The organism is Lactobacillus selangorensis, from assembly GCF_001437205.1.
GTDB classification, from domain to species: domain Bacteria; phylum Bacillota; class Bacilli; order Lactobacillales; family Lactobacillaceae; genus Paralactobacillus; species Paralactobacillus selangorensis.
Window position 1 is genome coordinate 56,217 of sequence record NZ_JQAZ01000007.1, and the last position, 57,671, is coordinate 113,887.

Below are 57,671 nucleotides of genomic sequence, written 5' to 3' on the forward strand. Positions count from 1 at the left end.
TTCATTATTCTGATCCACCACCTGCCATTCGCCTTTAGCCCGTTTCAAACGATACGGTCCCGTCTGCGGCGCCGTTTTCCAACGACTGTCACGGGCGGCCGTCCGCAGAATCTGCACTTCACGCTGGCGCTTTTGCAGCTGCTGGCTGCTTTGCTGCAATATCGTGCTAAATGTGAGTAATCCCAGCAGGACTAGCAGCAGGCCGACGATACTTTCCATTAAAATAAATGCCTTATGGCGCATCCCGTTCACTAAGCAGCCCCCATTTCATCTGCACCGCAAATTCATGCGTCGGCGGTTTTGGTGTGAGCGACGAATTAAACTGCAGCGTTAGCGGCTGCATATTCCGTTTCAAACTGATCTTTTTCTTGCCTTTTTCACCGCCCACATACGTCAGCGTTTTCGGCAACGACAAAGTTGCGATTGGTTTGGCTGTCCCATCCATCTGACGCTGCCGGTATACAAAGGCATGCTTGCTCGGAACATAATACAAATTGATGATTGCATTCCGCATAAATGCTTCTTCACGGATTGCCGCCCATTGATGGCGAAACTGCTGATAAAATTGTTTTTCGGCCTGAACCTGCGTAAAATGCTGCCATTGGATTGTCGGAATCCCAATCATCAGGCAGACGATCAATAAGACAATTGTCGTTTCCAGCAGGGTCACGGCCGTTCTCATTTGCCGGAACGTGACACCACCCCATCTTTAATCGTGATCTGTGCTTCATTCGCTTGTTTTAACTGCCGATCACTTAAATATTCATCATTCAAATCGGCCAAGGTTGCCGGTGGATGCCCTGTATCTTCCTCATACAAAGTGGCTTGTGTTTCGACGGTTGTGACCAAGGCGTCATTCGTTTTAACTTCTGCATTGCGTCGTTGTTTCGACACATTCGGCAGGACCAGCAGCATCAATAATGAAATGATGAACAACACGATCACCATTTCAATCAATGTAAAAGCTTTGTGTTTTTTGAAAAACATCATAATCCCTCCATCATTTGATAAAGCGGTAATAAAATACTGAGATAAACACAGACGATCATCACGGCAATCACGACGAAAATCAGCGGCTGCACATGGATTAGCGCCCGTTCCAGTGCTGCTAGCAATTGTTCATACCGTAATTGCGCCAGCATTCCCACCTCTCGGGCCATTTGCTGCCGCTGACCGCCGTTGACAATCAGATAGTCGAGTTCAGATGGGATAAAGGGCGACTCCCGAATGATTTCATTCAAAGAAGCTCCTTGTTTCAACCGGGTTGTTGTCGTAGTCCCCACCACCGACAACAGCGACGCTTCCTGCAATCCCGTCGTTAATTGCAACATTTGCTCCAAATGCAGGCCGTTGCCAATCAGCAGTGCCAGATCAAACGTTAAACAATACTGGTGGTACAGCTTCAGCAGCGGTCCGACGATCGGCCAGTGCAGCTGTTTTTTCAGCCGCTGTTCTAATGGTAATTGTCTTAACAAAAACCACTGCAGTCCCATCCAAAGCAAACCGCTCAGAAATAGCATTCCTAACCCCAGCCAGACCCAATCAGCCAGCGAACGTTTGTTAGCCGTCGTCGACATACCAGTGATTTCCGGCAGAACAATCACCTTGACGAGAATCATTAGAATGCCTAAAAAAATGAGAATGACACATGGATAAGCCAGCAGCTGCTGCAGTTTGCGCAATTGCTGCTGTTTGGCCTGCTGCAAACGACCTAATTGTTTTAAACACTGTGCCAGTTGTCCATGCTGCTGAGCTAGTTGAATCTGCTGGGTCAAATCGGTCTGCATGCCTAATGCTGCTAAAGCCGCCGCCAATTCTTCCCCAGCTGCTAATTGGTTCTCTAAGGCCGCTAATAACGGCCGTTGTTTGGGAAAGAGCGCCTGAAAAAAGTGAACACTTTGCCGCAGCGAAAAACCATTTGTCAAAAAGACCCCCAGCTGGGACAGAAAAAGCGCCGTAAAATGGGTCGTAAAACGTGCTTGCGTCCTAACCGTACCAAAATTGCTGCCGGGTTTGTGCATCGATACTGCCATGCCGTTGTGCCTCCTGCAAGTTCTGCTGCCACTGCTGTAACGGATTTTCGTCAGTTTCAAATTGCGTTTGCAGATCATATAAAACGGCTGTTTCGCCATTCGTACGGGGCATGAGTCGTTGGTAACACGCCGCATTCAGCGCCATCCGCAGTTCTTCCGGCCGTACCCCAAAATCGGTCAGCCGGGCCCAGATTCCTTGGGCACTGCGCGCATGGACGGTACTGAAAACCAAATGGCCGCTCAAAGCGGCTCTGACGGCTGCGATTGCTGTCTTATGGTCACGGATCTCACCGATAATCAGAATTTCGGGCCGGTGCCGCAAGCTTGCCTTTAACAACTTGGGATAACTCATTTTGGCATCCAGATTTACTTGGACCTGCAGAAAATCAGGCATGTAGATTTCAATTGGATCTTCGATGGCCATGACCAGTTTGTCCTGTTGCAGTTGTCGTGCTAAGTAATACATCGTCGACGTTTTTCCTGCTCCCGTCGGCCCGGCAAAAACAATCAAGCCACGCTGCTGACATTGTTCCTGCAATTGCATCATTTGAGCTGGCAACAGACAATTCAGCTGTTCCCGCAATGGATAAATGAAACGGATTACCAAACTCTCGCGATTTAAAAAGTTACCGACACTCGCCATCCGCAAGTAAATCGTCTGGCCAGAATCCTTGATCTGCCAAGCACCTAATTGCGGCCGCCGGTGTTCGGTTAAATCCATTTCGGCATTAAACTTAAGATGGTTCAGAATGCGTTCCGCCCAGTCATCGGAAATTTCCTCTGGCGGCAGATACCCCTCCTGTGTGCGTCGTTTCAATAAATATCCCGAACGCTGCGGCAAAAAGTGCAGATCCTGCACGCCCTTTCGACAGCATTCGATTAAGATGGACTTCGCTAATTTTTCAAATTCGATCATCGCCATCCCTCCTTCTCATTCATAATTACGCAAAAAAAGACACAAACCGTTTTTGGTTTGTGTCTTTTCCATTCATAAATTTATTTAGCTTCAGAATCTTCTGGGAATGTGCCAGCATAGTAAACATCCTGCACATCATCATCGTCTTCAAGCTTATCGATCATATTATCAAATTGTTCAACCTTATCGGCTGGAATTTCCGTCTTCGTCTTTGGAATCATGGTCAATTCAGCTGTTTCCAACTTGTAACCCTTCTTTTCCAAAGCATCCCGAACGGCGGCCAAGTCTTTTTGATCAGTGTAGATTTCAAAAGCATCATCAGATGTTTGCAAATCTTCGGCACCGGCTTCAAGAACATCTTCGAGCATTTGGTCTTCATCGACATCTAAACCTTCACGGGAAATGACGATGTAGCCCTTGCGATCGAACATGTAGCTGACCGAACCAGCTGCACCCATGTTACCGCCGCTACGAGTGACCGCAACACGGACAGCCGAGTTCGTCCGGTTTTTATTATCCGTTAATGTATGAATCAAAACTGGAATGGCACCTGGGCCATAAGCTTCGTATGTGATCTCGTCGTAATGTGTGTCGTCTCCGCCTTCAGCTTTATCCAAAGCACGTTTGATGTTGACTTTCGGCATATTGGCAGCACGTGCCTTATCCATGACCAGCCGCAAGGATGGGTTATCGGCGGGGTCAGGACCACCACTTTTTGCAGCCATGAATAACTCACGAGATAATTTTTGGAAAATTTTTCCACGCTTAGCATCCTGCGCATTTTTGCGCCCTTGGATGTTATGCCATTTTGAATGTCCTGACATATTTCTCCCTCTTTCCACCAATTTCTATTTTTTCTGTCTGAAAAATTTGGTCAAGAACCGTTAATAGTATAGCAAAAAAACCGAATGGTGACAATAACCCCTCCGGCTTTTATTAAAACGATTTCTTTTCTATTGTCCCCAGTACATCCGCTGGAAAAATTGTTCCGTATTCGGTTCTTTCAGATAGATTTTGTGCCACTGCGAATATGGAATGACCGTTCCGCCGGCATGTCCAGGAATCAGGTAATACTCATTATATTCCCAGTCATTCGACTGCGACGCCACCTGCCAAATCAAATGCCGGTGGGGAACCTCAAGATACTGCAATGTTACCTTGGCATAGCTCTTTTGCTTGTCTTGCGTCTGAAAGTACAAGTACGCCACTTGAAGCTGGCGAGCCTGCTGCATATCGTGCGCATCCCGCATTAACGGCACTGCCTGTCCAAGTGCTGCTGCCATGAGCAGCACTGTCAGCCACAGTGTCCCCTGCGAGCTAAGCTGCTCGCCAACCGTCTCGCTAATCAGCAGCAATGTAAATAAAATCAGCAGAATGTAAGAGGCAAAAAAGCAGCGAGGCCCGACTGGCGAAGCAACTGCGAACGGTGCCACCAGCAAAATAGCCATCACCAAATAACTCGTCAGTTCGGCCGCCTGCTTGTGCGGCAAGCAGCGCCACAAAAAAACAAGCAGGGCCACGAAATAGAGCAGCGTCAGCCCCATATTCACATTCAAAATCAAATGGGTGTGGGAAATGCCGGTTGTCCGCAGAAAAATCTGATAAAGGGGTTCCAGCCACAAAGAAACGCCCAGCAGCACCTTATGGCTTAGTTTCCAATCCGCACGCACAATCAGAAACAGCGCCACAACACTGACGACCAGCAGAATCAGCAGATTCTTACTGGCCAGATTGGTAAACAGTGTATTGCGAATCGTCGCCAAAACGGTGTCCAGCGACAGCTTCACATGCCGGTATTGGTCGGCATTTTTAGCGACCGAATGATACGCCCCATCACTGAACATCAGCAGCGCACCAATCACGCTGCCGGCCGCATACCCCCATAAGAAACGGGCCTTTTGTTTTTGAAAATACCAAAAATAACCGAGTGCGGCAATACTCAGCACCACATTGAAAAGCGTAATATGTTCGGCAAAGAACTGCCCTAGAATCGCCAGCGGCAAAATGAACGCCGTTAGCCAGTAATCAGTTCTTTTGCGCAACGGCACACTTTGATAATAAAGATACTTACGGAACAGATACAGCATTCCCAACGGCACTAGGACAGAAGGCACGTAATTGACAAATCCGGCATTCCAGCCGAACGTTTGGGCAAATAACGTGACCGGCATTCCCATCAGCAGGACAAAACTGCCGACCGTATAGAACAAACGCCGTTTCGGAAAAAACAGGCTAATCAAATAAAGGATTCCCGTAAACCCGGCCGCATAAACAACAATTTTAAACCACCGGACCCGCATCATCGTAATAATCAGCCAGTCCCCTAAATAACGACCATCGTAAGTCAGCCAGCGGCCGCTCTTAAAATAATTTGCTCCGAATCCGCTGGCCCAGCCAAAATCATCGCCCGTAATGGGCAACGTTGCCGATAAATACGCAAAAAAAGCAAAACTCAGGGCTAGAAAAAGCCAGACCAACCACTTAAGGCTGCCTTTACCACCCTGCTGGGCCGAACGACTACGTGTTGTCAAAAAGGTCTCCTCCTATACGGTTCCATCCGCATTATCCGTCATCAGAACAGCAAAAAAGCCGTTTTTTCAACTAATAATGCTCAAATTCACTTCAAGCATACCAAAAAAAAGACGACCTGACTATTTTAACGCTATTTATTTTCAGAAAAGTGCAAGACCCCACCGTTGTTTAAAACATTTATCTCAGGAAAAGTCAGCAATGACTTGGGCATTAAAAGCTGGGTCGTCCAGCAAATCCTCAACATCATAATTGAACTCAGCCGTGTGTTTGTGTGGCGCCTTGATTTTTGTAGTCGCACCAGCTTTGAACAATTCATATTCGGGATCAATGTGCCCAATATCCACCAGCCAGTATCCTTTTAATGCAAGGTCGCCCACAATCGCCTTAGCAGTCGGTCCTAACATCAATAAAATCAATTTATGCTGGCCGTACTTTTCAATTGCTGCTTCAATCTGAGCAATCTTGCCATATGCATCGCGTTGCGGCCCGATAATCCGCTGAATCGATTTGGCTCCTTTAAACAGGTCGTTGCCTTCGCCGGAACGAGTATTGCTGCCTTCTACAATTAAAATGTCCCGCCCCGCCCAAATCTTTTTAAGCTGGTCAAAATTATGAACGGCTTGGTTATGGTCGATCAAATCAAAATAAGGCCGTGAAATAAAGGCATTCCCATAAAACCCAGATGTATCAATGCCGGCAAATAATTGCTGGTGGTCGTTGCGCCGCCGCAGCCAAAAGTCGTGAGCCGGTTTGCGGTATTTGCTGATATCTCCAAAGACATCCGGCAGTCCGATTACCAATTTGTCATCGGATTGATACGCCAGCAGTTTTTTTAATTTTTGCGCTAAATTTTCATCATAAACTTGCATGGGAATGCTTTTCCCATGCATGATATCGACTTCTCCGTCGCCAAAACGAGCAATGGACGCATGATGCTTCCGTAAATAATCACATGTATCGGGGATACTCAGCACATGCATATTGCCGATGGTATCCGCTCTCTCGACGGGTTTTTTTACTCCGATATCGGTCACCATCTTTTCAATAGCGACCAGTGCCTGACGTGTAAAATAGCCATTCCGCAAAAGCTGTGCAAAGGATTGTACCCGTTCTTGATACTCATGGATGGTTGTATCGCTTAAGGACTTCAGCAGCCCATCCACGTCCTTCACTGATTTAAGCGTCCAGCCCAAATGATTGATTTTGATAAAACCCGCAAGGGCGGACTGCTCCCAAACAATAATCGGCATGCCTAACGCCAAAAATGCTGCGGCAGCATAAGAACTACGATATTTTGCATACTCGTTTTTCTCCAAAACCAGCCCAATAAACAACGGCATTTTTTGAATACTTTCCCGCACCGACTGTGTTTGAATATTGTTCACATTCGCCGGCAGATTTAACTTTTTTTCGTGCCTGCCAACACCAATCAGCGGCGTTTTTTGCTGCCACGCTGTTAAAATATTCGTTTGCGCAGCAGCATCTAGAACGACCACACTGCGTTCCGACAGTTTCTGATTCATGTTCCGAGCTGTCCGAAAATCTCCTACATACTGCAGAACAATTGGCGTGTTCACCCCATCAGCACGCAGTTTGGTGCGCATTCTTTCGGACGGAACAATTAAAGCTTTGGCCAAATTGAAAAGGCGCACTTCATCAAAACCAGGATTATAGCCATAATGTAAACTGTGATAATCACGAACTAAAATGACCAGTTTAGTTTGTCGATAGGCCACATGCTCGATAAAGGAAACTTCAAATTGTGCATCGATTTCTGAAGGGTATTGATAAACAAACAAATCATTCGGCATCACACTCGCTGTCAGTCCATCAATGCGTGCGCCCAATGCGGCATAGCTTTCCTGACCACGTTCATATCTGCGAATATCAACATATTGATACCCCGTCTCATGAGCGATTTCAGCAAAGTCATCTCGCGACTTCGACAATCCGCTGTCTTCATCCTGTAACAATCTTGACACCCATTTTGTCATTCTAGTTCCTCCCGCACTCAAAAAGAGATTCACTTAAGCAAAATTCACACATTTTAATCGCTTAGATCCACCAACACTTGCTGCTTAAAGATTGGATCATCAATGTGGTCGGTCACATTCTCATCAAAATTATGTTCTGCAGTGTGTTTATTGGGCAGCACCACTTTCGTAGTCGCGCCCATTTTAAACCATTCATATTCCGAATCAATATGTCCGATATCAATCAGCCAGTTTTCCTGACGATACAAATCGCCAACAATTACCTTCGCAGTCGGCCCCAGCATTAATAAAACCAATTTATGCTGCCCATATTTTTTAATAGCAGCTTCAATCGCTGCTTTTTTTTGATAGGCATTTCGAGCCGGACATAAAATACGTTCAATCGTGTGCGCATCTGCAAATAAATCGTTGCCGATTCCTGAACGAGTGTATTTTCCTTCGACAATCAAAATATCGCGTCCATACCAGCGATCCTTTAAATCGGCAAAGTAATTCTTAGCAGGTGTTTTATCCGCTAAATCCATATAAGGACGTGAAATAAACGTACTGCCATGAATACTGTCGGTAGCGATTCTGCTTTTTACAAACTTTTGATTTGAAAACCGATTCTTATAAAAACGCTGGACGGATTTTTGATAACGATTCAAATTTTGAAAAACATCCGGAATGCAAATCAACAATTGGTCACTGGACGGAGACGCTAAAAGATTGGCTAATTGCTGGGCTAACTCAGGATCATAGTCTTGATAGGGAATACTTTTTCCTCTAATAAGGTCAAACTCGCCATCCCCAAACCGCACCACTGAAGCATGATTTTCTTTAATGAAGGTCAATGTCGCATGAATTCCCATCACCTGGACCGGCGGTAAAACATTTGTGGAAACATTCAAAACATTTGCTGCCACAGTCTCTTCAACTTCAATCAACAGTTTCCGGGTAAAAAAACCATTTCGTAATAAAATGGCAAAATGCTGCACTCTTTTTTGCAACTGTTGCAAGTCCTCATCCGATAATGTATCCAAAATCTGGTCAATCTCTTGACGGGTCTGAATGACATAGCCTACCTGATAAGCACTGACAAGAGCAGCAATTGCTGAATCAGACCACACAAAAACCGGCATGCCCATCCCTAAATAAGCAAAAACCTCATACGGCAGATTATAGGACGTATAATCTGAGCCCTGCCAGGCAATGCCGAATGTGTTCGTTAATTTCTGAACCGCCTGCGCCAAATTAGCGGCTGGTTCAGCGCTAACTTTTTCAGCCGTCTGTTCCGGATTGATTTTCCCCACTGCAATCAAATCGGTATGCTGCGTCCAATCCTGTAAAAGCGTCTGATGCTCAAAGTTGCCAAGCAGGGTGACTGCTCGTTCTGGCAATGTATCGTCAAAATCTCGTTTGGTTAAAAAATCCCAGCCTGTTTGCAAAATAATCGGCGTTTTAACACCGTCATTTCGCATTTGGTCCCGCATCGCCGCTGTTGGAACAACCACAGCACACGCCATATTAAACAGGCGCACCTCATCAAAACCCGGATTGTAGCCAAAATGAAGCCGGCGGTAATCCTGCACGACCGGCACAAAGTGGACGCCACGGTAAACGACATGTTCCGTAAAGGAAACCTCGAACTGGTCATCAATTCCGGATGGATATTGGTATATCAAAAGGTCTCCTTTTTCAACGGCCGCCGTCATCCCTTCGATATGGGCGCCTAAAGCCTGATAAGATTCATTCTGACGGTCATACCGTTCAATATTGACATATTGATAACCCATTGTGTGTGCGATTGTGGCAAAATCGGTTTCCTTCTTTAAGGAAGCTGGTTCATTTTTAGCCGGGATAATTTTTGTCACCCATTTTGTCATTACTTCTATCCCCTCTTACTTGCTTGATAAATCCAGCACAACTTGTTTATTAAAGTCGGGATTATCCATTAATTCTTCCGAATCCAAATCGATTTCAGCAGTATGTTTATGCGGAATTTTAACCCGCTCCGAAACGCCTAATTTGAACCATTCATATTCAGAATCAATATGGCCAATATCAATCAGCCAGTCATTCGTTGCTAATAAATCATACACAATAATTTTTGCAGTCGGCCCTAACATGACTAAAACGAGCCGGTGCTGCCCAAATTTTTTAATGGCTGTTTCAATGGCGGCCAATTTTGAAAAAGCATTCGTCGATGGACACAAAATCCGTTCGATTGAACGTGCGTCGGCAAATAAATCATTTCCTTCGCCCGAACGCGTATTTTTGCCTTCAACAATTAAAATATCACGTTGATACCATAAGTCTTTCAATTGTTCAAAATAAGACTGAGATGGATAATGATCTTTTAAATCCAAATACGGACGTGAAATAAAGGCACTTCCATAAACACCACTTGTGTCGATGCCCTTAAATAATTCAGCTGTGTTGCGTCGTCTGCGCTGCCAAAAATATTGCGTTGAGTCTTTATACTTGCTTAAATCGGCAAAAACATCCGGCAAACAAATCAAAAGCTTTTCATCAGACTGATAGGAAACAACTTCTTTTAGTTTTTCTGCTAACACAGGATTATCCCGCTGCAGCGCAATGTCGTTGCCTTTCATAATTTCAAATTCGCCATCGCCGAAGCGTGCGACCGACGCATGATGTTCTTTGATATATGTCAGGGTTTCAGGAATGCTCAACACATGAATATTGCCAACGGGTTGTTCCGTTAATTTCTGTTCAAAATGCCATGTATCTTTAAAAACACTTTTTTCAACTGCTGCAAGCAGCAAACGTGTAAAGAAACCATTCCGCAGCAAGCGTCCGAACCCTTGAACCCGTTGTTGCAGTTCCTTGAGCGTTTGTTCGTTTAGAGACGAAAAAAGTGCTTCGCTTTCGTTTAAAGACTGAATCACATAACCTAAATGATTATGACTAATTAATTTGGCAACGGCCGAATTCTGCCACGCAATCCCCGGCATTCCCATCGCAAGATACATAAAGACTTCGGGCGCTAAGGAATAGCGCGAATATGAATCCGCTGGCTGGGCCACCCCAAAATCACTTGTAGCATTTTTAGTTTTCCAAACGGCGCAGCTAGAATCCGCTTGGCTAGCCGGATGAATCTTTTTCTGCAGCTGCTCTTTTGAAAAAGGCTTCGTGGTCAAAAAATCCCAGCCATTCTGCAGGACAAGCGGTGCGGTGACGCCATCCGTCCGCATCTGTTGCGCCATCTGTTCTGTTTGAACCACAACACAGCTTGCCATGTTTAGAATCCTAATTTCATCAAAACCAGGATTTTCTCCATAATGCAGATGTTGATAATCATAAACAACCGGCACAAATTTAATTTGACTGAAAACAACGTGTTCTGCAAAAGAAACTTCAAATTGTTCATCAATTGCGGATGGATACTGATAGACCAGCAAATCACCAGGTTATACGGCCGCTAAGTAGCCATCGATACGCTTGCTGAGGTCATCATAGGACTCGCCGGTCCGATCATAAGCACGAATATTCACATACTGATAGCCCATCTTATGAGCAATCTTCGCAAAGTCTGTTTTTAATTTTAATGACAAATTGCTATCACTTGAAAAAAGACGTGTCACCCATTTTGTCATACTTTTTCCTTCCCGCTATCTTTTTACAAGACGCTGCTTCTCACCAAAAGTAACTGCTAAAAGATGCTGCAGATCCGCCACAGTGACCGTGACCTTTTCTTGTGCAACCTGTTCTTTATTCAGTTCGATAAACGCCGCACTTAAAAATTCAATCATTGTGCCCCGATCACCGGCAATCCAGAAGAAATCATTTGTGACCGCAGTCGTCATTTTTTTCTCTCGAATAGAATCGCCCCAGTTTGCGGGCAGCAGTTGCATTGTGAGCGCTATTTTCTTTAAGTGCGCATGATTAATTAGATAATCAAAGCAAGCTTGCAATTGTGCATACAATGAATCGCTATCGTCCACTAACCGCACTGCGCTTCCTTGCTTCCAAGCTTGCTTGCGAATGGCTTGATCATCTTCATGCCGTAAGATAAACTGCAAGTCAATTGCATCCAATGGCGGCATCGGCACATTGTACGCCTGAATATTGGGCGAGATTTCCGGCATTCCCAAAAGAAATCGTTTCACACCGCGATATTTCATTTCAAATTGACCGCCATTGCGCCGTTCAGGTAAATTTAGAATCATATCGACCTGACCATCGTTTCCGGTGACCGCGATCCCATCCATGGCTGGCGTAAACGCCCAGCTCCCGAATTCACCAGGAATAAAGTCAATTGGTGTCGGAAATGTAAAGCGGCCGTCTTTTTCAAATTTAATCCATAATTTAGCATGCCCAATTTCAAGGTCGCCGATTTTATCGCTGCCATCCCACAGAAAAAAGACTTGCCAATAAGTAGAACAAATAAACGTTGTTAATTCTTCTTTTGTCATAACAATCCTCACTTATGTTTAAACCAAGCGCCGCTCTGCGTTTCCAAAAATTTAAAGACTGTGCTGACTTGGCGGCCATGAACCAACCGATTATAGAAATAACGATAAGCCACATAGTTTACAAGCCCCATATCAAACGGAAATAAATAGCGGCCTTTATAAACATGGTCCCGAAAATCCTGTAAAAAAAGATTGGCCATAATGCCTAAAAATTCAAGGATGATCTTGCGTGACCCAAGGATGACACCAGGATTAAGCAGTTGAAAATTAAAATGTTCCGAGAAAAAGTTGCGCATCTCTAAGGGCTGCTGGTCATCGTCGACAATATAGGACATTGTCAAATCATTTACTTCATCGCCAATATACAATTTGTCAGGATCCAGATCGTCAAACGGATCATGCAGCATTTCAACATCGTTTAAATCAACTAAAACAACGTGCTCGATTTCTGGATGGGCTTGAATAAAATGAAACGCTAAAATCCAGCGCTGGTAATACATACTTAATTCATCAAAATCCTCCGGCAAAGGCATTGTCACAATGTGCAGCCCCGCCTGATTGGATTTTTCTTCTAGATCAGTCACCACATAAACAGGTGTCGTAAAGCGCATCGTTGACTTGACTAGCGCCTGTGCATATTCATTTAATTGAGGTGGCTCGACATTGAGCCGCTGTGGGTCGCCCTTGCCGCCAATAAATTCACTTAAAATAATATTTTTATCTTTGATCATTTCATGTGCTCCTTCACTCTGAGAGATCCACGACCACCTGTTTATCAAATGCCGGATCTGATTCAAGGTCTTCAACATCCTGATCAAATTCTGCCGTATGCTTGTGCGGAATTTTCACTTTTGTTAAACGCACGCCCATTTGATACCATTCATATTCTGTATCAATATGCCCAGTATCAATCAGCCAGTAGCCTTTGGAAAATAAATCGTACGTAATTATTTTCGCCGTCGGGCCTAGCATCAGTAAAACCAACTTTCCTTTACCAAAGGTTTCAATGGCGGCTTCAATTTCGTCGATTTTGTCATAAGCATTTTGAGAGGGACACAATATCCGCTGAAGCGAATGTGCATTTTTGAAAAGATCATTGCCCTCGCCGGAACGTGTATTCTTTCCTTCGACAATCAGAATATCTTGGTTGGCCCAGATTTCCTTTAATTTACGAAAACGGGCGCCGACTTCCGCACGATCTTCATAAATAAAATAAGGTCGCGAAAGATTCGCATTTCCATAAATGCCTGATGTATCGATATCCTTAAACATCTTAATTGCTTTGCTACGCAGCTGATGCCAAAAAGTCTGTGCATCTGCTGTATATTGGGTTAACCGTCCAAAAACATCCGGTAAACAAATCAACAAATGCTGGTCGGATTGATACGCCAGCACCTCTTTTAAACGCTGGGCAAGTGCTTGATTAGCGGACTGATAAGCAATTGCAGTACCACGAATGATATCAAATTCACCATCGCCCAAACGGGCAACAGACGCATGATGGTCCAAAATATAATCAATCGTCGCCATGATGCCCATCACATGAATATTATTAATTAAAGCCGGTTTATCATGGATTTGTAACTTCCAATCACGATCTAAGTACAATTGTTCCGTTTTAAGCACTGCCTGGCGTGTGAAATAGCCATTTCTTAACATTGTTCCGAATGCCTGTACCCGTCGTTGTAAATTCCATAAGTCAGAATCATGCAGCGCTGCGAAAATTGAATCAATTTCATCAACAGATTGAATTGCATACCCCAAGTGATTCTCAGTCACTAGCTGTGCGGCGGGGGGCCCTTGCCAGACAAAAACGGGCATCCCCAATGCTAAATACATCACAACTTCACAGGGCAGATTATATTTTGAATAATTGTCACCGTGCCGGGCAAGTCCAAACCCATTCGGCATCTTGTCAATCATTTCATGCGTCGAGGTCGTGCGGATCACATTAGAATCAGGATGATTGTAGTTTCCAATTGCGATAATCGGGGCATTAACGGACCAGTTCGTTATGACATCGCTGTCTTGATCATGACCGGCTAAAATGACTTTTTTATCCGGCAAAGCTTCTGAAAATGATTTGTCCGTTTTAAAATCCCAACAATTTTGTAAGAGAAACGGCGTCCCAACAGCCTCTTGGCGTAATTCTGCTTCCATCGCCTGCGTTGGAATAATGTTTGCTCGTGAAATTCGCAGCAATCTAGCCTCATCAAAACCCGGATTATAAAAATGAAGCCGTTTATAATCATGCACAACCGGAACAATATATATTCCTCGAAAAGAGGCACGTTCGATAAATGTCATTTCAAATTGCTCGTCAATGTGAGACGGATATTGATAAATCAATAAATCACCTGGTTTTACACCGGCCAGAATGCCATCAATTCTTGCTGTCAACGCTTCATAGGATTCATCGTTGCGCTGGTAGGTCTCAATATTGACATAATCATAGCCTAATTCATGAACAAATTCGGTGTAGTCTTGTGCCTCTTTAAGAAGCAGATCATCGTGTTGATTCGTAATAATTCGTGTGACCCACTTTTTCATAACTTCATTCATCCTCTCTAGTCTGATAAATCTGCAACCACCTGCGCATCAAACTTAGAATCTTGTTCAAGGTCTTCCGCATCATAATTAAATTCAGCTGTATGCTTGTGCGGAATTTTAATCTTCTCTAAGCGGGCGCCCCTGCGATACCATTCATATTCGGAATCCATATGGCCACTATCAATCAGCCAAAAGCCTTTCTGAAATAAATCATAGACGATTACCTTTGCGGTTGGGCCCAGCATGAGCAATATCAATTTATTTTCGCCATACTGTTCGATTGCAGCCTCGATTGCATCGATTTTGGCATACGCATTTTGGGCGGGACACAGAATTCTTTCAATCGAGTGCGCATTGGCAAATAAATCATTATCTTCCCCTGAACGAGAAAGTTTTCCCTCAACAATCAGTAAGTCTTGGTCCTGCCAAATCTTTTTCAGGGCTGTAAAACGAGGACCGGCTTGCGCACGATCTTCATAGCTAAAATACGGACGCGACATATCCGTTGTCCCATAAAATCCCGATGTATCGATATCCTTAAACATCGTCAGCACATTCCCACGCCGGCGCCGCCAAAACGGCTGCATAAACGGCTTAAATTTGTCTAAATTACCAAAAATATCGGGCAAACAGATTAACAAATCCTGGTTCGATTGATACGCCAAAACTTGCTTCAGCCGTTTAGCCAGCGACGCATCTGCCGTTTGATACGGGATGCTGCCGCCACGGATAACATCAAATTCACCATCCCCAAACCGAGCTACTGAAGGATGATTGTCGAGAATATAGGTAATCGTATCACTGATATCCATGACATGAATGCCGTCAATCGGCTGTGGCTTTGTTTGACTTTTCAAATGCCAATCACGGTTTAAAAAGAAATGTTCCGCCTTCAAAAGGGTCTGGCGTGTAAAATAACCGGTGCGCAGCAGTTGCCCAAAAGCCTGCGCACGTGTTTGCAGCTCCCACAATTCCTTGGCGCCGATTTGGGCAAAAATTGTTTGAATCTCATCCGCAGACTGAATCACATAGCCAAGATGATTGTCGGCAACCAGCTGTGCAATTGGCGTTCCTTGCCAAACAAAAACCGGCATCCCTAAAGCAAGATACAACATGACTTCTGGCGGAATCCGATATGAATCATCCGTTTGACGTGCCAAACCGAAACCATTCGGCAGCCCAGCAATCAGCTTGTCGACCGTTTGGGCATGAACGACCCGAATCGAATCCGGCAAGGAGGTGCCTGCTGCGTCCTGATCAGCAGCAACAACAACTTTTTTTTCTGGCAAAGCTGCATGAAAAGGCGTGTCTGTTTTAAAATCCCAGCATTCTTGAAGAATATAGGGAGCCCCTACCCCTTGCTGCCGTAATAACTGGCCAGCCGCTGCAGTTGGAATAATCGCCGCATTAGCCATCGTCATCAACCGTGCTTCATGAAAACCATCATCTGCCAGTTGATGGAAGTGATGGTAATCGTGCAGTACCGGCATAATCTGAATTCCTTGATAGGCCGTCCGTTCAATAAAGGTAACTTCAAACTGGGCATCAATATGTGACGGATATTGATAAATCAACAGATCACCTGGCTGAACACCCGCTAAAAAGCCATCAATGTGCGCCGTCAAAGCTTCATACGACTCCGCACCACGCTGATAGCTGTTAATATCCAGATATTCATAGCCCATTTCATGTGCAAACGCCGCAAAATCATTGACCTCTTTATCGGCAAGTGTGTCCTGCTGAGCGCTAATGATTCGTGTGACCCATTTTTTCATTGTCTGATTACCTCTAATCTGCTTGCAAATGTAGTTTTTCACCATATAGAATTTGCTGTTCGACATTCAATAATAAATGCCGGGCAAAATAGCCATTGCGAACCAATGGCGCAAACTTTTGCACATGCTGCTGGCGTTCTGCTAAATCTTGGTCCGAAAGCGAACTCATCAAAACATCGATGTCATCCAAGGAACTGATTAAATAACCTAAATGATTTTCAGCAATGAAGGGCGCAATCCCAGCATCCTTCCACACAATCACGGGTAATCCCTTGGCTAAGTATAGTGAAATTTTATAAGGATTGTTATATTTCGTGTAATTACCATAAGTATCGCCAGTATCCCATGCCAGTCCTAAGGCATTCGGCAACTGGTCGAATAAGGTTGTCTGGTCGAATTGGCCGCGATAATCAACGTTCGGGGCCGGAATCTGATCATTGTTGGGCCCAAATGCAATGAGCGGCGTTTCCTGCTGCCACGTACTCAATAAATCGGATTTAATAAAAGTCCCTGCTAAAACGACTTTCCGTTCCAATGGCTTCGTATTCAGCGGCTGAGTCGTCAAATAATCCCATTCATGCTGCAAAATCATCGGTTGATGTGCCCCGGCATCACGGAGTACTTTTTCCAAACTCGAATTAGCCACTACATTCGCCGCCGTCAAGTTCAGATACAAAATTTCATCAAACCCAGGATCTACACCAAAGCGGACCATTTCAGCATCATGCACAAACGGCACAAAGTTGACATGACGGACATACATGTGCTCGCCAAAGCTGACTTCAAATTGGTTGCCAATATAAGCCGGATATTGATACACCAGCAAATCGCCCGGCCGCACCGCAGCCGTCAAGCCATCAATGCGGCCATAAAGACCATCCATGCTTTCACCTTTACGGTCGTAGCGCTGAATATCCAAATAGCGATATCCCATTTGATGGGCAATCAATGCTAAATCACCTTTCGATTTAGAAACGGCATCTTTCGATTCCGGCTCCAGAACTCTTGTTATCCACTTTGTCATATTGTTGTCTTCTTTCAGTTAATCCAGGTTTTGGCCGTTTGATACTGTCCTAATGTCGTTACTTGACGGCCATGAACAAGCCGTGCCCCCATGTTTTCATACAGAACGCGATTGATGCCCTCCGTAGAAATCGTTTTTCTAATTAAAAGCAGGGTTAGAAATTCTAGTACAATTGAACGACTGCCCAATAAAACCGTCGGGTCTAACTTCTGCACTTTGCGTTGTTCATTTAAGGCAATCCATTCCGTTGTGTCGCCCACGTACAATAAATGAGCCTGCATTTCTAAAAAGGGATTTCTGAGCACACGATGATGGGCACCCAAAAGTGCAATTTGCTGCCACTGCGGATGTGCCAGAATCAATTGGACTAATTGGGACCAGTCGGAACGTTTTCTAAGGACAGCCGGCACAACGTGTATGCCTAAGTCAGACGCACTCTGCTGCAGCGGTGACGTTGTTCCCATACCAATTTGAATAATCACTTGGCCTGATTGCACAATCGGCGTAACAACTGCGGCCCGTACAAATAACGGCTGCGGCGCAATTTGCAGATTTAAAATTGCATCAATCGCCGCATAACAAGAAAAGACATCGGTTCCATTCGGGTCACGCATCACTAACTGATCCGCTATTTGTTCAGGAACGGTTAGCCGTTGGACGATTTTTTTGTCTGCATCCCGCAGCTCAACGAATTGTTGGGCCTCATCAAAGGTCCAATAATGCAGCCCTGGATCAAAGTCAAAATGTGCTTCCGAAAACAGCTCGCCTGTTTCTGAAAACGAATAGTTTAATAAGCCGCCTGTTTCTCCCATTTTAATCACTTGTGTGCCTTGGCGCCGCAGAATCCACCGATGTCCTTTTAACTGATTATAAATGCCCTGCCGATCCATATTTTCCTCCTAACGACACTTAAACCAAGCATCACTGTGCTGTTGTTCAAAACCGAGAATGGATGACACTTGACGACCGTGAACAAGCTGAGCGGCAAAATAGGAATAAGCCACTTGATTAAAAAGTGCAAGCAGTTGCTGATTGCTGATATCTGTCTGGGCAAATTCATGCATATATTCCTGTCCTTTTTGGATCAATATTCCCAAGCAGGACAACAAAATGGAACGATCGCCTAAAATTAAACAATTGCTTAACGCTTGAAGCCGCCGATTTTGTTTCAAAAAAGCGGCCGTTTCAGGTGTCACCTGATTGCCGATCACCAGTCCTGCAATCGCAATAAAATCATCCGCCACATACAGTTTATGTAAAGCCATTTCATCAAATGGATTTTTCAATAACTGCACTTCGTTGGCCGAACAAAATGCCGCACTGGCAACTTCCGAATGTTCCTGCAGAAATGAAAAGGCCCATTGCAAACGGGCAAAATTATTATTTTGTGTTTTAACGGCACTCCGATCGACAAATAAACCAAATTGTTCGGGAACTGATAAGTTTGTCTTTACATACAGCGGCAGCATCTTAGCCGTTACCGTAGTAGCCAAGCGCTGAATTTGTTTCAATTTTTCCGCATTCTGATTCACATCCGGTAATGGTTCATAAGCCATTACGATATTGCGCTGAACGGCTTGATGAGGCCGTCCCATTACCGGCACTTCGTCTAACTGATAAATCTCATCATTCATCTGTCATAGCCCTCCCATCAGCTTGAAGTTTTAGGATTCGACCCACAAAATATTGATTGCATAACGCACTTAAAGTGCTGTCTGTCATTTGAGCTGGCGCTAATGTTTCTTCAAATTGCAGCTGTCCCAAAAGCTCAATCAAAATGGCACGTGTGCCGCCAATTCCCACCAATTGGTTACGCTGGTAAATCATTGTGATTTTATCCGGACCAAACTGATTCAGCAGCTTTTCTGAACCTGCTTGTGACGCAAAAACGGTGTGCCAATTGGGATGATCCAATAACACTTGGTAAGCCTGCTTCCAAAACTGGTTGGTGTGAATCGAAGGCCCCACAAAAACACTTAGTAGCTCTAAAGACGGGAACAACGTCGGGGCATCAGCGGCTGTGAGCTGCACCAGCGCCGCAGCGGTTGCAGTGTGTGCGTCAGCAGCCAGCAGCGGTGCTGGTGCCCATTTAGCCATCCGATTCACCTCTACACTCGGATAACAATGGAAAAGATCGTCCGAATCCTTAATTCGCAGGATATACTCGCCGTTTTTCATGTATGGCATTTCCAATACAGACACAAGCTGCATATTTTCGTTTAATAATTCGATTTGTTGCTGTTTCTCATTCCAGCGCCAAAAACGCGGCGCAGGCAGAAAGTCGATGACAGTGGCCGCATAATCTAAACAACCATTTTGCTTAAATTGGAACGCCCAGACACCTGCGTTTTTGCCTAATACCATATTGACCCAGCCGTTTTTTGCAAAGCGCCAAACATAATTTTGAATGCTGTGAAAAATTCCTTCTGTTGTCACGTGTTCGTCACCCTATTTATGTTTAAACCATGCTGGTCCGTCACTGCGATTATACAAAAATGGCGTGGTAACCTGCCGACCATGTCTGAGCCGGCTCCCAAAATAACGATAAGCCGTGTAATTGATAATTGCCATTTCAAACGCCCCTAGTTGACTGGCTGAGTCATCACGTTTTTCGGCCATTTTAGCGGTCACAATCAGATTAGCAACAATCCCCAAGAACTCTAGCACAATCGCACGATAACCCGCAATTACACCTGGATTAAGTGCCGTTTGCCGATAGTTGGCCTGTAAAAACGAACGGATTTCTGCGGTTGTCGTGTCCCGTGAAATGATATTTAGCGTCAGATTACTAGGTTCATCACTAAAATAAAGTTCATCTTGTTTAAACTGGGCAAACGGATTGTGCAGCATCACCACATCCCCTAAATCTGTAAAGGCTGCTTTCTTTATTTCCGGATGAGCCAGCAAAAAATGATAGGCCATCAGCCACCGCTGGAAATATAAGGAAAGCTGCGGAAATTCCTTTTGGATGGGCATCGACACCATGGTGAATGCCGGTGTCTGGTAATCGACTTTATTATTCGTCAGCAAATACACAGGCACATGAAAGCGTTGGGTCGACGCAACCAGATCATGTGCTGTCGGCAATAAATCAGCCGTTGATTTTCGGTCGCCACGCTGAAAATCAAACATTCCAGTGATGTATTCTGTAATCACAACGTTCTCTGGTACATCCATTTACGTACACCTACTTTGCCACGATTTTATCGGACTCGATTCCTAACCGCTTCAAGTCTTCGGCATCTTTCAATGTCAGCACGACTTTTTGAATAAAGGGTAGCTTGTCGTCCAGAATCGACATTAGATTGCCTCTGACTTGTCCGCTATCATCAAGCGCTGATTCGGACATGAACAAAGTATTTTTGGATTTTGTATAGGATAACGCCGTTAATTCGATTCCTAAATAATAAATGGCTGCTTTATCTTCCGGACGTACGATTTCTGCAACTTTTGTCGCTAAAAAATTGCCCAAATTATTGTACCGTTCTTTAATAACACGCGTTTTAGGATCTTGAACGGTAATATAGTTCATCTGGCCATTATAGAAATAATAAGTAAGGACAACCTCACGTTCATCGTTGAAGAATAGAATTTCCTGCACTTGCTCTTTGTCATAAAAGATTCGGCTGAACAGCTTCCCATCGTAAGCATATTCTTCGATAAAATCACGTGTCCCATCTTGGTTTAAATAGGTAATATTATTCACAAATCGACGTGTATTCGGATAAAGACGCATTGTGCCAATCCGATTGCCGTCTGCTTTAATATCAATTGAAAAATCCTGGTTCATAAAAATTTCAGCACCGTCAACCGTCTGCACCTGATCGAAAAATAGAAATCCGTTTGGGTCGTAAGTGCGGCCCGTAACATAATCAACAATATTGACGATACGTGGATAATCGTCCTTCGCAAACTTAGGCGTTGTCGGGTCCGGCGCAAGCGTAATGAGTCGTGTATGGTTGCGATTCATCCGTTCCTTCTGTTCCTTCCAATCCGCAGCGTCCGGCTTCAAAACATTCATAATTTCATAATTCATTAATCAAACGCCCCCATTTGTCTGCAATCACTTGGTCACGGTAATCAGAAACAGATGCCACAACTTGTGTTTGCAAGCGTGAATAATCTTTCACAGCTAATAATCGTTCGATGCCTGCCTTTAATTGACTAATATTGTAAGCTTCATCGTCACGCTTAAAGTGCTGCAGAAATCCATTTTGTTCATCATGAACCAGTTCTAAGGCCCCAAAACGTGCATCAAATGTAATCACTGGCAAGGCTGCGTTCATTGCCTCAATGTAAGTTAACCCAAAGCCTTCTGAATAAGAAGCCGAAATAAACGCATCGTACTGCGGATAAACCTGTTCCGGATGGTTTGTTTGCCCCTTTAGCTGGATATAATCGCCAGCATCACCGTCTTGGATGGCTTTCTGCAATTTGCCCATTTCACCGCCCTGACCATAGATATCCAAAGTCACTGCTTTGCCTTCCTGATGCAATTCAATAACGGCTTTTATAATTAAATCAATATGCTTTTCTGCAGCTAAACGTGAAATGGTGACTAATTTAAGCGGCGAACCTAACTGGCGTGCTTGGAACTCATTGACGTCATCGCTGACGCCGCCCACTGGAATCGTAACAATTTTTTCAGCTGCATCGGGAAAGTCGATTAGCAGGTCCTGGCGCTGCAGTTCGGTTGCAACGACTAACCGATTGATTTGATTCATGTGGGTCAAAACATATTCATAATAATTATTCCATAACGGTGCTGAGGCCACTTTACGATCTGACAGATGATCGGCATGGATGACGTCGACTAAATTCCAGTTCCGTTCGGGCGCATTCATTAAGGCGACTTCATTTGCTTCGCCGCGATCAATAATAAAGGTGCTCTTGCCTTCAAACAGTGCATCCAATTGTGTGAAGAAATACCGTTTCAGCTGCACGATATTTTCAAAATACAGATGTGCCCCATCAGGCTGTGCAAATAAATGAATATTCACAATTTCAGTATCGTGTTTGGGCTGCTTCTGAACACGATAAGTTGCTTTTCGCTGTCCAGTAGCCTCATTAAATAGTTCGACACGATCTAAACTAACCAGTAATGTTTCCGGCTTTTCTGGATTTGCACGTTTCACATAGTACTCATTGATGCGCAGCCCTGAATCCGTAACGGTTTCCATCATACGATTCGTTTGGGTATCATCAATCACCATATTGGAATGCGGCTGAATGGTCTTTTGCAGACCCTTTTGCCCGTAATCTGGGCCTAAAACAAAATATTCCCACATATTGATGACCTGGTCTGGCTTGAGGTTCCAACGATTCATGGCGTCATGCAGATTTTTAATCAATTCGACAAAAACAAACCGGTAAGGCAAGCCAGCTTGATCGAAACGTTTCGCACGATAAAATTCAGCATGTTCAACGCCTGAGTTGCCGATGCCCATTGCTTGATTTACAAAAAAATTCATTTTGTTGTCTCCTCCTGTTGTGCTTGTATCATGCGTTCCATGGCTTGAACACCAATTCCTTGGCGGCCAAACGTCCGAATGGTGCTCTGTTTAGGCAAATCGACGGGCACGGCTGCGACTGCAACTTGCGGCTCGACACCTAGCAGCAAATTATTCAGCTCTGGCAGCAACGGCATAGTGGTTGTTTCATCCGATGTGCCGATCACAGTCGTTTGCCAAGCCTTCGTTTTCAATTTGCTGTTGGCACGCACCACCGGCTGTCCATTCACAACTTCAGTCGTCACATCAAAAGAATCAAAAACTGTGCTGGCAGCTAACCAAATTCCCGTAAATTTGAGCACTTGATTATTAAGATTGACTAATTCCATTTTATAACTTCGTGCCTCATCCGGATAATGAAAATGGCCAGCTTCATTGAAATACTCGGTATCTAGTTCTTCTTCATCAGCATCAAAGTAAGTCAGCCGCAGATGAATGGTATCAGCCGGTTCAATCTGACCGACTAATTTAAAACGATAATCCAGATCCGGCGTCAGCAAAGGTAAGTCAGCCGTTTGACGGCCGCCCAAATATCGGCTTTTTGACATCCACACATGCACCATTTTTCCTGGCGACTCACGTGGGTCCACAAACCGATTCTGTGTCGGCTGAATCGTAATTCGTGTTCCATAACGATAGTTCGAAGCTAGTTTCCGACCCCAGCGAATCCAATAAATGGGTGTCATCAATCGTTCTCCTCTCCTGGAATATAATTTAATTCATCCGCTGCCATCTCAGTACGGCCGAAATCATGAACCATAATATCTTTATATTGATCTAAGAACCATTGGAACATCGCGCCAGGTTGGTCAATATGGCGACCAATCAGGCCTTTGTGCCGAAAGTTAAGCCCTGGATAGTTCTTCCATAAAAATTGACTGATGGTTTTGAAACCTTCATCATCATAGTCATCATTTTTCATATAAGTAATGGCAAATTTCGTATGCGAAAGATCACCGGTTGCCATATGATCGACCAAGATATGGTCGCCTTTATCAACATCCTCATCCGTTAAACCACCTGTAACACCACTTAAAATATCAAGTCCATTATCAAAGTCATCTGGTCGTTTAATACGGTTATTCGTGGCAATTCGGCCTAATCCCGCCAATTGTTTCCCGGCGATAATGGCATGCGGCTTTAAATCAGCCGCATAATATTCTGAGCCATAGGTGCCCATCGACACTCCTGACATGATCAATTGATCCGACGTGAAACCAAGTAAGGCTAACTTGTCCTGAATATATTGAACCAGTGCGTGTGCAAACTTTTGATTGCCGACGTAAAAACCGCCCCCAGTAAACCGCTGGTCAGAAACGAGAATGTATGGGGCTCCTAAACGGCGCATCATGAAGTTTCCTTCAAAACCGTCATCGGCACGATTCCCTGAAAAATACACATTTAGAGGCGGTCTTAAGTCCCCTGCATCGAAATACATGAGCCAACTGCGATTCATATCGTTAGGATCAATAACGGCTTGCCCACCGATCATCATCGCACCACGCCCATTATGCGACTGCCGGAAAAAGATCGTCCCGACTTCAACGGTTCCCTTTCCGCAGCCATAAAGACTAAAGGTCACGTTATAGCCTGTTTTCATGAACGGCGGGAGCACAATTGCCCCACTGAGTAACTGCTTTAATGAAAAGCACATCTGCTGATCTTCATATTGAGAATTCGTAGCAAGCAGCGTCATTCGTAATTCAAGATCGACATTGCCAGTAACACCGACTTCAGCCAAAATTTCCCATTGTGTCGCAGCTTTGGCAAAATAGGGAAAGTTAAAGCTGCCGAGCCATTGCATCTGATCTGTAAATGGACCGGCAAAAATTGTTTTTTCAATGCCCCTTTTTTTAACAACGCCGAGATAACTAGGTGCAACCTGTAGATGTTCTGTTTGAAACTGAAATCCATACTGTCCTGTGAAAAAGTTCAGCTTTAAGGTCTGCGCCAACTGCTGCCGATCCGCAAACGAAACGCGCTGAACGTTCAGTTGTTCCGTCAAGCGTTGCTGTGCCGCCGGAATCGCAACAGAATCCGCCAACACAATTCCGTTAGCAGGCAGATGACGAAGCCATTCCAGATTTCGTACAACTGGTGAATCCGCCGGAATCAAATACCGACAATCATAAAATTTCGGCGTGACACGCCCGTTTTTAAAAACGGGCTGATCCTTTATAACAGCAGTTTGGCAATCTTCAAAGCTAAGGTAGCGATAGTCAATCCAGTCATCGAGATTCAGCGGCGTGCCGCCAATTTGAATTGCTTTTACATCAAACGTTGCCACTTTGCTGTCCCTCCCAATATTGAATCAATCGTTCGCTTGAAAATTTTTCAATCAGCCGCACATTTTGGACAAGTGCTTCATTCCAATACGTTAAAGTGTCCAAGTATGTGCTTAGCCCCGCCATTAATCCTGCGTCATCTTTAGCTAATTGACCGTTTTCGCCCGCATGCATATAGGGGCTTTCCTGGCGGGTTAACTGGGGAATGCCAGCACTAATCGCCTGCACTTGGAGAAACGCCTCTGGATGTTCCGTTAAATCGACAAACAAACGAGCCTGGTCAAAATATTCCAAAACCAGTTTACGTGTTAACGATGGGCTGAATTGCAGACGTCTGCTCAACCGGAAAAATTGATTCAAACCATCGACAACTGCTTGCGAAGGTTTTTCAGTGCCGGCTTTTGTTTTCATTTGTTTCAAAATCGGCTGATAATCATGGTCACGAATGACATCCATTTGCGCAGCCTGTGAAAAATCTTGTAAGATTGCAAATTGTGACTGGCAATACTCTAAGAACTGCAATTGCAGCTGCTGCCGTTGTTGTTCGGAGCTTTGCAAGATGATCACTGACAACTGTGGATTAGTCGCCATTTTTTCAAGAAATAGCGTAAATAAATGCGCTGCGTTTACGTCAAGATTGATGTTCCAAAGCACAATCTGTTGTTCCATTTCATTGCTTTTTCCTAATGCCAAACGGGTTTGAAATGGATAACCGATTTCGACCGGTGTGTCATATTTTGCCGCCAATTTTTGCTGTACAGCTGCATTGGCGACTAATAAGGTTTTGCCGCCTACCAAAAGCGACTGGCACGTGTGCAGCTACGCTTGATTTTCGGTTAATTGAGTCGCAACTAAGTACAGTGTCGGGGCAACAGTTTGCAAGCGCTCCATGATGACCTTAAGGGACGCCGACATTGTCGAAAGCAGCATAAACTGTTTGTCCCCAGCTTTCCAGATAGACAGCTGCCGTTCGACCACTTCACGCAACAACAATTCAAGTGAAGCATAGTCTGAACGTAAAAAACGTTTTTGTGCGAGCGGCTGAACCGTCACTTTTTGTGGTGTTTCAACCAGAATGCAGTCACCGTATTCGTTGAACCACTTTTGGCGCACCATCTGTCCTTGTTCGTCTTCCGCAGACTCGCTAATCTTAAAACCACGTTCATCGTATCTATCATGGCGGACGAGGCCATTCTCCTGACGCTCATAGTAAATATCCGTCACAAAACCGTCATCGTTAAAATGAACGGTCGAATAAAGGTTATTATTTTGATAAATCCGCAACTGGTAAACATCATAGACAAATTCAGCATTTGACGGCAACGGCAAGTCTGCAATTGCTAGGCCCTTTCCAGCGGTCAAATGAATTCCTAACGCTGCATCAAGTGCATTCCAAGTTTGCATATTGAGCAGTCCGTTCTGGTTTAAATACGTTCGCCAATCATGACGTGGCTTTAATAACAAAATCCGAAACGGCAATTCGCTTTGCTGAAACAAACGGGCGACATTTGCTAAAGGATCTGTTAATAAGTTGGCTTGGTCGGACCAATCTGGAATTAAAGAATACATATTTTCCCTCCTATACCAACTTATAATGGCTACTTTTCAGCTCAGCCTTGAACTGAATAATCACGGTATCCAGCACAAAAATCAACATGAACACATTTGTGAAGTAAAATGAGAAAATCGTTGCCGGTTGAAACCACAGCCCAATCACCAATGGGGTCGCACTAATAAAGATAGCATAAAGACTGCTGACAAAAATCATGCCGTCCATCCGATTGGATAAGAACTTTTCCTTTTGCGCGCCCGGCAGAACACCAAAAATATAATTACCGCTCTTTTGTAGATCTTCTGCCATGTTGTGTGGCATTAAACTTAAATAACTGAACAAATAATTTAACGCAATCACAACCAGACAATAAACGCCAATTCCTTGCGGCGTATTGTACGTAAACCACGTTGAAATAAGATGCTGAATGGTTGGATTTGTAGAACGCCCCAAAATTGTTTCCGGCAGTAAAAACACGAACATCGAAAACATTAAGGGCATTGCACCACCAGGCAGCACTTTAATCGGTAGATATGAATCCGCAAAATCATTATCAACTAATACTTGCTGAATCGGGATTCGCAATTCGGCACGATTTAAGAACACAGTCACTTTGGTAAAAACAAAGGTAATCACGGCCATCAATGTGTAAAATTGCCAGTTCATCGTGAACCCATTCGTACTCGAAAACATTCGAATTACGCCGGATAAGATACCAGGGACAATCATGATGCCGAGTCCCCCAATCCCATGAACATTATTAAAATCGGCTAGCCATGTAACGTACATTGCACCGGCGACCAGCACAATGATGGAACTCACCCAGACAGACACCGGCAGCGTCTTCTTCGTTGCCGAAGTCAGATAGAGCAACATCTCATAGGCCTGAGCAGTCGCAACGATTACGGTAAAAGTACGTTGGACGTAACTCCGAAACCGCATCGACCACTTTTTACCCACTCCTAATGCTTGCACTGCTGAGCCTAAAATCATGGTGACCATATAGGGCCCCATTCCGATTGAAAACAGCGTCGGTTTTGTGTATTGCGCTCCAGTTGCGACTGTGAAAACTTGCACGATTGGATTGGAATTAAGCAGATTGAGCGTCAGTGTCCGGCCCAGCATTGGAATCGGAATCTGTTGACCGAGTTGCATGACAAGGAGCACGATCAGAGTGACTTGTAATCCTTTTTTGACTTGTTTATCGATTTTGTTTCGCCCCTTGTTATGGAAATTCCAGATTAACACTGCCGTTCGGCTGTGCAATTAATTTCGACAGCATCATATTTTGAACTGCTGAGCGCCAGAAAGCTGCTTTCATCTTGTCAAACGAACGAACGGCTTCCAGCTGATATTCCGCAACTGGATCATGCTGTGCCGAACTGCGGCTCGATACAATCGCACGTAATTGCTGCAAGTTATCAACTTGTTCAATCCATGCATTATCCAGCGCATGCAGAATCGTGAGCCGCAAAAAATAATCGCGTTGCTGTTTGGATAACAGATTAAGCTGCCGGTCCAAACGCTTCTGCACAGTTGTAAGCAAAAACGAACGCAGTGCTTTTTTATCGTCCACCAAAGCAGCGAGCTCATCTGGTTTATAAAAACTATAATCAATGTTGTTATTAATATAATCGCTAAGCTGCTGCAAGGAAAGGTCGGGCACTTCCATTAAATCATCAATATCATGCGTAATCACTTGTTGTGCCAGCACCATCAATTGTTCGGAGGAAAGAGCCATTGTCTGGTCACGAAAACGATACATGGCATTACGTTGCCGACGCTGTACGGCGTCATATTGAATCGAACCCATTCGGCCATCATATGCGCCGCTTGAAGAGGTCTTTTGCGCAGCTGTAACTGCATGTTTAATCCTTCGTTTTGTAATCGGCTGCCCGAATTTACGTTTCCCAGTTGCCGTTTGTTCCTGCAATTTTTCTTGCTGCCGTTTCAGCTTTTTAGAGCCATTTTCCAAAATGCCCCGGTCCTCTAAAGAAGCATAAAACATCGTTTCACCAGGATCGCCTTGACGACCAGAACGGCCCCGCAGCTGATTATCAATGCGCCGGTTAGCCATTCGTTCAGTTCCGATGACTAATAAACCACCCTTGGCACGCACGCCGGGTCCCAACTTGATATCAGTCCCACGTCCAGCCATCGAAGTGGCAACAGTAATCGCACCTGGCTGTCCAGCTTCTTTAACGATTTGTGCTTCTTTGGCCGCACTGCGAGCATTTAACAAGTTATGCACAATTCCGTTTTCAAGCAGCATCCGTGAGTAAAGTTCCGACAATGAAACCGAACCCGTTTCAATTAACACCGGTCTTTTTGCTGCATAAGCCTTTTTGATGACATCGATAGATGCATAGAGTTTCTCACGTGTATCGACAAAAAGCTGGTCCGGTTTGTCAATCCGAATGTTCGGTTGATGTGATGGAATCTCGATAACGAGCAGATTATACACTTCTGCAAATTCGCGCCGATCTGTTTTAGCTGTCCCTGTCATTCCAGCTAGTTTTGTAAACAAGTGAAATAAATTTTGATAGGTAATGGAGGCCATCGCCCGATCTTGCGGCGATAATTTCACCCCTTCTTTAGCTTCAAGAGCTTGATGCATCCCAGCTTGCAAATTCATCCCATTCATTTCACGACCATCCTGGATATCCAGCAAAACAACCTTGCCGTCATCCACAACGTAATCACGATTCTTAGTCAGCAGCGTATTCGCACGCAGCGCCAGCACAAGATGGCGGTATAAATCAGCGCCCTCTCTGTCCATCAAATGTTTCACACCAAAGTAACGCGACATGCTTGCGATTCCCTTTTCAGTGAACCAGACACTCTTTTGGTCGTCATCGATAATATAATCCTCAGATTCAACTAAGTTTTTAACGACTTTATCCGCACTTGTAAAAAGATTCGACTGCACTTTTGGGGCCCCAGAGATTACCAAGGGTGTCTGGGCCAAATCAAGCAAAACAGAATCGACCTCATCAATTAAAGCATAACGAAATGCAACAATGTTTTTGTCATTATTATTGGAAGCTAAATTATCAATTAAGTAATCGAATCCGATGGCACTATGTGTTGTATAAACAATATCACAACGATAAGCCGCTTTTTTGGCCGCCACACTGATTGAATTGTCGCCTGATGCAACCGTTCCAATCGTTAAACCCAGCCAACGGTACACACGCCCCATGTCTTTTGCATCACGGCTCGCCAAATAATCATTTGCCGTGACCAAATAAGTCCCGACACCTTCTAAACCGTTTAAGTATAAGGGCATCGTCACAACTAAAGTCTTGCCTTCCCCAGTTGCCAGCTCAGCCACATTTCGATCGTTTAAGACCGTTGCGCCTAAAACTTGGTTGGGATAGGGACGCATGCCTAGCACACGATCATCGGCTTCTCGAACCGTTGCATAGGCTTCAACTAATAAACTGTCTAAGGAGGCTCCTTTTTCCAGCCGCTCACGAAACGCAACCATTTTATGCTGCAGTTCCGCATCGCTCAGCTCGCGATAATCAGGTTCCAGCGCAATAATCTTCTTCGTCAATCTGCGATACTTGCGTAAATGCCAGTCATTGATTTTCGACACCTTGGTCCCCCCTTCTTAATTGACACACTCATCGAGCATGGTATATTTAAGTTATGAGTAAGAAAAATAAATTGTTAAATGATGACATTGAAAAACGGTTCGCTGAAGAGAAAAAATATCAGCCAAAACAAGCTCCAAAAAAGAAACGTCATATTGTGGAAATCATTGCGGGGGGTGTTTTATTTTTGATTCTTCTCCTCAATGTCCTCTCGATGTTGCTTGGACCGTTACTTAGCCATTAGTCACTACTTTTATTATAACGAACTAGAAAATTTTCTAAAAAAAAAGAGCGCTTTTGGACCCAATTACTTCCTATTAAAGTGGTTGGGTTTTTGCTGCACGAAAAAAGGAGTCCCTATTACTAGGAACTCCCTTTCTTCTGTTTAAAAACTATTTTTCCTCATTATCCTTCTTACGACGCTTGCCGAACAATCCTGCTAATGCAGCAAAGATACCTAAGCCCCAAATTGAGGAACTATTATTAACGTTGTCGCCCGTTTGCGGCAATTTTGTTAGTGTTCCGTGCTTGGAAACCGTGACACCATTCAATGTCGCAGCCGTATTGCCAGATGAACTGCTTTCCTTGATATCAACATAACTTGCATCTCTCAAAGTTGGATTAGTAACCGACCAAGTGCCATTAGACCCAACTGTTGTCGTCAATGTGCCAATAACGTCTCCATTCGGTCCATAAATCGTAACTGTGATTGTAGTGCCAGGCAGGCCCGTCCCAGAAATTGTGTCATTATCACTGGTTGTCGTATCAGAATCCACATTTACCTGATAATTCATGTGATTTGAGTCCGATTCACTCATCGAAGTAGATGCCGATTCACTTGGAATCCCTTCTTTATCAATTGGCGCATTATCGATATCACCGACATAACTACCATCTGGTCCATATTCAGTTACATCAACCTCTTGTCCGACGCTAATGATAGAATCTGTCACAGACCAAGTACCATCAGTGCCGACTCGTGTTCTAAAACTACCCATAAACAGGTGCCCGCGCCCAAAGATATTCACAATAATCGTATCTCCTGGAGTCCCAGTTCCAGAAAGCGTATCGTTCTTTGCTGTTTGTGATGGTGGATCCAGTGTCAAGTGATGATCTGCAGCTGCAGAGTCACTTGCCGGCATAGAAGTACTTTCACTGGTTGAGGTCGACATCGATTCACTAACCGATAGACTAGAGCTCATTGAAGAGGAAGTACTTTCACTAATCGACATAGATGTCGATTTACTTTCACTCATGGTATCCGGCACGCTGTTGTTTTCCGACGTAGATAACGACTCGGAAAGGGAAGTAGAAAGACTCTCACTCACTGATGTGGACGTCGATTCAGATGTCGAAGTTGAAGTACTTTCACTTGTCGATGTGGATGTCGATTCAGATGTTGAGGTCGATGTGCTTTCACTCGTTGAAGTCGATGTAGATTCGCTGGTCGAGGTCGATGTGAATGTCGATTCACTCGTTGATGTGGATGTCGATTCACTCGTTGATGTGGATGTCGATTCAGACGTCGAAGTCGATTTGCTTGTCGATGTCGATTCACTTGTTGAAGTTGAAGTACTCTCACTCGTCGATGTGGATGTTGATTTACTTGTCGAGGTCGATGTCGATTCACTTGTTGAAGTCGAAGTGCTCTCACTTGTTGAGGTGGATGTCGATTCAGATGTTGAAGTCGATGTACTCTCGCTCGTTGACGTAGATGTTGATTCACTCGTTGAAGTTGAAGTACTCTCACTTGTCGATGTGGATGTAGATTCGCTCGTTGATGTGGATGTAGATTCACTTGTCGAAGTCGATGTTGACTCACTCATTGAAGCTGAAGCACTCTCACTTGTCGATGTGGATGTAGATTCGCTCGTTGATGTGGATGTAGATTCACTTGTCGAAGTCGATGTTGATTCAGATATTGAAGTAGAAGTAGATTTGCTTGTCGAGGTAGATGTCGATTCACTATTTGAAGTTGATGTACTCTCACTTGCCGATGTCGATGTTGATTCTGTTGTCGATGTTGAAGTAGATTCGCTATTTGAAGTTGACGTACTCTCGCTCGTCGAAGTCGATGTTGACTCACTGGTCGAAACCGAAGTACTTTGAATGCTACTAAGTTCAGCAGAATCACTTTCGCTATTCGACTCCCATGTGCTTACTACAGCTGATAACGAGGAAGATGTAGACGTACTTTCGCTCGTTGAGGTCGAAGTCGACTCACTGGTTGACATCGAAGTACTTTGCGATGGCCACTGACTTATTGAATTACTGTCCGAAATACTGTTAGCAATACTTTCGCTGGTGCTCTCTGATTCTGAATCCGAAACTGAGGCAGAATCTGACATTGACTGACTATCAGCCACAGAAACAATTGGAATAGTTGGTGAGACGTTCTGAGTGATATCCTGAACATGAAAACTACCACTCTCCGCATCCGTCGGAATATCTAATGTAAGTGACCAAGTCCCATCAGCATTCATTGTCGTTGGCATTGAACCATCCTGACCACCATAAAGCCAAATTATATTTCCACTCAAATCCTTATACCAGATTCGAATACTATCCCCATAATTAGCTGTTCCTGAAAGTGTGACTGTTGTCCCCGCATAAACTGATGTCGAACCATCAGAAGTAGTAAATGTAAATGTTGATCTGGTTGACTTGCCAGCTGTCGTTTGTGTCTTCAGCTGCTGATGAACTGTTTGAGACTGACTTTGTGTTTCAGATTGACTTGTGGTTGTGCTGGTCGACGCTGAGTCAGAAAGACTGGCCGAAGTCGAAGCGGATGTTGATGATTCATTCGTCTGTTGCTGTGTTGACGTTGTCTTAGAGTCACTCGTTGTTCCCGACGCTGTCGAAACAACATTCGTGCTGCCTTTGTCCGTTGTTGAAGTAGATGTCGAAGTATCCGACTTTGAGTTGCTTGCCGAAGCCGAATCTTGTACCGACGTTGAAGTTGACTCACTTGTTGAAGTACTTTCACTCATCGAAGTGGATGGTTGATTCACTGACCGAAGTGCTGGTCGACTCGCTGGTTGAAGTTGAAGTAGAGAGACTCCCAGATTGGGAATTGGCTGTCGTCGAATCAGCCGGAATGTTGGTGCTCTGTTGTGTAGCTAGGACCTGCTTTGAATCCAGTGTCTTAGTGGCCTGTGCTGTTGTCTGCACAGTATCCGCATGAACATGAGCAACAGTGCGCGGCAAAAAAACGCCAAGGAACGTCGCAATACCTGCAAAGACCCAGCGTTTTCCGGCTTTGTACATTTTGAAATGTTCTTTATAGTCCTCTTTCATTTCACGCTTTTTTCCACGTTTTCCCATCATAATATGGTGCCTCCTGTAAAGCTAATCACATTTGTTTGATGTCAATACCTCGTTTATCTTTTGTATAAGCCACAACTTGATTTATAAAATCAGCTATTTATTCGATTATCTTTGTCATATTTATAGTATCATCAATCCTTTTTACTACCTATTGAAACGACTTATTATTTGCTGAATATGAAAAAAGAACTTCTCATTTTCGAGAAGCTCTTCGCTTAATTTGTTATCCTTTATTACGCATTTTTTTGACAAATGCTGATATAGCCGCTAAAATTCCAATTCCCAAAATTGAAGTATTTGTAACTGTTTCACCGGTGTTTGGCAAGGCGAATTGCATCGCGTTTGTCTTTTTATGCTGCATTGCCGTGTTATCAGATGTTATTTTATTCGGTGTGACTCCCATCAATCTAGAAACAACATCACCGGTTGGACTTGTTTCAACAACATTAATACGACTAGCATTTTCTAGCGCCGCATTTGTAAGTGCCCAAGTTCCGTTTGGTTCGACTATCGTCTTATAAGTGCCAACAATCTCGCCGGTTGGTCCGTAGATTGTAACGGCAATTGTGTCACCAGGCGTCCCTGTGCCAGATACTGCATTATTATGGCTGGCTGTCGTTGGATGATTTACGGTCAATTGTTGATTAGGACTCGTTGAAGTATGCCCCGACTGACTCATGCTCATTGAGGTTGAAGTCGATGCGCTCATTGAAACTGAAACACTGCTTGATGTTGAATAGCTTTCGCTACTTGATTCTGATACTGATTGACTTTTCGAAGTGCTGACGCTTGTTGAAGCCGACTGCGAAATGCTTTCACTCGTGCTAGCTGATTGTGAATAACTGTCATTTTTTTACAAAAAAAGAGTGCCGTTTAATGGCACTCCACTTGCGCATTCTAGTTAAATTATTTTTTGAGTTTGCGACGTGAAAACAGCATAACCAGCAGAATAGCCGTCAATGCGCCCAAACTGTCTAAAATCACATCTTGAAATAATGGCGTTCGATCGCCCGTCAGCATCTGATGGAATTCATCTAAAGCTGCGTACCCAGTCGCTGCTAAATAGGTAACTATCATCGTAATGAACCGATTCTGCAATTTCGGCTGTAAAAATAAATATCCGAATAAGCCGAACAGGAAATAAGTCCCAAAATGGGCTGCCTTACGTATAAAGAATTCGACAAATTTGAAATAGCCAACTGTTTTGACGCTCTCGACAGTGCCGGCATAAGTAAATGAGAATTGCGACAACCACCCTTTCAATGGCTCATTGGCTAAATATTTTTCCAAAAACGGCACCGACGTCTGCTGATGATAAGTCATCGAAGAGCTGTAAAACAGAATCAGCATGATTGCTAGTGCGCCCCATAGCCATTTATACTTTTTTAAAATCTGCACGTTTCAAAAACTCCTTTATCGCAATAATAGTTTCATTTTACCAAAAAAAGCAGCCTTTTTCAGGCTGCTTTTGCAGTTAATCAATGTCCAGAGCAGCGGCAGTCCGCCGTTCAGACATGTTATAGAAAATCAGTGCGATAATGCCGAAGACTATCGGCCCAGCAATCGTCCAGAAGGCGGTGTAATAATCGCCTGTCATAATCGGTTCGATTTCGGTGAAAATAATTCCGAACAGAATCGTCAACCAGGCAATTGCAGTCGAAACCCAGACGGTCGTCATATTATGATAAAACTGGAACGGCCGATCGAGGCCCTTTTTCATTCTGAAGAACGGGAAAGCACCGACTAAGAACAGGTATGGGAACGTCCCAGAAATGTTTTCCATATCGGTCAAAACGGTATAAAAGGCTTTGGCGTTCGAACCGCCAAAGGCAACGGCAAAAATCATGACGGAAACAATCGCCGCTTGTACCCACATTGCAAAGGCAGGTACTCCGTACTTATTGATTTGTGTCATCTTCTTCGGCCAGAATTTCTTAGGCGAACCTAAGATGAAGGACTTCAATGGCGAATACAGGAGAACAAAGAAGGCACCCATATCAGACAAGAACTCTTCAATTCCGATGATGCGGGCGAACCAATTGCCAAGTGTAATCGTGCCGGCGTGGGATAATCCCAAGACTTTCCCAAACTGCATCCCTAAGTTATTCATTAAAACATACAGGACATTCCCAAGGTTGGTCGTCTTGCCGCCGACAATACTATGCCAGTTGGCGCTGACACCCCATAATAGGATGCCGACTGAATAAATGACCATCATCATAATCATCGAAACAATCATGGCACGTGGGAAGGTCTTTTCAGGCTTCTTAACGTTATCAATCACGCCACCCATCGTTTCCATCCCGCCGTAAGCGAAGATGGCGTAGACAACAAACGATAAGATGGCAACCGGTGATGAGAACTGCGGATTCGGTGAGGAAACAATACTCTTTGCGGTAAATGGTTGGGCGAGCTGGCCTTTTTGAATCACGATCAAGACCAGACTCATTAACATAAAGGCCCCTGTCACTAACAATGTGATCGTCCCGCCAAAAGCAGCGAACCGTGCAATCTGCTTAAACCCATGCACGGAGAAATACGTCGCAACGATGACAAGTGCAATCCCGCAGAGGGCAATTGTTTCAGTCGAACTTAATCCAAAGATATGCCACGTCTGGGTCGTATCATGGCCGAAGAAGGAAACGGCAAATGGAATCCAAACTTTTGACGCTTCGGAAACCAGCCAGACGATCCAGCTGGATAACCAGATGAACGTGCCGATGAAGGCCATCCGTTCACCAATTGAACCGGCTAGCCACGAATAAATCCCGCCCCGAACAGCTTTGAATGAGGAACCATATTCCGCAAACATCATAATCGTCGGAAAGAAGAACAGCGCAGCAGCGATGACGTACCACATAATCGCAGCATACCCCATCTGATCGTAAGCAACTGTTGTGTTCCCTAACCCGTAAATCGAGGTGAATACCATCAGAACCAGGCCGATGAGCCCAATCTTCTTTGTCTTTGGTGCGTTTGTTTCTTCTTCCATTGCCAAGCTTCCTTCTGTGAGTGTTCCAATTTCAAATCATTTTATCATTATGCTATCATTTAGAACTTACTTTTCAAGCGATGAAGCTCGCTCAGGTCTGGAAACGACGCTTTCATCGTGCTTAGCAAATTCTTATTTTCTGCATCACTTATTGAAAATCATTGTAGCACCTTTTCTGAATGAATAAAATACTTTTTTTGTGACTTTTTATTCACTTTATTGTTACTTCCCGTTCTAATAGGATTCTTAAGACAGAAATTTATTCATTCAATTGCATGATGATACAAAAAAAGATGCGGCCGCAGCCGCATCCTTTTTGGCATTTATTTTATTTGTTGCTTATTTTGCGTTCCGACATGTTATAGAAGACAACCGCAATTAAAGCAAAGACGACTGGACCGGCAATGGTCCAAAAGGCAGTGTACATATCGCCTTCCAGCACCGGTTCGATGGCCGTAAAGATGATTCCGAACAAGACAAGCAGCCAGCTGACAATCGTAACGGCCCATACCGTCGATTTCTTACGGAAGGCAATGAACGGATGCTCCAAATTCTTCTTAGCTCGGAAGAATGGATAAGCCCCAATCAGGAACAAGTACGGCACCGCCGAAGACATATTCGACATATCCGTCAAAACAGCATAAAAGGCTGTCGCACCGGAGCCACCAAAGGCCACGAAGAAGAGAATGACAATCACAATGACAGCCTGAACCCACATTGCATAGCCAGGCACGTTGTATTTGTTCAGCTGTGTCATCTTCTTCGGCCAGAACTTCTTAGGCGAACCCAAGATGAACGACTTCAGCGGTGAGTAAACCAGCACAAACATCGCACCTAACATGGTAATAAACTGCTGGATAGCGTTGACACGGGCAAACCAGTTTCCCATGGTCGTCACACCGCCAGTTGAGAGGCCTAAAGCTTTCCCGAATTCCATCCCTAAGTTGTTCATTAACACATAAGTAACGTTCCCCTGGTTTGTCGTTTTGACCCCCATGACAGAACGCCAGTTAGCTGAAACACCCCAGAGACCGATACTAACAGCGTAGAAGAACGTCATAATAATCGCTGTGACGATCATCGCACGTGGGAAGGTCTTCTCAGGTTTCTTCACGTTATCGATTACACCGCCCATGGTTTCCATTCCGCCGTAAGCGAAGATCGCATAAACGATGAACGAGAAGACAGCCGTTGGCGATTCAAACGCCGGATTAGGCGACTTGACCAAGCTTTGGGCCGTCAATGGCTGTGCCAGATGACCATGATTCAAGAAAATCAGGATGACACTCAATAACATAAAGAGCCCCATGATGATAAAGACTAAGATACCACTGAAGGATGTGTACTGCGCAATTTTTGAAAAACCGTGTGCTGAGAAGTATGTGACCCCGAGCATCAGTAAAATCCCTAAAATCCCAATCGTCTGAGTTGAATTCAACCCGAAAAGCGACCAAGTACCGGTCGTATCGTGACCTGAAATAATAACTGAGAAAGTAATCCAGAGACGTGATGAAGTCGAAACCAGCCAGATAATCCAGCCAGATAACCAGATGAACGTCCCAATGAAGGCCGGTCGATCCCCGATTGAGGCCGCCAGCCATGAGTAAATTCCCCCATGTGCTTCCTTGAAAGTTGAGCCATATTCGGCAAACATCAAAGCACTGGGCAGGAAGAAGAAGATTGCGGCAAAGACATACCATAAGATCGCCGCATAAGCCATCTGTTCATAGGCCAGGGTAGTATTCCCCAGTCCATAGATTGACGAGAAGGCCATTAAAACGAGGGCAACTAAACCAATTTTTTTGCCATTACCCGTTGATTGTTCATTATCCATTTAAACAAAGACTCCTATTTCTGATTTTTTGTTCTAAGTAATTATCGTTAATGATACCATAAACTAATTTTGAATAATATACACATAAAACGCATATTTTTTTGCGACATACAAAAAGCGCCGTTCGCAAGCGAGCCAGCGCTTCTTTTTTTATTTTAATAATTTATTCGACGGTGACACTCTTAGCCAAATTACGTGGCTTATCGACATCCAATCCCTTTTCAAGGCTGGCATAATAAGCAAACAATTGGGCTGGAATGATGCTCAGGAGCGGCGTCAATAAATCATCGACGTCCGGCAAAATGATTTGGTCGTCAGCGGTCGCCAAGGCTTGGCTGACGATGGTCATCGTGTGCGCCCCACGTGCCTGCACTTCTTTAATGTTGCCTCGTGTCAACCCAACAGTCGTTGGATCGGTCAAGAAAGCAATCACAGGTGTATTGTCCTGAATTAAAGCAATCGTCCCATGTTTCAGTTCACCGGCGGCAAATCCTTCGGCCAGAATATAGGAAACTTCCTTGAGTTTCAAAGCGGCTTCAAGACTGACATCATAGTCAAGGCCACGTCCAATATAGAAAGCACTGGGCTGATCGGCTAGGTAATCATGAGCCAATTCCTTGAAGTGATCCTTCTCATCGACTAACTGCTGCTGACCAGCGGCAACGAGGCTTAACTGCTGCTGCAGATCGAATGCCTGGGCGGCCTGAACGTGCTTGGCCTCCCCTAATTCTTTAGCCAGAACAGCTTGGACAGCGATTTGCGCTGTATAAGCTTTCGTCGATGCAACGGCGATTTCAGGGCCAGCGTACAGCAGCAATGTGTAATCGGCTTCCCGTGACAAAGTCGAGTTCGGCACATTGGTAATGGTCAGTGTCGGCAAATGCATCTGGTTGATTTTGACCAGAACCTGACGGCTGTCGGCCGTTTCGCCGCTCTGCGTTAAGAAAATAAAGAACGGATGCTTGGTCAATAACGGCATATGATATCCAAATTCACTGGCTAAATAAGCTTCGGCTGGTGTATCTGTCAATTTTTCAAACAGCGTTGCACCGACTAAGCCAGCATGGTAGCTGGTCCCAGCGGCAACAATATACAGCTTATCGGCCTGCTGCATTGCATCCAGAATTTCAGTATCAATCTTGAATTCATGCGATTGATCATCCGTCTGATAATTGCTGAGGATGCGGCGCATAACGGCTGGTTCTTCGTCGATTTCCTTGAGCATGTAGTATGGGTACGTCCCTTTGCTAGCTGCATCAGGATCCATCTCAACGGTATACGGTGCACGTTCAACCGGCGTTCCAGCGGCGATTGTCTCAATTTTGATTTGATCGGCCGTCAAGGTGACCATTTCACCATCATGGATTTCAACAAATTGATTGGTTTCATCAATCATCGCCAAGGCATCGGAACAAACGACGTTGAAGCCTTTGCCGGCGCCGATCAATAATGGCGACTTGTTCTTAGCAACGTACAGGCGGTCTGCTTCCTGACGATCGGCTAAGATGAAGGCAAATGAGCCTTGGAGCAGGCGCAGTGCCTTTTGGAAAGCATCATGACCAGACAGGCCCTCACGTGCAAATTTGGCCACTAATTGCACAACCACTTCCGTATCCGTGTCACTGACAAAGTCAACATCGTTCAAATAATCATCTTTCAGGGCTTGATAATTTTCAATCACGCCGTTATGGACCAAATAAAAACGACCGTCGTTAGAAACCTGCGGATGCGCATTCTGATCACTCGGTACACCATGTGTCGCCCAGCGAGTATGCCCAATCCCCATTAAGCCTTGAACATCAGGCGTCACAGCTGCTTCAAGTTCGGAGATTTTACCTTTTCGTTTGATCAAGAAGTCATTGCCCTGTTCGTCGTTGACATAGATACCGGCCGAATCGTAACCACGATACTCCAGTTTTTCGAGTCCTTTTAATAAAATATCAGTTGTTTTTGGATTTCCGATGACACCAACAATTCCGCACATATTCGTCACTCTCTTACGTTAGATTTTTAAATTGGTATATGCTGAAATATCAGTATTTTAATAATTGGTTCATTTCGTTTGCAATTAAAAGAATAGGCGTATTACACGATTTTGTCAACTAAAAAGTTTAATAAGTTTAAATTGGTATATATCATTCATAAAAATTGGACTATTCAATAATGTTAGGCCACACCACAAATCTTTCCAGAGCACAATTGGAACCGCTTTTTACAAAACATCTGCTGGTAACCAAATTAAAGCACGTTCCCAATTAAAATGGTTGGAATGAGACTCAGTGACGTGAATAGCAGGCACAAAAAAAATCATCCCAAATTGTTATTTGAGATGACTTTTTTGAAATGTGTTCACACGCTATTTTTTTAGGCGCCCATTTGTTGTTTGACAACGGCAGCGATGCGGTCGGCATACCGGTCGGTTTCTTCCTGAGTTGGTGCTTCGACCATAACACGCAGCAATGGTTCCGTACCGGAAGGACGGACGAGAACACGCCCATCACCGTTCATTTCTTTTTCAACGGCATCGATTTCGTTTTGAATGGCTGGGAAGTCTTTCCAGTTATTCTTTGTCTTGTTGGTCACCGTGACATTATCAAGCTTCTGCGGGTATGTCTTGACTGGTGCAGCCAGTTCGGATAATTTCTTGCCTGTTTGTTTCATGATATTGAGCAATTGGATTCCAGTCAGCATCCCGTCCCCTGTGTTGAGGTAATCGAAGATGATAATATGGCCGGATTGTTCACCGCCGAGATTGTAGCCGTTCTTGCGCATTTCAGCGACCACGTGACGGTCCCCAACAGTTGTTTGGGCAGTCTTCAAGCCAGCTGCTTCAATGGCTTTGTATAAGCCCATGTTACTCATGACGGTTGTGACGATTGTATCTTTCTTCAGACGACCTTTGCTGGCCATATAGTTGCCTAAGATAAACATGATTTTATCGCCATCGACAATGTTGCCTTCTTCATCGACTGCGATGCAGCGATCGCCATCGCCATCGAAGGCTAAACCAATTTGCGCATTGTTTTCAACAACAGCCTTGGCTAAGTTTTCGGGATGCGTTGAGCCAACTTGGTCGTTGATGTTGATGCCATTTGGATTCGTCGCAATTGTCGTAAAATCAGTATCCAAATCAGCGAAGACACGGCTGACCAATGCACTGGTTGACCCATTGGCTGCATCGAGCACAATCTTCATGCCGCTTAAATCATCTGGAATAGTCTGTTCCAAGAATTGTGTATACTTCAAAACACCTTCTGGATAATCGGTGATGATGCCTAAACCGTCTGTGTCCGGACGAGGACGATCGTCTTTCGGCGCATCCAATAAACCCTCAATTTCCTCTTCTTCATCATCGGACAGTTTATAGCCATCGGAACCGAAGAACTTGATGCCATTGAACTTAGCTGGGTTATGTGAAGCTGAAATCATAATCCCGGCTGTGGCACCTTGGGCCCGAATTAAGTAGGCAACTGCTGGTGTGGTGATAACACCTAAGGACAAGACTTCGACACCAGCTGATAATAAACCGGCAATCAATGCGCTTTCCAGCATCTGGCCGGAAATCCGGGTATCACGAGCAACCAAAACCTTGGGCCGTTCGTCTGAATCATTATGCTTGGCTAAAACATAGCCGCCGTCACGGCCTAGCTTAAAGGCCAATTCCGGAGTCAATTCCTTGTTTGCAACACCACGAACACCATCTGTACCAAAATACTTTGTCATGTTATTTCCTCATTTCTGCTTTTTTAATTCGTACTGGAAACACTCGCCGTTGCGACTGCATCCGTTGCTTTAATGGTTACTTTGATTGTTTGGGGATCGGTATGATCCGCATCCTTTGGAACGGGGACTTTGATTGTCTTCGTCGTTTTCGACTTGATATCCTTGACGCTGACTGGAATCGTGATCGAATCGAGTTTATCCAGAACATCCCGTGCCCCGTAGACCCTAATCTTAGTCGTACTCGATTCAGCTGTGTAAGTATATCCGTTGACACCGTTATCCTTCGTTGTCAGTTTGACGCTGACTTTCTTGCTGGGCAAGTAGATTGGCAGCGCAACATGAACTGTCTGCGGCGTCAAAACAGCATTGACTGTGTTGCCCTTCTTATCAAGCGCCTGCAACATCACTTCACGGCTGACCTTCTTCTTTGTGTTCCGTGACATTGGAACAGTCGCCACGACTTGATCGACTTTATCGACCTCTGCCTGCGACCCCGTTACAACGGCCGTTTCAGACGATAAATCCGGTGTGCCCGCCGTATAATTCGTCGCTAAACTTTCTTTATTATAGTTGACTTGGATTGGGAAGCGGCGGTTCTGCCGTTTCTGGATATTAACAGTCACCGAACTGGGTTTGATCTTGTAGGTCAATGCCTTGTTGATGCCCGATTGCTTCAATTTAACGGTATGTTTGCCGATTTTCAATTTTTCAAGATTGGCAACGACCCGAAAATTCTGTGTATTCGAAGTCGCCGTAACGAGGGCACTCGGTCCCGTCAGTTCGACGGTCACATTTTCGGGATAACCGGTAATGTAATAACGATCCGTATCGGCATCGATCTGCAGCGGTACTTTGATGCTTTTACTGCGCTGCGCCAGCATTTCAGTGCTCTTCGAGCTCGTCTGCCGTGTCGTATTGATCCGATCGGTATGCACATAGGCAAAGAGCAGCAGCGCAAAGAAAAGAGCCAACAAACGATACAACCAAGGGCCAGTCAGAAATTTTTTCATTTCTTCTTCCCCCCTCGATTCTGTGTACCAGCATGACGGAAGCCTTCAATAAACCGCTGTACTGGATTCAGCTTCTGATCCACTTCTTCCGGCACAACCAGCTGTGTATTCAAATACTTCAAATAATCGTCACGAGTCAAATCACGCATCAATTCATTATTCTTGGTAATGGTCACGCCGCCGGTTTCTTCCGATACAACAATCGTCAGCGCATCAGTCACTTCACTGATTCCGACCGCTGCCCGGTGCCGGGTCCCCAATTCTTTGGGAATCATATTGCTTTCCGAAAGCGGCAAGTAAGCGGCAGCCACTGCGATCCGGTTGTCCCGAATAATGACAGCCCCATCATGGAGCGGCGTGTTCGGAATGAAGATGTTGATCAATAGTTCACCCGAAATGTCAGCATCCAATGGAATCCCAGTTTCGATATAGTCTTCGAGCCCAGTATTCATCTGAATCGTGATCAGCGCCCCGATCCGTCGTTTGGACATGTACTGAATTGCTTTATCGAGCGAATTGACCAGCTGTTTCTGCTGGGCCACTTTTTTTTGGCCGCTGCGGGCAAACAGCGAGCCCCGTCCGATGTGTTCCAAGCCACGCCGAATTTCGGGCTGGAAGATGACGACAAGGGCAATGACCCCCCAGTTGATTACCTGATCGACGATGTAGGAAACTGTCCTGAGATCGAACGCCCAGCTGACCAGTTTAATCAGGATGACGACGGCAATCCCCTTCAGGAGCTGGACGGCCTTGGTGCCCCGCACCAGCATAATCAGCTTGTAGATGAAATACCAGACGACTACGATGTCGAGGACGTTTGCAACCGACTGCCATGTCAGCAGATCGCTCCAATTAAAGCTCATAGGCTACCTCCCTCTCTTTTTTATTGTTTTTATTATACCACGAACGCTAATTATCCCGCCGGCCGTCCATGAAAGTCTTTTCAAAATTTAAACGTATTTTTAAAATTTTTCCGCCAAACTTTGTTACACTTAAACTAATGAAAAGGGCTGGGGTATCATCATGAATAAAAAACTAATGTGGAGCATCCGTGGATGTTTTCTCCTTTATTTTATCTATCTGTTCTTATTTGTACAAGGAACCTTCTCGTTCCTGCTGTTAAATACCTTTTTAGGTTACATTCCGATTGAGCTTGCCTTTCATCTACATCCTGACAAGCCCCGGTCGAATTGGCTGTTCTGGCCGATCACTGTTTTGTGGCTGCTCTTCTTTCCGAATGCCCCTTACCTGCTGACCGACTTGATCCATTTAACTCTGTTGCATGCCTATAATCTGTCCACTGGCTTGATTCGCAACGATCCGTATATCTGGATCAATTTTACGTATTTGCTGATTTCGACCGTTGTCTGCACCAACTTGGGGATGTGGAGTGTCAATCACGTTGCCAATGTCATGCTGGCCCGTTTCCATTGGCCGAGCAAACGCACCAAGCTGGTGTTTGTGCCGCTTCTCTTATTGCTCTCTTCCATCGGAATCTACATCGGCCGGTTTTTGCGGATTCATACCGTTTACTTGCTGACCCCGAGTCTGATCATCAAACCGATCCTGACAATGTGGTCGCCGCGAATGCTGCTGTTTACCTTCCTACTCTTTATCGTTCAAATGATGATTTACGGCACATTGGAAATCTTTAAGCATAGTCATTAAAAGATATCAAAAAGGGCTTCACAAAATTGTGAGGCCCTTTTCAGCGGTTTAATTTCGATACATTTTAAATTCAAGGTACAACTCGTTATAGGTGCCGATCAATTCCGGTGACAGATTATTATAAATCTGCAGGTGTTTCATCGTTTCGGCATCCGGATAAAACTGTTTGTCATTCCGCACCGAAGCTGGGAGCAGCGCTTTTGCCTGCTCATTCGGCGTTGCATAGCCGACGTATTCGGCATTCTGGGCGGCATTCTCCGGTTTCAGCATAAAGTTCAAAAAGGCATAAATGGCTTTGTAGTGCTTCGCCGTTTTCGGGATGACCAGATTGTCGAACCAGAGGTTGCTGCCTTCGCTCGGCACCACATAATGGAGGTGCGAATTCTGCGACAGCATTTCGGAGGCTTCACCGGACCAATCAACGGCAATTGGTGCTTCATTTTCAATCATGTACATTTTGATTTCATCGGCCACAATGGCTTTGACATTCGGGGTCAAGCTGTCGAGCCGCTTTTTAGCGGCGTTAAGCTGCTTGATATTCTTGGTGTTGACCGAATCACCATCTCGAATCAGCGCAAAGCCCATCACGTCACGAGCCGAATCGACCAGCATAATCGAATCCTTGAAGCGAGGATTCCACAGCTGCTTCCAGTGCTGAACCTGGCTGGCTTTGACTGTTTTATCATTGTAGATAATGCCTAACGTACCCCAGAAATACGGGACAGAATATTGATTATGCCGATCGAATTCCAAATTGCGGAACTGCGGTGAAATATTGTTCATGCCATGCAGTTTGCTTTTATCGAGCGGCACAAGCAAATGGGCCGCTTTCATTTTCTGAATCATATAATCGGACGGAACAGCCAAATCATAGCTTGTCCCCCCCTGCTTGATTTTGGTGTACATCGCTTCATTGCTGTCAAACGTTTCCACACTGACGTGGTAGCCGGTTTCCTTCTGAAATTTTTTCAGGAGGGCCGGATCGATATAATCGCCCCAGTTATACAGTGTTAAAGTGTTGGACTGACTTTTGACCTGACTCTTGGCCAACCGGTCACTCGTAAAGGCCAGCAATCCGCAGAAAACCAAGATTGTCGTGATTGCTGCAACTAGTTTTTTCATGGCCGCTTCACCCCAGCTTTCTGGCGTTTGGCCGTATATTGGGTCAGCAGATAATAGCCGACAACTAATAATAAGGCAAAGACAAACAAAATCCCTGACAAGGCGTTGACTTCAAGGTCGATTCCCTGTCGTGCACGAGCATAGATTTCAATTGACAAGGTTTCAAAACCATTTCCAGTCACAAAGAAAGTAACGGCAAAGTCATCGAGTGAGTACGTAAACGCCATAAAATAGCCGGCCAGAATGCCTGGAATGATAGCGGGCAAAATTACCCGGCTCAATACCTGCCAGCTGGAAGCGCCTAAATCTTCGGCCGCATCAATCATTGTTGTCGACATTTCCTGCAGACGGGGCAGCACCATCAAGACCACAATCGGAATTTCAAAGGCAATGTGGCTCATCAGAACGGAACCGAAACCGAGTCCGATGCCTAAGAAAGTGAAGAAAATCAGGAAACTGGCCCCGATGATGACATCCGGCGAAACCATTAAAATATTATTCAGCGACAGAAGTGCGTTCCGTGTCTGCCGTTTTTTAGTCGCATAAATCCCCAGCGCACCCAAACTGCCGATTGCCGTCGCAATCAGCGCCGACAGTAATGCTAATAACAGCGTGTCTAAAGCAATCTGAATCATCCGGGCATCCTGAAATAACGCCACATAATGCGCCCAAGTGAAGCCTTGGTAATGGCTCATCGTTTTGCCGGTACTGAACGAATACATAATCAGATAGAAGATCGGCACATACAGCAGCACAAAAACTAAAGTCAGATAGCCATTGGCAAACCATTTTGTTTTTTTAGTCATTGTGCTTCCGTCCTTTCTTCTTATGCTCGCCGGTCAGCGACATGATAATAAACATGGCGATAATCAGCACGACGCCGATCGTCGACCCCATTCCCCAGTTCATCGTCACTAAGAAATGCTCTTCGATCGCCGTTCCCAAAGTGATGACACGGTTGCCGCCGATCAGACGAGTCAGCATGAATAAGGACAGCGACGGGATGAAGACGGCCTGAACGCCGGCTTTGACCCCGCTCATCGTCATCGGAAAAATGATGCGCGTGAACGTCTGCCAATTATTAGCACCCAAATCCCGGCTAGCGTTGATATACGACGGCTGCAGGTCTTCGATCGCATTGAAAATCGGCAGAATCATAAAGGGAATCTGAATATAAGTCGCCACAAACAGAAAGCTCGCATCCGTGAACAAAATCTGCTGCGGGCCGATCCCGATGAACGTCAAAAACTGGTTTACACTGCCATCCTGGCTGAAGATGCCGATAAAAGCGTACGCCTTCAACAGCAGATTAATCCAGGTCGGCAAAATAATCAGCAGCAGCCAGAGCTGTTTATGCTTGGTGTAATGCAGAAAATAGGCCGTCGGGTAGCTGATCAGCAGTGTAAACAAGGTGATTAAAAAAGCATACCAAACCGAATTGAGCGTCATCCGCAAATAAGTGGCTGATGTGAAATACGTTGCATAGTTGCCGAGTGTAAACTGGCCGCGAATGTTGAAAAAAGATTGGTAGGCGATCAATAGAATCGGCGCGATTACAAAAAAAGCCAGCCAGAAAAAGTAGGGCATCTCAAATAAAACTTGTTTGCGTTTCATGGGCCCCCTCCTTAATCTTCATACGTTTCCAGGCGTGCATCGAAAGCCTGTTCAGATTCGCCGTACCGCATGACGTGAATGTCTTCCGGCTCGAAAAACAGCCCGACCCGCTGATCGTCTTTGGTTGGGTTCGTCGAATGAATCAGCCATTCGTTATGGTCATCGTCATAAGCAATCACTTCATAATAATCGCCTCGAAACAACTGCGTGTCGATCGTAACCACCAATTTGCCAGCGTCAGGTGCGACGATATCAAGGTCTTCCGGCCGCAAAACAACTTCAACGTTTTCATCCGGTTTCATCCCAGCGTCGGCGCATTCGAACACTTTATTGACAAATTCGACGCGATAATCGCTCAGCATCTTGCCTGGCACAATGTTGCTTTCGCCGATAAAATTGGCAACAAAATGGTTGACGGGTTCATCGTAAATATCGACCGGCGTGCCGCTCTGCAGAATTTTGCCGTCATCCATGACAAAAATTTCATCACTCATTGCCAACGCTTCTTCTTGGTCATGCGTCACAAACAAGAAGGTAATTCCCAAACGCTGCTGCAGATCACGGAGTTCGACCTGCATTTCCTTACGCAGTTTCATATCCAAAGCTGATAAAGCTTCATCAAGCAGGAGGACCTGCGGCTCATTGACCAGCGCACGTGCGATGGCGACCCGCTGCTGCTGCCCGCCAGAAAGTTCGGAAATCGACCGATCTTCGTAGCCGCTTAATTGAACTAATTTCAACGCCCGTAAGACCTTTTTTTCGATTACTTCCTTCGGTGTCTTGCGGATTGTCAGCCCAAAAGCCACGTTATCGTAAACATCCATGTGCGGAAATAAGGCGTAATCCTGAAAAATCGTGTTCACTTGGCGTTTGTTGGCCGGCAAGTCGTTGATTCGCTGGCCGTCAAACAGGACGTCTCCAGAGCTTGGCGTCACAAAACCGCCGATTGTTCGTAAAATCGTCGTTTTGCCTGAACCGGATGGCCCTAGCAATGTATAGAATTTGCCTGCTTCCAAAGTCATATTGATATCATGCAGGACGTTGGTGTCCCCATAGTTTTTATAGACATGCTTTAATGTAATGATTGGTTTCGACACAAGATCACTCCCCTGACCTGAGTTTTATAAGTAAGATGCCGTTGCGACGAGCAGCAGCTGGCTCGTCTGGCTCGTTAAATTATGAATTTGATGGCGTTCCGTCGCATGAAAATATAAGCTGTCGCCGGCTTGAGCCTGATATTTTTCGGCACCCAATTGCAGGCCGACCTGACCACTTAGCACATACAAAAAAGTTTCCGCTGCTGACGGCTGAAACGGCTTGAATGACCCATGTGGTGCCAATTTAATCAAAACGGGTTCCATCTCGTTTTCATTGGACGCCGGCACAAGCCAATTTAAAGTGTAGCCCTTCTCGGCATCAGCGTAAACGGTTTGTTCCGCTGCTGGATAAACTATTTTCTGGGTCACGTGATCTTGAAAAAAATCGGCCGGTTTTTCGCCGAGTACTTCTAAAATGGCAAAAAAAGTTTCCATCGACGGCGACGACTGGTCGTGTTCTAGTTGCGAAATATAACCCTTGGTCAAATCCGTTCGTTCGGCTAATTCTTCTTGCGTCAGTTCTTTGTGCTGCCGTAATTTTTTCAATCGTTTCCCAATATCCATGCGTATCTCCTCAACAAGTTTTTTAATACTAAACTGCTAGTTTAGTTTGCCTTACCCTATTATACAAACTCTCTTCAAAATAGCAACTTAGTTCTGCACCCTTTTTCGAGCGCTTTCATGATACAATGTAGGGATATGAACGATAAGGAAAAGGGAGGTCCTTTATAATGGCAACCTACCAGGCATTGGTATTGGTACCGCACAATCATCAGATCATGCCGCAGATCCAAACAAAAGAAGCTTGTCAGACCTTGCCGGCGCATCAAGTGACGGTAAAGGTTCAGGCGGCTGATCTCAACCATAAAGATTATTTGGCCTTAAAGCCTGACAGCAAAGTAATTTATGAATATCCCCGTGTCGGCGGCATCGATTTTGCCGGCACCGTCACCGCCTCAAACGATGCTCGTTTTATTGCCGGCGAAACGGTGTTTGCAACCGGATATGGACTCGGAACGGATCATGACGGCGGTTTTCAGCAGTCTGTCACCGTTCCCGGCGACTGGCTGCAGCCGCTGCCCGACGGCATGGACTTGAAAGAAGTCATGTATTACGGCACGGCTGGTTTAACCGCTGCCCTAGCCGTTTCCAAACTGCTTGACCAGCCGGCCCTGCAGAATTACGACGCTCCAATCCTGATCACTGGTGTGACCGGCAGTGTCGGCAGTCTTGAATTAGCCATTTTAAATAAGCTGGGCTACACAAACCTGACCGTCGTCTCTCGTCAGCAGGAAATCATCTTGCAGGATGAATTGAGCCGTTTAGGAGCAACGCATCTGCTGAAACCAGCCTACTTCCTGCAAACAGCTTCGAAACCATTGCAGCACCAAGAATTTTCAGCGGTGCTGGACAGCGTTGGCGGCGACTTGCTGGCTGCCATCCTGCCCCATGTCACCTATGAAGGCCGGGTCACGATGGCTGGCAATAGTGCCGGCAACCGGCTCAAAGCGACTGTGCTGCCATTTATCCTGCGTGGTATTACCTTATACGGCATCGATTCTGTTTATCAAAAAGAGGACGAACGCAAAAAGATGTGGCATTTGTTAGCGACAAAATTCAATCTCAAAGATTGGCCGCATCCAGTTGCTAAGGTGGTCGCCTTCGATGAACTGCCGGAAATCCTCAAAGCTGGCCCGCAGACCAAATTGCCGCAGCGGACACTCGTTGAAATCAGTTAAATTAAAAAAGAGCTTCGGAAACTTTTTCCGAAACTCTTTTTATTTTTTAAATGACTTTGCCAGTATACGGACGGGCAGGTAAATCGTCGAAATCGAGCAATTCAAGGTCCTTCAGCGTATCAGTATAATACGTCAGTGCTTCGGCAATCATCAAATTGACGTTTTCGGGACCTTCATGGTAAACCACGACGGGCATCTGATGAGCGGCCGCATAGCCGATCTCGAACATGGTGCCTGAATCGGGTTCGCCAGCCTGATAATCATACAGAGCCACCATCAAGTCTGCACTGTTGATGCCATTCAAATCGCTGGCGTAAGTTTTTTGCCGCCACGCTGGAGATCCCTCCGGCTCCGAAATTTCGGCCGATTCATCCATCGGCACGAAGATGCTGCCAATGGTGGGATTCTTAGCCAACGTGGCCTGCACACGGCGTAATCGTTCCAACTGACGGGTATCGAAAAAAGGCCCCGCTAGATAAATACTTTTCACTGTCATCATCCTCGCTTTACTGTTAATAGCTTAAAGTTTAGCGCATCTGCAGTGAATTGACAAACAATTTTTAAATTTAATTATTTATTGTTCGTGTTATCATCCTGATCGGAATCTTGACTCGGATCGGCAAAGTCATCCTGAATCAAGTCAGCATCTTCCAAGAAGGTTTCAACGACGACATCGCCAACAAAGAAGAAGCCATGCTGCTTCATATCGCCGGAAATCCGGTCGGCTAATGGTGTCTGACGTGGCACATCAGTCCGGTTCGGATAATGATTGATGATTGGTTTATTGTCAACGAAACTCCAGAGATAATTACTGAAGCTGCCATTGGACTGTTCCAAGTTTAAAATAGCTTGCGCATTGTTGCGGGTTGCATGGACTTTTTCATTATTCCGAATCATTTTCGGATCGGCCAGAATCTGGTCGAGTTCGCCATCGGTCAAATCAGCCACTTTTTGAATGTCCCACTGCTTAAAATCTTTCGTCAATTCGGCTTCTTTTTCCAATAGAACGGTCCAATTCAGGCCGGCATGAAAAATTTCCAAACTCAACAATTCAAACAATTTCTGATCGTCATGGATTGGCTTGCCCCACTGATCATCATAATAAGCTAATAATGCTGGAATCGGCTTGCGCTTTTCACTCATCTTGAAAACCTCCCTTTCGTATTTCACTACCTTCATCTTAATACGAAAGCTGCGGAAACGTTCGAAAAGAGCCTACTCCTCCCCAATAATGCGCACTTCACATTCGAGGTGGATCTGGAATCGCTCCCAGATTGTTTTTTGAATCAAATGAATCAAATTGACGTAATCACTACCAGTAGCATGATCGACATTGACGATGAAACCGGCGTGTTTTGTCGAAACTTGGGCGCCCCCGACCATCCGGCCTTGCAAACCGGCTTCTTGAATCAGTTGTCCGGTGTAATGCCCTTTCGGCCGTTTGAAGACACTGCCGCAAGACGGATATTCTAACGGTTGACGAGCGGCCCGCCGTCCGTTGAAATCATCCATCCGAGCTCGAATCGCAACTGGATCATCAGGTGTCAGCGAAAAAGTCGCCTCTAAAACGACCCCGTTATCCTCCTGAACGACACTGTGCCGGTAACCGAAATCAAGTCCATCGCCACTGATTGTATGGATTTCGCCGTCACGCGTCATCACTGTGATTGAGGTGACCACATCTTTAATCTCGCCGCCGTATGCACCGGCGTTCATAAAGACAGCACCGCCGATGCTGCCCGGAATGCCAGCCGCAAATTCAAGCCCGCTTAAAGCAGCATGATAGGCCGTTTCGGCCGCATCAATAATTCGGGCCCCAGCGGCAGCTACCACTTGATTTTGTTCTGGATGGACAGTGATGGTATTCATCTGCGTTAAAATAAGGACGAGTCCACGAATGCCGCCATCCCGAACAATCAAGTTGCTGGCATTGCCCAGCACCGTCAAAGGCAGCTGTTCCTGATGGGCGTAGTTGACCAATGTGCGCACTTGAGCGGTATCCGTCGGAAAAGCGATTAAATCTGCTTTTCCGCCGGTTTTCGTAAATGTATAATGACTTAAGGGTTCATTAGTATGCACTTCAATGCCGTTTAAGGCTGCTTTTACATCTGTTTTCAAATTATCGTCACCTTTGATTAAATTCATAAATCTATTCTAGCAAATATTTGTTCGGACCACACCACAAAGCGAAAGGAAAATCAGAATGAAATTCATCTCATGGAACGTCAACGGACTGCGTGCAATCGTCCGCAAAAATTTTCAAGCCGTTTTTGAGGAGCTGGATGCCGACTGGTTCTGCATTCAAGAAACCAAACTTCAGGCCGACCAGCTCGAACTCGATCTGCCTGATTATTATCAATATTATAACTATGCAGAACGAAAAGGGTATTCTGGCACCGCCATTTTTACCAAACACCAGCCTTTACACGTTACCAATGGCCTCGGGGTACCAGCGCTCGACCACGAAGGCCGCATCATCACGTTGGAATATTCCGATTTTTTTGTGGTCACCTGCTACACGCCTAATTCACAGACCAAACTCAAACGAATCGCATTTCGAGAACAATGGGACCAGGCTTTCAATGAATATGTCAGCACTTTAGCTGCCAAAAAGCCAGTCATCATGTGCGGCGACTTCAACGTTGCGCACCATGAAATCGACCTCAAACACCCTGAACACCATCAGGGCGATGCTGGCTTTTCCGAACCTGAACGAGCCGATTTTTCAGCCCTGCTAGCAAACGACTTCATCGATACCTTCCGGACGCTGCATCCCGAAACGGTGACCTACAGCTGGTGGGATTATCGTCATTTTGCCCGTAAATCAAATGCCGGCTGGCGAATCGACTACTTTATCGCTTCAAGCAGTCTGCAGCCGCAAATCACAGCGGCGGCGATTCACACCGAAATCATGGGCAGCGACCACTGCCCGATCGAACTTGACATCAAAAACGAGTTTGCTTAAAATAACGCCACAATCTTTTTTAAAATGGAGGAAATACGTTGAATTTTACCGCAATGGACTTTGAAACGGCCAGCCCGAAACGTTACAGTGCCTGTTCGCTGGCGCTCGTCGTCGTGCGCAATAGCCAAATCGTCGATACATTTTATTCACTGATCAAACCGGAAACCGAATTCAGCGCTTGGAATACCAAGATTCACGGTTTGCATGCCAGCGATGTCGCCGATGCACCGAAATTTCCGGAAGTCTGGGCCCATATCCAAACTTTATTCGAACCGAATAAACTCGTTGTTGCCCACAACGCCCGTTTCGATACGAGCGTTCTGCGCAGCACATTGAACTACTACGACATCGAAGCACCGAAATATCTAGCACTCGATACGCTCAAAACGAGCCGCCATTTCTATCCTGAGTTTCCCAATCACAAACTCAATACGATTTGCGACCAGCTCGATATTGACCTGCATCACCATCATAATGCGCTCGATGACAGCGTTGCCTGTGCTAATATTCTGCTCCATGAGGAACAGCACTTTGGCGACAACGCCTTAAAGCCGATGGTCAAATTTATTCAATAAAACTAAAAACGAGGCCTGACAAATGTCAGGCCTCGTTTGAGGTTAGTGAATCAATTTACTCATTAGTAAAATCGGCAAATAGCCGTCTGTTTCATCGTAATAACCGCGTTCCATCAATGCTTCGGTCTCAAAACCAAAGCGTTCATACAAAGCAATCGCACGATTGTTGCGGCGCTGCACAGTCAACTCAAGCCGTGCCAACGGTGAATGTTCGGCCCAATCCATGATTGTTTCCATCAGGGCTGTGCCGATTCCGCAATGCCAGTAATCCTTTAAAACGGCAATTCCAAGATCACCGATATGACCCGTATGCACATCCAAATCAGCTGTCATTCGAACGAGGCCGATGATTTGGGAACCTGCTAAGGCAACGAACAATGCATTATTATCGGAATCGTATAAATCGGCTAATTCCATGGCTTCGGTTTCCGGCGTCAGCTTTAGCTCGCTGGGCGTCAGCACCACAAAATTGGTTTCCTGATTGAGCTGTTCGAACACTTTTAATAAGGCCGCCGCATCATCAGGCACGGCTTCACGGATTGTAATTTCAAGCTGTTCACTTGCCATCGGCTTCCTCCCACTCTTGTGCCAGTTTCTGATAGTGCGGCCCCTTGCCTTCAATCGTCAGCATTCGCCGGTTATCATCATCCGGATCCTTCTCCAAATGCACCATTAAATAATCATCCGGGAGCAAATCCTTTACAAATTGGCTCCATTCGATGACACTAACACCGTCCCCATCAAAATATTCTTCCAGACCAAGATCGGCTGCACCCGTTTGTTCGAGCCGATACATATCCATGTGATATAAAGGAATGCGTCCCTCTTGATATTCACGAATCAAAGTAAACGTCGGACTTTTGATGTGGCGTTTGATTCCTAGACCTTGAGCCAATCCTTTGGTAAAGGTCGTCTTGCCAGCACCGAGATCGCCATCGAGCAGGATGACATCCCCTGGCTGAACCAGCGGCCCTAATTCTTTCCCAAACGCAATGGTTGCTTGATCATTTGTTAATTTTTTTGTAAATCCCATCGTTATTTTTCACCCTCGTTTTCAATTGCCTTTATTATACAGAAGGATACTGATTTCACAAAATAGAATCCATTTTAGAAAGGTTGACCCTACGATGCGTCATTTTATGCATTTTCTTAGGACGCTGTTCATTTGGGGGCTGATCGCCGCCGGATTGTACATCACTGCCCCCCGTTGGCAGGCCTCCCTTCAGTCGCTCCAGCTCGACCAGCAATTTACTCAGAAAGTCACCAAAGCTTCTGAACAGACGACCCCGTCTGGCTGGAAACCACTTGAAAAATGGTGGCTGATCGGTGCAAATGGCACGCTGACTTACAATGCAACTGCTCTGCCCCAATATACCACTGAAATTCAGGCGGCCGCTCATTGGTGGAATCAGCTCGCTGGACACACCATTATTCAAACCCAAACCAATCAAAAGAGTGCCGATGTATACTTAGCACCCGTCAGCGGCAAATATTTCAACTTTTCTGGGCTGACCGGTAATAACCATCTGCTATTATTCAATGCCAGCGTGCTGGACGGCGGCGATGCCAACGATATCGAAAATGTCTTCATCCATGAATTCGGCCACGCATTGGGGCTTGACCATGCACCGCAGCGTGATAATGAAGTGATGTCGCCGACGCAAGCCATTGCCCACACGCTGCAGGCACCGACAAGTTACGATCGAACCGCTCTCACAGCCACTTTAAAACGGCTGAAATTGGTCCAAGCCAAGAAACTAACGGCAGACAACTACACCCGCATCGCCAGCCAAACTTTGCTGCCGAGTGCGACGAATAATCTGAGCGACGCCACCTACAATGGTCGCGAAGCACTCGCTTCCGTCATCGGCGGCGTAATCACGAGTGCCAAAAAACAGGACGACTCGGCGCTCGATAAGCTGATCACGGCCAACAAAGCCAATGAAACGAAGCTGGAGGGCAACAACGTGACCGATCAGCAAATTAAACAAGCTGAAAAAACACTCGATCAGCTAATCCGAGCCGCTAAAATGGAAAGCGACTTTCCGCATGCTTATTCGACGACTGCCACAGATGTTTATCAAACGACACAATAATATTAAAAAAGCTGGCCAAATTGGTCAGCTTTTTAACATTTATTGATTCAAGGATTGTGCGGCTGTAATCAAAGCGAGTTTGTAAACATCCTCTTCGTTGCAGCCACGGGATAAATCAGAAACTGGTTTATTCAAACCTTGCAAAATCGGTCCGATTGCTTCAAAATTGCCTAAACGCTGCGCAATCTTGTAGCCGATATTCCCGGATTGCAATTCTGGGAAGATAAAGACATTGGCTTGGCCGGCCACTTTGGAGCCAGGCGCTTTCGAAGCAGCCACCGATGGGACGTATGCCGCATCAAACTGCAATTCCCCGTCGATTGGAATATGCGGTGCTTTGGCTTGGGCCAGCTTAGTTGCCTCCTGCACTTTGGTGACCACATCACCTTTGGCTGAACCCTTGGTTGAGAAACTCAGCAAAGCGACTTTCGGGTCGATATCGAATAATTGGGCTGTCTGCGCCGATTCAACCGCAATTTCAGCCAGCGTTTGCGCATCAGGATCGATATTGATGGCACAGTCAGCAAACAAGAACCGTTTGTGGTCGAACTGCCGCTGCATAATCATCGCTCCGCTGATGCGGCTGACGCCTGGCTTTGCCTTGATAATCTGCAATGCTGGCCGCACTGTATCACCAGTCGGATGGGTTGCCCCAGAAACCATCCCGTCGGCCCAGTTCAGATAAACGAACATCGTGCCGAAATAGTTCGGATCCCGCAGCATCTTTTCGGCTTGGTCATGGTCATTTTTGCCATGCCGGCGTTGCACAAATTCATCGACCATCGTTTCGTAACGGTCATAATTATTCGGATCGATGATCTGAATATCACCCAGCTCTAAATTGCGATCAGCGGCCAATTGCTTGATTTTAGTCGGTTCGCCCAGCAGAATCGGCTTGACTAAACCTTCCTGATTCAAACGAATAGCGGCCCCTTGAATCCGTTCATCGGTGCCTTCTGGGAATACAATCGGGATAAACTTCCCTTTGATTTTTTCCTTTAAACTTGCGAATAATTCCATTTATGCGTCCTCCTCTGAAACATGTTCAGGCAATTGCCAATCAATTGGCGTCTCGCCCCATTTTTCTAAATAAGCATTCGTTCGTGAAAACGGCCGTGACCCAAAGAATCCGTATCGAGCCGACAACGGACTCGGATGTGAAGATTCGATAATCGCATTTTTGGTCGTATCAATCAATTCAGCTTTTTTCTTAGCAGCGTTGCCCCATAAAATGAAGACCACGTGCCCACGATCGGACAACTTTGCGATTGCCGTATCTGTCAACTGTTCCCAGCCCTTGCCACGATGCGAATAAGCATGCCCCTGCCGCACAGTTAAAACTGAGTTGAGCAGCAGCACTCCTTGATCGGCCCACTTCTTCAAATAACCATGCTGGACCGGCGCAATTCCCAAATCATCCTGCAGTTCTTTGTAGATGTTCTGCAAGGACGGTGGAATCTGCACCCCAGGTTTAACGGCAAAACTGACGCCGATTCCTTGGTTAGGATTATGATACGGATCCTGACCAAGGATGACGACCTTCACTTTGTCGAAGGGCGTCCATTCGAAGGCCTGGAAAATGTGATACATGTCCGGATAAATCGTTTCAGTTTGATATTCGTGCTTCAAAAACTGATGGAGCTGACGGTAATAAGGCTTTTCAAACTCTGGCCCTAAAACTTGCTGCCAGTCGTTATGGATTAAGGTTTTCGTCATATTCG

56 protein-coding genes and 2 pseudogenes (2 of these 58 cut by a window edge) are annotated in these 57,671 nt (G+C 45.3%); 8 read left to right on the forward strand and 50 right to left on the reverse strand.

What is annotated here, in order from left to right; all coding sequences use genetic code 11:
* Positions 1-5, reverse strand: the 5' portion of a protein-coding gene (locus IV40_RS09010; RefSeq protein ID WP_082617972.1) for a ComGF family competence protein. 484 nt of this gene lie to the left of the window's left edge; only the first 5 of its 489 coding nucleotides appear in the window; it begins with the start codon at positions 3-5; the stop codon falls past the left edge of the window.
* Positions 1-252: the 5' portion of a hypothetical protein gene (locus IV40_RS09015; protein WP_057770807.1), read on the reverse strand. 24 nt of this gene lie to the left of the window's left edge; only the first 252 of its 276 coding nucleotides appear in the window; its start codon is at positions 250-252; the stop codon falls past the left edge of the window. The genes IV40_RS09010 and IV40_RS09015 overlap by 29 nt, the downstream gene beginning before the upstream one ends.
* Positions 233-670, reverse strand: coding sequence for a hypothetical protein (locus tag IV40_RS09020; RefSeq protein ID WP_156404269.1), 438 nt, complete (start codon positions 668-670; stop codon positions 233-235). Before IV40_RS09020 ends, IV40_RS09015 begins: the two co-directional genes overlap by 20 nt.
* 8 nt (positions 671-678) lie before the next feature.
* Positions 679-987, reverse strand: a complete 309-nt coding sequence (gene comGC, locus IV40_RS09025) for a competence type IV pilus major pilin ComGC (protein ID WP_057770811.1) — start codon at positions 985-987, stop codon at positions 679-681.
* A complete protein-coding gene (locus IV40_RS09030; protein ID WP_057770813.1) occupies positions 987-2,033 on the reverse strand; it encodes a type II secretion system F family protein in 1,047 nt (348 codons plus the stop codon). Before IV40_RS09030 ends, comGC begins: the two co-directional genes overlap by 1 nt.
* Positions 1,987-2,949, reverse strand: a complete 963-nt coding sequence (comGA, locus tag IV40_RS09035) for a competence type IV pilus ATPase ComGA (RefSeq protein ID WP_082617970.1) — start codon at positions 2,947-2,949, stop codon at positions 1,987-1,989. The genes IV40_RS09030 and comGA overlap by 47 nt, the downstream gene beginning before the upstream one ends.
* An 80-nt stretch (positions 2,950-3,029) precedes the next feature.
* A complete protein-coding gene (locus IV40_RS09040; protein ID WP_057770816.1) occupies positions 3,030-3,773 on the reverse strand; it encodes a YebC/PmpR family DNA-binding transcriptional regulator in 744 nt (247 codons plus the stop codon).
* Positions 3,774-3,902: 129 nt separating this feature from the next.
* Positions 3,903-5,480 (reverse strand): DUF6056 family protein, encoded by a 1,578-nt coding sequence (locus IV40_RS09045; RefSeq protein ID WP_057770818.1) that lies wholly within the window; start codon positions 5,478-5,480, stop codon positions 3,903-3,905.
* Between the two features lie 183 nt (positions 5,481-5,663).
* On the reverse strand, positions 5,664-7,475 hold the full coding sequence (locus tag IV40_RS09050; RefSeq protein WP_057770819.1) for an SP_1767 family glycosyltransferase: 1,812 nt from the start codon (positions 7,473-7,475) through the stop codon (positions 5,664-5,666).
* 53 nt (positions 7,476-7,528) lie between these two features.
* Positions 7,529-9,340, reverse strand: a complete 1,812-nt coding sequence (locus IV40_RS09055) for an SP_1767 family glycosyltransferase (RefSeq protein ID WP_057770821.1) — start codon at positions 9,338-9,340, stop codon at positions 7,529-7,531.
* A 15-nt stretch (positions 9,341-9,355) separates the two neighbouring features.
* Positions 9,356-10,504, reverse strand: coding sequence for an SP_1767 family glycosyltransferase (locus tag IV40_RS09060; RefSeq protein ID WP_476737439.1), 1,149 nt, complete (start codon positions 10,502-10,504; stop codon positions 9,356-9,358).
* Between the two features lie 138 nt (positions 10,505-10,642).
* Positions 10,643-11,074: pseudogene (locus tag IV40_RS11045) on the reverse strand (glycosyltransferase); the annotation flags it as partial.
* A gap of 15 nt (positions 11,075-11,089) precedes the next feature.
* Positions 11,090-11,893: a hypothetical protein gene (locus IV40_RS09070; RefSeq protein WP_057770828.1), complete on the reverse strand. Its 804-nt coding sequence runs from the start codon at positions 11,891-11,893 to the stop codon at positions 11,090-11,092.
* A gap of 8 nt (positions 11,894-11,901) precedes the next feature.
* The gene (locus IV40_RS09075; RefSeq protein ID WP_057770830.1) at positions 11,902-12,624 is read right to left on the reverse strand and encodes a hypothetical protein; all 723 of its coding nucleotides are present in this window, start codon (positions 12,622-12,624) and stop codon (positions 11,902-11,904) included.
* A 13-nt stretch (positions 12,625-12,637) separates the two neighbouring features.
* Positions 12,638-14,443, reverse strand: coding sequence for an SP_1767 family glycosyltransferase (locus IV40_RS09080; protein WP_057770831.1), 1,806 nt, complete (start codon positions 14,441-14,443; stop codon positions 12,638-12,640).
* A 17-nt stretch (positions 14,444-14,460) separates the two neighbouring features.
* On the reverse strand, positions 14,461-16,218 hold the full coding sequence (locus tag IV40_RS09085; protein ID WP_057770833.1) for an SP_1767 family glycosyltransferase: 1,758 nt from the start codon (positions 16,216-16,218) through the stop codon (positions 14,461-14,463).
* A 13-nt stretch (positions 16,219-16,231) separates the two neighbouring features.
* Positions 16,232-17,242, reverse strand: coding sequence for a glycosyltransferase (locus IV40_RS09090; protein ID WP_057770835.1), 1,011 nt, complete (start codon positions 17,240-17,242; stop codon positions 16,232-16,234).
* Between the two features lie 14 nt (positions 17,243-17,256).
* Entirely contained in the window at positions 17,257-18,132 is an 876-nt protein-coding gene (locus tag IV40_RS09095; RefSeq protein WP_057770837.1) for a hypothetical protein, read from the reverse strand.
* 9 nt (positions 18,133-18,141) lie between these two features.
* Positions 18,142-18,876: a hypothetical protein gene (locus IV40_RS09100; RefSeq protein ID WP_057770839.1), complete on the reverse strand. Its 735-nt coding sequence runs from the start codon at positions 18,874-18,876 to the stop codon at positions 18,142-18,144.
* Positions 18,869-19,678 carry a hypothetical protein gene (locus IV40_RS09105; RefSeq protein ID WP_057770841.1) on the reverse strand — a complete coding sequence of 270 codons (810 nt, stop codon included), beginning with the start codon at positions 19,676-19,678 and terminating at the stop codon, positions 18,869-18,871. The genes IV40_RS09100 and IV40_RS09105 overlap by 8 nt, the downstream gene beginning before the upstream one ends.
* A gap of 12 nt (positions 19,679-19,690) precedes the next feature.
* Positions 19,691-20,419: a hypothetical protein gene (locus IV40_RS09110; protein ID WP_057770843.1), complete on the reverse strand. Its 729-nt coding sequence runs from the start codon at positions 20,417-20,419 to the stop codon at positions 19,691-19,693.
* A 10-nt stretch (positions 20,420-20,429) separates the two neighbouring features.
* Positions 20,430-21,278, reverse strand: coding sequence for a hypothetical protein (locus IV40_RS09115; RefSeq protein ID WP_057770845.1), 849 nt, complete (start codon positions 21,276-21,278; stop codon positions 20,430-20,432).
* Positions 21,268-22,713: a glycosyltransferase gene (locus tag IV40_RS09120; protein ID WP_057770847.1), complete on the reverse strand. Its 1,446-nt coding sequence runs from the start codon at positions 22,711-22,713 to the stop codon at positions 21,268-21,270. The genes IV40_RS09115 and IV40_RS09120 overlap by 11 nt, the downstream gene beginning before the upstream one ends.
* Positions 22,710-23,438: an accessory Sec system protein Asp3 gene (gene asp3 / locus IV40_RS09125; protein ID WP_057770848.1), complete on the reverse strand. Its 729-nt coding sequence runs from the start codon at positions 23,436-23,438 to the stop codon at positions 22,710-22,712. Before asp3 ends, IV40_RS09120 begins: the two co-directional genes overlap by 4 nt.
* On the reverse strand, positions 23,438-25,039 hold the full coding sequence (gene asp2 / locus IV40_RS09130) for an accessory Sec system protein Asp2 (RefSeq protein WP_057770850.1): 1,602 nt from the start codon (positions 25,037-25,039) through the stop codon (positions 23,438-23,440). Before asp2 ends, asp3 begins: the two co-directional genes overlap by 1 nt.
* A pseudogene (asp1, locus tag IV40_RS10930) lies at positions 25,026-26,606 on the reverse strand (accessory Sec system protein Asp1). Before asp1 ends, asp2 begins: the two are co-directional and overlap by 14 nt.
* A 10-nt stretch (positions 26,607-26,616) precedes the next feature.
* A complete protein-coding gene (locus IV40_RS09145) occupies positions 26,617-27,837 on the reverse strand; it encodes a SecY family transport protein (RefSeq protein ID WP_057770856.1) in 1,221 nt (406 codons plus the stop codon).
* Positions 27,815-30,190, reverse strand: a complete 2,376-nt coding sequence (gene secA2 / locus IV40_RS09150) for an accessory Sec system translocase SecA2 (RefSeq protein ID WP_057770857.1) — start codon at positions 30,188-30,190, stop codon at positions 27,815-27,817. Before secA2 ends, IV40_RS09145 begins: the two co-directional genes overlap by 23 nt.
* Before the next feature lie 53 nt (positions 30,191-30,243).
* On the opposite strand from secA2, the gene IV40_RS10795 reads away from it, so the two are divergent.
* The gene (locus tag IV40_RS10795; protein WP_156404272.1) at positions 30,244-30,432 is read left to right on the forward strand and encodes a hypothetical protein; all 189 of its coding nucleotides are present in this window, start codon (positions 30,244-30,246) and stop codon (positions 30,430-30,432) included.
* 148 nt (positions 30,433-30,580) lie between these two features.
* Here the strand turns inward: IV40_RS10795 and IV40_RS10835 are convergent, their stop codons facing one another.
* Entirely contained in the window at positions 30,581-31,186 is a 606-nt protein-coding gene (locus IV40_RS10835; protein ID WP_162258855.1) for an LPXTG cell wall anchor domain-containing protein, read from the reverse strand.
* A gap of 334 nt (positions 31,187-31,520) precedes the next feature.
* On the opposite strand from IV40_RS10835, the gene IV40_RS10840 reads away from it, so the two are divergent.
* Positions 31,521-32,297, forward strand: a complete 777-nt coding sequence (locus IV40_RS10840) for a hypothetical protein (protein WP_057770861.1) — start codon at positions 31,521-31,523, stop codon at positions 32,295-32,297.
* A gap of 538 nt (positions 32,298-32,835) precedes the next feature.
* Complete coding sequence (locus IV40_RS10845) at positions 32,836-33,021, forward strand: hypothetical protein (protein ID WP_057770863.1); 186 nt, start codon at positions 32,836-32,838, stop codon at positions 33,019-33,021.
* A gap of 149 nt (positions 33,022-33,170) precedes the next feature.
* Here IV40_RS10845 and IV40_RS09170 read toward each other — a convergent pair whose 3' ends face one another.
* From IV40_RS09170 to cdaA, 9 genes are all read right to left on the reverse strand, one after another.
* Positions 33,171-33,515, reverse strand: a complete 345-nt coding sequence (locus tag IV40_RS09170) for a KxYKxGKxW signal peptide domain-containing protein (protein WP_057770865.1) — start codon at positions 33,513-33,515, stop codon at positions 33,171-33,173.
* A 223-nt stretch (positions 33,516-33,738) separates the two neighbouring features.
* Positions 33,739-34,194, reverse strand: coding sequence for an LPXTG cell wall anchor domain-containing protein (locus IV40_RS09175; protein WP_057770867.1), 456 nt, complete (start codon positions 34,192-34,194; stop codon positions 33,739-33,741).
* Positions 34,195-34,421: 227 nt separating this feature from the next.
* Entirely contained in the window at positions 34,422-34,865 is a 444-nt protein-coding gene (locus tag IV40_RS09180; protein ID WP_057770931.1) for a VanZ family protein, read from the reverse strand.
* Between the two features lie 124 nt (positions 34,866-34,989).
* Positions 34,990-36,507, reverse strand: coding sequence for a glutamate/gamma-aminobutyrate family transporter YjeM (gene yjeM, locus IV40_RS09185; RefSeq protein ID WP_057770869.1), 1,518 nt, complete (start codon positions 36,505-36,507; stop codon positions 34,990-34,992).
* A gap of 328 nt (positions 36,508-36,835) precedes the next feature.
* The gene (gene yjeM / locus IV40_RS09190) at positions 36,836-38,341 is read right to left on the reverse strand and encodes a glutamate/gamma-aminobutyrate family transporter YjeM (RefSeq protein WP_057770871.1); all 1,506 of its coding nucleotides are present in this window, start codon (positions 38,339-38,341) and stop codon (positions 36,836-36,838) included.
* 163 nt (positions 38,342-38,504) lie between these two features.
* A complete protein-coding gene (gene glmS, locus IV40_RS09195; RefSeq protein ID WP_057770872.1) occupies positions 38,505-40,325 on the reverse strand; it encodes a glutamine--fructose-6-phosphate transaminase (isomerizing) in 1,821 nt (606 codons plus the stop codon).
* A 380-nt stretch (positions 40,326-40,705) separates the two neighbouring features.
* A complete protein-coding gene (gene glmM / locus IV40_RS09200; protein ID WP_057770874.1) occupies positions 40,706-42,064 on the reverse strand; it encodes a phosphoglucosamine mutase in 1,359 nt (452 codons plus the stop codon).
* 23 nt (positions 42,065-42,087) lie between these two features.
* Positions 42,088-43,074, reverse strand: a complete 987-nt coding sequence (locus IV40_RS09205) for a CdaR family protein (RefSeq protein ID WP_057770876.1) — start codon at positions 43,072-43,074, stop codon at positions 42,088-42,090.
* Positions 43,071-43,937, reverse strand: coding sequence for a diadenylate cyclase CdaA (cdaA, locus tag IV40_RS09210; protein WP_057770878.1), 867 nt, complete (start codon positions 43,935-43,937; stop codon positions 43,071-43,073). Before cdaA ends, IV40_RS09205 begins: the two co-directional genes overlap by 4 nt.
* Before the next feature lie 160 nt (positions 43,938-44,097).
* Between cdaA and IV40_RS09215 the strand changes: the two genes are divergently transcribed.
* Positions 44,098-44,742: a DUF1361 domain-containing protein gene (locus IV40_RS09215; protein ID WP_057770880.1), complete on the forward strand. Its 645-nt coding sequence runs from the start codon at positions 44,098-44,100 to the stop codon at positions 44,740-44,742.
* 48 nt (positions 44,743-44,790) lie between these two features.
* Here the strand turns inward: IV40_RS09215 and IV40_RS09220 are convergent, their stop codons facing one another.
* From IV40_RS09220 to IV40_RS10875, 5 genes are read right to left on the reverse strand one after another with little or no spacing between them, the layout of a single operon-like run.
* Positions 44,791-45,864, reverse strand: a complete 1,074-nt coding sequence (locus IV40_RS09220) for an ABC transporter substrate-binding protein (RefSeq protein ID WP_057770882.1) — start codon at positions 45,862-45,864, stop codon at positions 44,791-44,793.
* A complete protein-coding gene (locus tag IV40_RS09225) occupies positions 45,861-46,670 on the reverse strand; it encodes an ABC transporter permease (RefSeq protein ID WP_057770884.1) in 810 nt (269 codons plus the stop codon). The genes IV40_RS09220 and IV40_RS09225 overlap by 4 nt, the downstream gene beginning before the upstream one ends.
* Positions 46,663-47,478 (reverse strand): ABC transporter permease, encoded by an 816-nt coding sequence (locus IV40_RS09230; protein ID WP_057770886.1) that lies wholly within the window; start codon positions 47,476-47,478, stop codon positions 46,663-46,665. Before IV40_RS09230 ends, IV40_RS09225 begins: the two co-directional genes overlap by 8 nt.
* A gap of 11 nt (positions 47,479-47,489) precedes the next feature.
* Positions 47,490-48,575, reverse strand: coding sequence for an ABC transporter ATP-binding protein (locus IV40_RS09235; RefSeq protein ID WP_057770888.1), 1,086 nt, complete (start codon positions 48,573-48,575; stop codon positions 47,490-47,492).
* Between the two features lie 24 nt (positions 48,576-48,599).
* Positions 48,600-49,139, reverse strand: a complete 540-nt coding sequence (locus tag IV40_RS10875; protein ID WP_057770890.1) for a helix-turn-helix domain-containing protein — start codon at positions 49,137-49,139, stop codon at positions 48,600-48,602.
* Positions 49,140-49,306: 167 nt separating this feature from the next.
* On the opposite strand from IV40_RS10875, the gene IV40_RS09245 reads away from it, so the two are divergent.
* Positions 49,307-50,314: a YhdH/YhfP family quinone oxidoreductase gene (locus tag IV40_RS09245; RefSeq protein WP_057770892.1), complete on the forward strand. Its 1,008-nt coding sequence runs from the start codon at positions 49,307-49,309 to the stop codon at positions 50,312-50,314.
* Between the two features lie 46 nt (positions 50,315-50,360).
* Here the strand turns inward: IV40_RS09245 and IV40_RS09250 are convergent, their stop codons facing one another.
* The 3 genes from IV40_RS09250 to murB form a co-directional block, all read right to left on the reverse strand.
* Positions 50,361-50,804 (reverse strand): nucleoside 2-deoxyribosyltransferase, encoded by a 444-nt coding sequence (locus IV40_RS09250; protein WP_057770894.1) that lies wholly within the window; start codon positions 50,802-50,804, stop codon positions 50,361-50,363.
* Positions 50,805-50,884: 80 nt separating this feature from the next.
* Entirely contained in the window at positions 50,885-51,457 is a 573-nt protein-coding gene (locus IV40_RS09255) for a DNA-3-methyladenine glycosylase I (protein WP_057770896.1), read from the reverse strand.
* Between the two features lie 72 nt (positions 51,458-51,529).
* Positions 51,530-52,459, reverse strand: a complete 930-nt coding sequence (gene murB / locus IV40_RS09260; RefSeq protein ID WP_057770898.1) for a UDP-N-acetylmuramate dehydrogenase — start codon at positions 52,457-52,459, stop codon at positions 51,530-51,532.
* A gap of 58 nt (positions 52,460-52,517) precedes the next feature.
* Here murB and IV40_RS09265 point away from each other — a divergent pair, with 58 nt between their 5' ends.
* Both IV40_RS09265 and IV40_RS09270 read left to right on the forward strand, forming a co-directional pair.
* Complete coding sequence (locus tag IV40_RS09265) at positions 52,518-53,279, forward strand: exodeoxyribonuclease III (protein WP_057770900.1); 762 nt, start codon at positions 52,518-52,520, stop codon at positions 53,277-53,279.
* Positions 53,280-53,317: 38 nt separating this feature from the next.
* The gene (locus IV40_RS09270) at positions 53,318-53,854 is read left to right on the forward strand and encodes a 3'-5' exonuclease (RefSeq protein ID WP_057770902.1); all 537 of its coding nucleotides are present in this window, start codon (positions 53,318-53,320) and stop codon (positions 53,852-53,854) included.
* A 42-nt stretch (positions 53,855-53,896) separates the two neighbouring features.
* On the opposite strand, the gene IV40_RS09275 is transcribed toward IV40_RS09270, so the two are convergent.
* Complete coding sequence (locus IV40_RS09275) at positions 53,897-54,421, reverse strand: GNAT family N-acetyltransferase (protein ID WP_057770904.1); 525 nt, start codon at positions 54,419-54,421, stop codon at positions 53,897-53,899.
* Positions 54,411-54,887 carry a tRNA (adenosine(37)-N6)-threonylcarbamoyltransferase complex ATPase subunit type 1 TsaE gene (tsaE, locus tag IV40_RS09280; RefSeq protein WP_057770907.1) on the reverse strand — a complete coding sequence of 159 codons (477 nt, stop codon included), beginning with the start codon at positions 54,885-54,887 and terminating at the stop codon, positions 54,411-54,413. The genes IV40_RS09275 and tsaE overlap by 11 nt, the downstream gene beginning before the upstream one ends.
* A gap of 94 nt (positions 54,888-54,981) precedes the next feature.
* Here tsaE and IV40_RS09285 point away from each other — a divergent pair, with 94 nt between their 5' ends.
* Positions 54,982-55,950, forward strand: coding sequence for a matrixin family metalloprotease (locus tag IV40_RS09285; RefSeq protein ID WP_057770908.1), 969 nt, complete (start codon positions 54,982-54,984; stop codon positions 55,948-55,950).
* Between the two features lie 39 nt (positions 55,951-55,989).
* Here the strand turns inward: IV40_RS09285 and pta are convergent, their stop codons facing one another.
* The gene (pta, locus tag IV40_RS09290; RefSeq protein WP_057770910.1) at positions 55,990-56,970 is read right to left on the reverse strand and encodes a phosphate acetyltransferase; all 981 of its coding nucleotides are present in this window, start codon (positions 56,968-56,970) and stop codon (positions 55,990-55,992) included.
* Positions 56,971-57,666, reverse strand: coding sequence for a uracil-DNA glycosylase (locus IV40_RS09295; RefSeq protein ID WP_057770912.1), 696 nt, complete (start codon positions 57,664-57,666; stop codon positions 56,971-56,973).
* Between the last annotated feature and the right edge of the window lie 5 nt (positions 57,667-57,671).

Coding starts and splice junctions, on each gene's coding strand:
- comGC (WP_057770811.1), bottom strand. CDS start 987: ATGTTTTTCAAAAAACACAAAGCTTTTACATTGATTGAAATGGTGATC.
- IV40_RS09030 (WP_057770813.1), bottom strand. CDS start 2,033: ATGGCAGTATCGATGCACAAACCCGGCAGCAATTTTGGTACGGTTAGG.
- comGA (WP_082617970.1), bottom strand. CDS start 2,949: ATGATCGAATTTGAAAAATTAGCGAAGTCCATCTTAATCGAATGCTGT.
- IV40_RS09040 (WP_057770816.1), bottom strand. CDS start 3,773: ATGTCAGGACATTCAAAATGGCATAACATCCAAGGGCGCAAAAATGCG.
- IV40_RS09050 (WP_057770819.1), bottom strand. CDS start 7,475: ATGACAAAATGGGTGTCAAGATTGTTACAGGATGAAGACAGCGGATTG.
- IV40_RS09055 (WP_057770821.1), bottom strand. CDS start 9,340: ATGACAAAATGGGTGACAAAAATTATCCCGGCTAAAAATGAACCAGCT.
- IV40_RS09070 (WP_057770828.1), bottom strand. CDS start 11,893: ATGACAAAAGAAGAATTAACAACGTTTATTTGTTCTACTTATTGGCAA.
- IV40_RS09075 (WP_057770830.1), bottom strand. CDS start 12,624: ATGATCAAAGATAAAAATATTATTTTAAGTGAATTTATTGGCGGCAAG.
- IV40_RS09080 (WP_057770831.1), bottom strand. CDS start 14,443: ATGAAAAAGTGGGTCACACGAATTATTACGAATCAACACGATGATCTG.
- IV40_RS09085 (WP_057770833.1), bottom strand. CDS start 16,218: ATGAAAAAATGGGTCACACGAATCATTAGCGCTCAGCAGGACACACTT.
- IV40_RS09090 (WP_057770835.1), bottom strand. CDS start 17,242: ATGACAAAGTGGATAACAAGAGTTCTGGAGCCGGAATCGAAAGATGCC.
- IV40_RS09095 (WP_057770837.1), bottom strand. CDS start 18,132: ATGGATCGGCAGGGCATTTATAATCAGTTAAAAGGACATCGGTGGATT.
- IV40_RS09100 (WP_057770839.1), bottom strand. CDS start 18,876: ATGAATGATGAGATTTATCAGTTAGACGAAGTGCCGGTAATGGGACGG.
- IV40_RS09110 (WP_057770843.1), bottom strand. CDS start 20,419: ATGGATGTACCAGAGAACGTTGTGATTACAGAATACATCACTGGAATG.
- IV40_RS09115 (WP_057770845.1), bottom strand. CDS start 21,278: ATGAATTATGAAATTATGAATGTTTTGAAGCCGGACGCTGCGGATTGG.
- IV40_RS09120 (WP_057770847.1), bottom strand. CDS start 22,713: ATGAATTTTTTTGTAAATCAAGCAATGGGCATCGGCAACTCAGGCGTT.
- asp3 (WP_057770848.1), bottom strand. CDS start 23,438: ATGACACCCATTTATTGGATTCGCTGGGGTCGGAAACTAGCTTCGAAC.
- IV40_RS10795 (WP_156404272.1), top strand. CDS start 30,244: ATGAGTAAGAAAAATAAATTGTTAAATGATGACATTGAAAAACGGTTC.
- IV40_RS10835 (WP_162258855.1), bottom strand. CDS start 31,186: ATGGGTAGTTTTAGAACACGAGTCGGCACTGATGGTACTTGGTCTGTG.
- IV40_RS10845 (WP_057770863.1), top strand. CDS start 32,836: ATGTTGATCTGGTTGACTTGCCAGCTGTCGTTTGTGTCTTCAGCTGCT.
- IV40_RS09170 (WP_057770865.1), bottom strand. CDS start 33,515: ATGATGGGAAAACGTGGAAAAAAGCGTGAAATGAAAGAGGACTATAAA.
- IV40_RS09175 (WP_057770867.1), bottom strand. CDS start 34,194: ATGAGTCAGTCGGGGCATACTTCAACGAGTCCTAATCAACAATTGACC.
- IV40_RS09180 (WP_057770931.1), bottom strand. CDS start 34,865: ATGCTGATTCTGTTTTACAGCTCTTCGATGACTTATCATCAGCAGACG.
- yjeM (WP_057770869.1), bottom strand. CDS start 36,507: ATGGAAGAAGAAACAAACGCACCAAAGACAAAGAAGATTGGGCTCATC.
- yjeM (WP_057770871.1), bottom strand. CDS start 38,341: ATGGATAATGAACAATCAACGGGTAATGGCAAAAAAATTGGTTTAGTT.
- glmS (WP_057770872.1), bottom strand. CDS start 40,325: ATGTGCGGAATTGTTGGTGTCATCGGAAATCCAAAAACAACTGATATT.
- glmM (WP_057770874.1), bottom strand. CDS start 42,064: ATGACAAAGTATTTTGGTACAGATGGTGTTCGTGGTGTTGCAAACAAG.
- IV40_RS09205 (WP_057770876.1), bottom strand. CDS start 43,074: ATGAAAAAATTTCTGACTGGCCCTTGGTTGTATCGTTTGTTGGCTCTT.
- cdaA (WP_057770878.1), bottom strand. CDS start 43,937: ATGAGCTTTAATTGGAGCGATCTGCTGACATGGCAGTCGGTTGCAAAC.
- IV40_RS09215 (WP_057770880.1), top strand. CDS start 44,098: ATGAATAAAAAACTAATGTGGAGCATCCGTGGATGTTTTCTCCTTTAT.
- IV40_RS09220 (WP_057770882.1), bottom strand. CDS start 45,864: ATGAAAAAACTAGTTGCAGCAATCACGACAATCTTGGTTTTCTGCGGA.
- IV40_RS09225 (WP_057770884.1), bottom strand. CDS start 46,670: ATGACTAAAAAAACAAAATGGTTTGCCAATGGCTATCTGACTTTAGTT.
- IV40_RS09230 (WP_057770886.1), bottom strand. CDS start 47,478: ATGAAACGCAAACAAGTTTTATTTGAGATGCCCTACTTTTTCTGGCTG.
- IV40_RS10875 (WP_057770890.1), bottom strand. CDS start 49,139: ATGGATATTGGGAAACGATTGAAAAAATTACGGCAGCACAAAGAACTG.
- IV40_RS09245 (WP_057770892.1), top strand. CDS start 49,307: ATGGCAACCTACCAGGCATTGGTATTGGTACCGCACAATCATCAGATC.
- IV40_RS09255 (WP_057770896.1), bottom strand. CDS start 51,457: ATGAGTGAAAAGCGCAAGCCGATTCCAGCATTATTAGCTTATTATGAT.
- murB (WP_057770898.1), bottom strand. CDS start 52,459: ATGAATTTAATCAAAGGTGACGATAATTTGAAAACAGATGTAAAAGCA.
- IV40_RS09265 (WP_057770900.1), top strand. CDS start 52,518: ATGAAATTCATCTCATGGAACGTCAACGGACTGCGTGCAATCGTCCGC.
- IV40_RS09275 (WP_057770904.1), bottom strand. CDS start 54,421: ATGGCAAGTGAACAGCTTGAAATTACAATCCGTGAAGCCGTGCCTGAT.
- tsaE (WP_057770907.1), bottom strand. CDS start 54,887: ATGGGATTTACAAAAAAATTAACAAATGATCAAGCAACCATTGCGTTT.
- IV40_RS09285 (WP_057770908.1), top strand. CDS start 54,982: ATGCGTCATTTTATGCATTTTCTTAGGACGCTGTTCATTTGGGGGCTG.
- pta (WP_057770910.1), bottom strand. CDS start 56,970: ATGGAATTATTCGCAAGTTTAAAGGAAAAAATCAAAGGGAAGTTTATC.
- IV40_RS09295 (WP_057770912.1), bottom strand. CDS start 57,666: ATGACGAAAACCTTAATCCATAACGACTGGCAGCAAGTTTTAGGGCCA.